At 34.9% G+C, this 57,671-nt stretch carries 49 protein-coding genes and 1 pseudogene (1 of these 50 cut by a window edge); 37 read left to right on the top strand and 13 right to left on the bottom strand.

Annotated elements, in window-relative coordinates; all coding sequences use genetic code 11:
• The first annotated feature begins 326 nt into the window (after positions 1-326).
• The 10 genes from miaB (at position 327) to AB1280_RS03075 (ending at position 15,469) form a co-directional block, all read left to right on the top strand.
• Positions 327-1,856 (top strand): tRNA (N6-isopentenyl adenosine(37)-C2)-methylthiotransferase MiaB, encoded by a 1,530-nt coding sequence (gene miaB / locus AB1280_RS03030; RefSeq protein ID WP_429754828.1) that lies wholly within the window; start codon positions 327-329, stop codon positions 1,854-1,856.
• A gap of 3 nt (positions 1,857-1,859) precedes the next feature.
• Positions 1,860-2,291 (top strand): RicAFT regulatory complex protein RicA family protein, encoded by a 432-nt coding sequence (locus AB1280_RS03035; protein ID WP_429754829.1) that lies wholly within the window; start codon positions 1,860-1,862, stop codon positions 2,289-2,291.
• Positions 2,292-2,507: 216 nt separating this feature from the next.
• On the top strand, positions 2,508-3,050 hold the full coding sequence (cotE, locus tag AB1280_RS03040) for an outer spore coat protein CotE (protein WP_272188051.1): 543 nt from the start codon (positions 2,508-2,510) through the stop codon (positions 3,048-3,050).
• A gap of 129 nt (positions 3,051-3,179) precedes the next feature.
• Positions 3,180-5,843, top strand: a complete 2,664-nt coding sequence (mutS, locus tag AB1280_RS03045; protein ID WP_429754830.1) for a DNA mismatch repair protein MutS — start codon at positions 3,180-3,182, stop codon at positions 5,841-5,843.
• A gap of 8 nt (positions 5,844-5,851) precedes the next feature.
• Positions 5,852-7,765: a DNA mismatch repair endonuclease MutL gene (gene mutL, locus AB1280_RS03050; RefSeq protein ID WP_429754831.1), complete on the top strand. Its 1,914-nt coding sequence runs from the start codon at positions 5,852-5,854 to the stop codon at positions 7,763-7,765.
• Between the two features lie 320 nt (positions 7,766-8,085).
• The gene (locus tag AB1280_RS03055) at positions 8,086-9,804 is read left to right on the top strand and encodes an alpha-keto acid decarboxylase family protein (RefSeq protein WP_429754832.1); all 1,719 of its coding nucleotides are present in this window, start codon (positions 8,086-8,088) and stop codon (positions 9,802-9,804) included.
• Between the two features lie 330 nt (positions 9,805-10,134).
• The gene (locus tag AB1280_RS03060) at positions 10,135-11,565 is read left to right on the top strand and encodes a PQQ-dependent sugar dehydrogenase (RefSeq protein ID WP_429754833.1); all 1,431 of its coding nucleotides are present in this window, start codon (positions 10,135-10,137) and stop codon (positions 11,563-11,565) included.
• A 660-nt stretch (positions 11,566-12,225) separates the two neighbouring features.
• A complete protein-coding gene (locus tag AB1280_RS03065) occupies positions 12,226-12,900 on the top strand; it encodes an O-methyltransferase (RefSeq protein WP_429754834.1) in 675 nt (224 codons plus the stop codon).
• A gap of 425 nt (positions 12,901-13,325) precedes the next feature.
• Positions 13,326-13,973, top strand: coding sequence for a TetR/AcrR family transcriptional regulator (locus tag AB1280_RS03070; RefSeq protein ID WP_429754835.1), 648 nt, complete (start codon positions 13,326-13,328; stop codon positions 13,971-13,973).
• A 215-nt stretch (positions 13,974-14,188) separates the two neighbouring features.
• Positions 14,189-15,469, top strand: a complete 1,281-nt coding sequence (locus tag AB1280_RS03075; protein ID WP_429754836.1) for an MFS transporter — start codon at positions 14,189-14,191, stop codon at positions 15,467-15,469.
• Positions 15,470-15,568: 99 nt separating this feature from the next.
• Here AB1280_RS03075 and AB1280_RS03080 read toward each other — a convergent pair whose 3' ends face one another.
• Positions 15,569-16,912, bottom strand: coding sequence for an APC family permease (locus AB1280_RS03080; RefSeq protein ID WP_429754837.1), 1,344 nt, complete (start codon positions 16,910-16,912; stop codon positions 15,569-15,571).
• A 517-nt stretch (positions 16,913-17,429) separates the two neighbouring features.
• On the opposite strand from AB1280_RS03080, the gene ald reads away from it, so the two are divergent.
• The 14 genes from ald to AB1280_RS03150 all read left to right on the top strand — a co-directional run bounded on the left by ald (position 17,430) and on the right by AB1280_RS03150 (position 33,131).
• Positions 17,430-18,539 carry an alanine dehydrogenase gene (ald, locus tag AB1280_RS03085; protein WP_272188042.1) on the top strand — a complete coding sequence of 370 codons (1,110 nt, stop codon included), beginning with the start codon at positions 17,430-17,432 and terminating at the stop codon, positions 18,537-18,539.
• Position 18,540: 1 nt separating this feature from the next.
• A complete protein-coding gene (tdcB, locus tag AB1280_RS03090) occupies positions 18,541-19,539 on the top strand; it encodes a bifunctional threonine ammonia-lyase/L-serine ammonia-lyase TdcB (protein ID WP_272188041.1) in 999 nt (332 codons plus the stop codon).
• Positions 19,540-19,646: 107 nt separating this feature from the next.
• The gene (locus AB1280_RS03095; RefSeq protein WP_429757255.1) at positions 19,647-21,062 is read left to right on the top strand and encodes an amino acid permease; all 1,416 of its coding nucleotides are present in this window, start codon (positions 19,647-19,649) and stop codon (positions 21,060-21,062) included.
• 571 nt (positions 21,063-21,633) lie between these two features.
• Positions 21,634-22,353: a YebC/PmpR family DNA-binding transcriptional regulator gene (locus tag AB1280_RS03100; protein WP_272188347.1), complete on the top strand. Its 720-nt coding sequence runs from the start codon at positions 21,634-21,636 to the stop codon at positions 22,351-22,353.
• A gap of 142 nt (positions 22,354-22,495) precedes the next feature.
• The gene (pepT, locus tag AB1280_RS03105; protein WP_272188040.1) at positions 22,496-23,728 is read left to right on the top strand and encodes a peptidase T; all 1,233 of its coding nucleotides are present in this window, start codon (positions 22,496-22,498) and stop codon (positions 23,726-23,728) included.
• A 403-nt stretch (positions 23,729-24,131) separates the two neighbouring features.
• On the top strand, positions 24,132-25,097 hold the full coding sequence (locus AB1280_RS03110) for an iron-hydroxamate ABC transporter substrate-binding protein (protein ID WP_429754838.1): 966 nt from the start codon (positions 24,132-24,134) through the stop codon (positions 25,095-25,097).
• Positions 25,098-25,119: 22 nt separating this feature from the next.
• Positions 25,120-26,127, top strand: a complete 1,008-nt coding sequence (locus AB1280_RS03115) for a FecCD family ABC transporter permease (RefSeq protein WP_429754839.1) — start codon at positions 25,120-25,122, stop codon at positions 26,125-26,127.
• Positions 26,120-27,139: a FecCD family ABC transporter permease gene (locus AB1280_RS03120; protein ID WP_429754840.1), complete on the top strand. Its 1,020-nt coding sequence runs from the start codon at positions 26,120-26,122 to the stop codon at positions 27,137-27,139. Before AB1280_RS03115 ends, AB1280_RS03120 begins: the two co-directional genes overlap by 8 nt.
• 15 nt (positions 27,140-27,154) lie before the next feature.
• Complete coding sequence (locus AB1280_RS03125; RefSeq protein ID WP_429754841.1) at positions 27,155-27,973, top strand: ABC transporter ATP-binding protein; 819 nt, start codon at positions 27,155-27,157, stop codon at positions 27,971-27,973.
• Between the two features lie 21 nt (positions 27,974-27,994).
• Positions 27,995-28,813, top strand: a complete 819-nt coding sequence (locus AB1280_RS03130) for an alpha/beta hydrolase (protein ID WP_429754842.1) — start codon at positions 27,995-27,997, stop codon at positions 28,811-28,813.
• 349 nt (positions 28,814-29,162) lie between these two features.
• Positions 29,163-29,468: a hypothetical protein gene (locus AB1280_RS03135; RefSeq protein WP_429754843.1), complete on the top strand. Its 306-nt coding sequence runs from the start codon at positions 29,163-29,165 to the stop codon at positions 29,466-29,468.
• A gap of 346 nt (positions 29,469-29,814) precedes the next feature.
• Complete coding sequence (locus AB1280_RS03140) at positions 29,815-30,378, top strand: DUF420 domain-containing protein (protein ID WP_429754844.1); 564 nt, start codon at positions 29,815-29,817, stop codon at positions 30,376-30,378.
• 114 nt (positions 30,379-30,492) lie between these two features.
• Entirely contained in the window at positions 30,493-31,656 is a 1,164-nt protein-coding gene (locus tag AB1280_RS03145) for an iron-containing alcohol dehydrogenase (RefSeq protein ID WP_429754845.1), read from the top strand.
• Between the two features lie 734 nt (positions 31,657-32,390).
• Positions 32,391-33,131, top strand: a complete 741-nt coding sequence (locus tag AB1280_RS03150) for a DUF6385 domain-containing protein (RefSeq protein ID WP_429754846.1) — start codon at positions 32,391-32,393, stop codon at positions 33,129-33,131.
• A gap of 193 nt (positions 33,132-33,324) precedes the next feature.
• Here the strand turns inward: AB1280_RS03150 and AB1280_RS03155 are convergent, their stop codons facing one another.
• The gene (locus AB1280_RS03155) at positions 33,325-33,561 is read right to left on the bottom strand and encodes a hypothetical protein (RefSeq protein ID WP_272188345.1); all 237 of its coding nucleotides are present in this window, start codon (positions 33,559-33,561) and stop codon (positions 33,325-33,327) included.
• Between the two features lie 199 nt (positions 33,562-33,760).
• Here AB1280_RS03155 and miaA point away from each other — a divergent pair, with 199 nt between their 5' ends.
• Both miaA and hfq read left to right on the top strand, forming a co-directional pair.
• A complete protein-coding gene (gene miaA / locus AB1280_RS03160; RefSeq protein ID WP_429754847.1) occupies positions 33,761-34,711 on the top strand; it encodes a tRNA (adenosine(37)-N6)-dimethylallyltransferase MiaA in 951 nt (316 codons plus the stop codon).
• 24 nt (positions 34,712-34,735) lie between these two features.
• Entirely contained in the window at positions 34,736-34,960 is a 225-nt protein-coding gene (gene hfq / locus AB1280_RS03165) for an RNA chaperone Hfq (protein WP_000813896.1), read from the top strand.
• A gap of 288 nt (positions 34,961-35,248) precedes the next feature.
• Here hfq and AB1280_RS03170 read toward each other — a convergent pair whose 3' ends face one another.
• Positions 35,249-36,313 (bottom strand): collagen-like repeat preface domain-containing protein, encoded by a 1,065-nt coding sequence (locus AB1280_RS03170; RefSeq protein WP_429754848.1) that lies wholly within the window; start codon positions 36,311-36,313, stop codon positions 35,249-35,251.
• Between the two features lie 115 nt (positions 36,314-36,428).
• Positions 36,429-37,391 carry a tyrosine-type recombinase/integrase gene (locus AB1280_RS03175; protein WP_429754849.1) on the bottom strand — a complete coding sequence of 321 codons (963 nt, stop codon included), beginning with the start codon at positions 37,389-37,391 and terminating at the stop codon, positions 36,429-36,431.
• 120 nt (positions 37,392-37,511) lie between these two features.
• Between AB1280_RS03175 and spoVK the strand changes: the two genes are divergently transcribed.
• Positions 37,512-38,468: a stage V sporulation protein K gene (gene spoVK, locus AB1280_RS03180; RefSeq protein WP_272188029.1), complete on the top strand. Its 957-nt coding sequence runs from the start codon at positions 37,512-37,514 to the stop codon at positions 38,466-38,468.
• Positions 38,469-38,507: 39 nt separating this feature from the next.
• Here spoVK and AB1280_RS03185 read toward each other — a convergent pair whose 3' ends face one another.
• From AB1280_RS03185 to AB1280_RS03195, 3 genes are all read right to left on the bottom strand, one after another.
• Positions 38,508-38,642 (bottom strand): hypothetical protein, encoded by a 135-nt coding sequence (locus tag AB1280_RS03185; protein WP_272188028.1) that lies wholly within the window; start codon positions 38,640-38,642, stop codon positions 38,508-38,510.
• Positions 38,643-38,648: 6 nt separating this feature from the next.
• Positions 38,649-38,792, bottom strand: coding sequence for a hypothetical protein (locus tag AB1280_RS03190; protein WP_429754850.1), 144 nt, complete (start codon positions 38,790-38,792; stop codon positions 38,649-38,651).
• A gap of 186 nt (positions 38,793-38,978) precedes the next feature.
• Complete coding sequence (locus AB1280_RS03195; protein WP_429754851.1) at positions 38,979-39,602, bottom strand: trimeric intracellular cation channel family protein; 624 nt, start codon at positions 39,600-39,602, stop codon at positions 38,979-38,981.
• An 88-nt stretch (positions 39,603-39,690) separates the two neighbouring features.
• Between AB1280_RS03195 and hflX the strand changes: the two genes are divergently transcribed.
• From hflX to AB1280_RS03220, 5 genes are all read left to right on the top strand, one after another.
• Positions 39,691-40,971, top strand: coding sequence for a GTPase HflX (gene hflX / locus AB1280_RS03200; protein ID WP_429754852.1), 1,281 nt, complete (start codon positions 39,691-39,693; stop codon positions 40,969-40,971).
• Complete coding sequence (locus tag AB1280_RS03205; protein ID WP_429754853.1) at positions 40,964-42,235, top strand: aminotransferase class I/II-fold pyridoxal phosphate-dependent enzyme; 1,272 nt, start codon at positions 40,964-40,966, stop codon at positions 42,233-42,235. Before hflX ends, AB1280_RS03205 begins: the two co-directional genes overlap by 8 nt.
• Positions 42,236-42,457: 222 nt before the next feature.
• Positions 42,458-42,799: a MerR family transcriptional regulator gene (locus tag AB1280_RS03210; protein WP_272188344.1), complete on the top strand. Its 342-nt coding sequence runs from the start codon at positions 42,458-42,460 to the stop codon at positions 42,797-42,799.
• A gap of 48 nt (positions 42,800-42,847) precedes the next feature.
• The gene (gene glnA, locus AB1280_RS03215; protein ID WP_272188022.1) at positions 42,848-44,182 is read left to right on the top strand and encodes a type I glutamate--ammonia ligase; all 1,335 of its coding nucleotides are present in this window, start codon (positions 42,848-42,850) and stop codon (positions 44,180-44,182) included.
• A gap of 984 nt (positions 44,183-45,166) precedes the next feature.
• Entirely contained in the window at positions 45,167-45,310 is a 144-nt protein-coding gene (locus AB1280_RS03220) for a hypothetical protein (RefSeq protein ID WP_429754854.1), read from the top strand.
• A gap of 602 nt (positions 45,311-45,912) precedes the next feature.
• Here the strand turns inward: AB1280_RS03220 and AB1280_RS03225 are convergent.
• Positions 45,913-46,068: a DUF4021 domain-containing protein gene (locus tag AB1280_RS03225; RefSeq protein ID WP_429754855.1), complete on the bottom strand. Its 156-nt coding sequence runs from the start codon at positions 46,066-46,068 to the stop codon at positions 45,913-45,915.
• An 864-nt stretch (positions 46,069-46,932) separates the two neighbouring features.
• Entirely contained in the window at positions 46,933-47,070 is a 138-nt protein-coding gene (locus AB1280_RS03230) for a hypothetical protein (RefSeq protein WP_429754856.1), read from the bottom strand.
• 629 nt (positions 47,071-47,699) lie between these two features.
• On the opposite strand from AB1280_RS03230, the gene AB1280_RS03235 reads away from it, so the two are divergent.
• Positions 47,700-48,149 carry a hypothetical protein gene (locus AB1280_RS03235; RefSeq protein ID WP_429754857.1) on the top strand — a complete coding sequence of 150 codons (450 nt, stop codon included), beginning with the start codon at positions 47,700-47,702 and terminating at the stop codon, positions 48,147-48,149.
• Positions 48,150-48,206: 57 nt separating this feature from the next.
• Here the strand turns inward: AB1280_RS03235 and AB1280_RS03240 are convergent, their stop codons facing one another.
• From AB1280_RS03240 to AB1280_RS03255, 4 genes and pseudogenes are all read right to left on the bottom strand, one after another.
• Positions 48,207-48,365, bottom strand: a complete 159-nt coding sequence (locus AB1280_RS03240; protein ID WP_429754858.1) for a hypothetical protein — start codon at positions 48,363-48,365, stop codon at positions 48,207-48,209.
• Positions 48,366-48,516: 151 nt separating this feature from the next.
• On the bottom strand, positions 48,517-49,071 hold the full coding sequence (locus AB1280_RS03245) for a hypothetical protein (RefSeq protein WP_429754859.1): 555 nt from the start codon (positions 49,069-49,071) through the stop codon (positions 48,517-48,519).
• 123 nt (positions 49,072-49,194) lie between these two features.
• A pseudogene (locus AB1280_RS03250) lies at positions 49,195-50,024 on the bottom strand (helix-turn-helix domain-containing protein).
• Positions 50,025-51,564: 1,540 nt separating this feature from the next.
• Positions 51,565-52,110 carry a hypothetical protein gene (locus AB1280_RS03255; protein WP_429754860.1) on the bottom strand — a complete coding sequence of 182 codons (546 nt, stop codon included), beginning with the start codon at positions 52,108-52,110 and terminating at the stop codon, positions 51,565-51,567.
• A gap of 1,146 nt (positions 52,111-53,256) precedes the next feature.
• Here AB1280_RS03255 and AB1280_RS03260 point away from each other — a divergent pair.
• The 4 genes from AB1280_RS03260 to AB1280_RS03275 all read left to right on the top strand — a co-directional run.
• A complete protein-coding gene (locus tag AB1280_RS03260; RefSeq protein WP_272188007.1) occupies positions 53,257-53,997 on the top strand; it encodes a YveK family protein in 741 nt (246 codons plus the stop codon).
• Complete coding sequence (locus AB1280_RS03265) at positions 53,946-54,605, top strand: CpsD/CapB family tyrosine-protein kinase (RefSeq protein WP_429754861.1); 660 nt, start codon at positions 53,946-53,948, stop codon at positions 54,603-54,605. The genes AB1280_RS03260 and AB1280_RS03265 overlap by 52 nt, the downstream gene beginning before the upstream one ends.
• 649 nt (positions 54,606-55,254) lie before the next feature.
• On the top strand, positions 55,255-57,081 hold the full coding sequence (locus AB1280_RS03270; RefSeq protein WP_429754862.1) for a polysaccharide biosynthesis protein: 1,827 nt from the start codon (positions 55,255-55,257) through the stop codon (positions 57,079-57,081).
• A 57-nt stretch (positions 57,082-57,138) separates the two neighbouring features.
• Positions 57,139-57,671 carry the 5' portion of a glycosyltransferase family 4 protein gene (locus tag AB1280_RS03275; protein ID WP_429757256.1) on the top strand. It continues 613 nt past the right edge of the window, so 533 of the gene's 1,146 nt are visible here — the first part of the coding sequence; it begins with the start codon at positions 57,139-57,141; its stop codon lies off the right edge, out of view.

A 57,671-nucleotide genomic window follows, 5' to 3' on the forward strand; every position in this document is an offset into this window, starting at 1 on the left:
ATGAAAGGCTATCGAAAATTCGGTAGCCTTTTCTGATACAAAATTATGATCAAATCATTTCATAATAATTAGCATTTTGTTTACTGAGAAAATTCAGAATGATAAAATAATAAATAAGAGTCATATTATATGAGTTCCTCTTATCCCCTTTAGTATCAAGTGAAATCGTTCATGAATCCGAGCTATCTCTATTGTTTAATTTGACTGAACGCTTTATACTATAATAATGTGTATAGGAATGAAGCGACATGCTTTTTTATAAAAACAACTTAAACAACAACTAACAGTTAAAACTTTGTATATGTAAGGGTGAAAGGAGATTAATCATGAACGAAGAGCAACGATTAGCAGGTCAACAAGCAACTTCAACTACTAAAAAGGCAGAAAAAGATTATAGTAAATATTTTGAAAGTGTATATCAGCCACCGTCTTTAAAAGATGCGAAAAAACGTGGAAAAGAAGAAGTTAAAATTGAACGTGATTTTGGCTTACCAGAAGAGTTCCGTAATTTTGGTGCTGGAAGAAAGTTTTATATCCGTACTTATGGATGTCAAATGAATGAGCATGATACAGAAGTAATGGCTGGTATTTTTACAACTCTCGGATACGAACCAACATTCTCTACAGAAGATGCAGATGTGGTTCTATTAAATACATGTGCCATTCGTGAAAATGCTGAAAATAAAGTATTCGGGGAACTTGGTCATTTAAAATCCTTAAAACAAAGAAATCCTGATCTTTTAATTGGTGTATGTGGTTGTATGTCACAAGAGGAATCTGTGGTAAACAAAATTATGAAAACATACCAGCAAGTAGATATGGTGTTTGGTACGCATAATATTCACCGCCTTCCATACATTTTAAAAGATGCTATGTTCTCGAAAGCGACTGTTGTTGAAGTATGGTCAAAAGAAGGGGATGTAATTGAAAACCTTCCGAAAGTACGTCGCGGAGATATTAAGGCGTGGGTAAACATTATGTACGGATGTGACAAATTCTGTACGTACTGCATCGTACCGTATACACGTGGTAAAGAGCGTAGCCGCCGTCCTGAAGATATTATTAAAGAAGTACGTCATTTAGCTGCAAATGGTTATAAAGAAATTACGCTACTTGGTCAAAACGTAAACGCATACGGAAAAGACTTTGAAGATATGAAATATGGTTTAGGAGATCTTATGGATGAACTTCGTAAGGTTGACGTAGCACGTATTCGTTTTACTACAAGCCATCCGCGCGACTTTGATGATCATTTAATTGAAGTACTTGCAAAAGGCGGCAATTTAGTTGAACACATTCACTTACCGGTGCAATCTGGAAGTACAGATATGTTGAAAATTATGGCACGTAAATACTCACGTGAGCATTATTTAGAACTTGTACGTAAAATTAAAGAAGCGATTCCAAAGGCAGTATTAACGACAGATATTATCGTTGGTTTCCCAAATGAAACAGAAGAACAATTTGAAGAAACGATGTCGTTATATCGTGAAGTAGGCTTTGATAGTGCATATACATTTATTTATTCACCACGTGAAGGTACACCAGCTGCAAAAATGCAAGATAATGTACCGATGGAAGTGAAAAAAGAGCGTTTGCAACGTTTAAATACATTAGTAAATGAATTTTCTGCGAACAAGAATAAAGCGTATGAAGGGCAAATCGTTGAAGTGCTTGTTGATGGAGAAAGTAAAAATAATCCTGATGTACTTGCAGGTTATACACGTGCTAATAAACTTGTAAACTTCGTAGCTCCAAAATCTGTAATCGGACAGCTTGTTAAAGTGAAAGTTACTGAAACGAAAACTTGGTCTCTAAACGGGGAATTGGTTGAGGAGCCGATTGAGGTGAAATAATAGATGAAAATCTTTACAAAAGATGAAATTGTAGAGCAAGCGAAAGAATTAGCAAAAATGATTTCTGAAACAGAGGAAGTGGATTTCTTTAAACGTGCAGAAGCGCAAATTCATAAAAATGAAAATGTAAAACGTACAATTGATGAAATTAAAGTTTTGCAAAAACAAGCAGTAAATTTACAGCATTATGGGAAATGGGAAGCGTTAAAAAAGGTAGAGTCGGATATTGATGCGTTGCAAGATAAACTAGATGAAATTCCGGTTGTCCAACAGTTTAAATCTTCTCAAACATATGTAAATGATTTATTGCAGCTTGTTGCAAGTACAATTTCAAACACAGTCACAGATGAAATTTTAATTACAACTGGCGGCGATGTATTAAAAGGAGAAACAGGTGCTGAAGTAGCAAATAAGAAAGGCACGTGTGGTTGCTAAAAAGATGTCGAACTCGACATCTTTTTTTGTTTCGTTTCGAATAGGTGATGGTCCAGTTTGTGTTTGTAGCAGTGTCAATGATTGTTTTTAACTTCTAAAAATCAGAAGTTTTTTATAACAAAATGAACGGTGCATAATAGCATTTTCAAAAAGAATAACACATTCCGCATTTATCCCGCATATAATGAATTGAACATTCATTGAGGAGGGTTTCGTATGTCCGAATTTAGAGAGATTATTACGAAAGCAGTTGTGGGAAAAGGGCGTAAGTATATGAAAACAACTCACACTGTTGCACCGAATCATACGCCGACAAGTATTCTAGGATGCTGGGTTATTAACCATGCATACGAAGCAAAACAGAATGGAAAGTATGTAGAAATCGAAGGGTATTATGACATTAACACATGGTATTCACATGATGAAAACACGAAAACTGAAGTTGTAACAGAGCGTGTACATTACTCAGATGATGTGAAAGTTGGTTATCGTGATAACAATTTTTCTGGGGAAGATATTGAAGTTATTGCACGTGTCGTTCAACATCCAAATTGTTTAGAAGCTGTAATTTCACCAAATGGAAATAAAATGGTTGTTACAGTAGAACGTGAATTTGTCACAGAGGTAGTTGGAGAAACAAAAATTTGTGTAAGTGTAAATCCAGATGGATGTCAAGAAGATGATCAGCAATTTGAAGTGGATGATGATGAGTTTGAAGAACTTGATCCGAACTTTATTGTAGAAGCTGAAGAAGAGTAAGTTGAAGCTAGGAAGATCCTCTTCCTAGCTTTTTTGTATATGTTTCAGATGATGGATCAAAATCATTCGTGTATAATTGTGTTATAATATATTTTTAAAGTGAAAAAGAGAGATGTATGGAGGAGCAAAATGGCACAGTACACGCCGATGATGCAGCAATATTTAAAGATCAAGGCAGATTATCAAGATGCCTTTTTATTTTTTAGATTAGGCGATTTTTATGAAATGTTTTTTGAAGATGCTGTAAAAGCAGCACATGAACTTGAAATTACATTGACGAGTCGTGATGGGGGCGGAAGCGAACGGATTCCGATGTGTGGTGTACCATATCACGCTGCAAAAAACTACATTGAACAATTGATTGAAAAAGGATATAAAGTAGCAATTTGTGAACAGGTTGAAGATCCTAAAACAGCAAAAGGTGTAGTGCGTCGTGAAGTTGTTCAATTAATTACACCAGGGACGATGATGGAAGGGCGTACGATAGATGAAAAGGAAAATAATTTCCTTGCAGCACTAACACAGTTTGAAGATGGTTCCATTGCATTAGCTTGTAATGACTTAACGACAGGTCAAAATACAGTAACATTATTAACGGGAACACTTGAAGATGTATTACTAGAAGTATATGCAACGGGTGCGAAAGAAATTGTCGTATCTTCTACGTTCTCTAAGGAAGAATTGGATAAGCTGTTAGCGACATTAAAAATGACAGTTTCATATGAGGAAGAATCAAAAATCCCAGAGAGCCTTACGCATCTCGTTCAAAATGTGACGCAAACAAAACTACTTGCAGCGGTTGGACGTTTATTTAGCTATGTCTTACGAACGCAAAAACGTTCCCTAGACCACCTGCAACCTGTTGAAATTTATTATACAAATCAATTTATGAAGATTGATGTTCATTCTAAACGTAATTTAGAACTAACAGAAACCATTCGAACAAAAGAAAAAACAGGTTCGTTATTGTGGCTGCTAGATAAAACGAAAACAGCGATGGGGGGACGGATGTTAAAGCAGTGGATGGAACGCCCACTCATCCAAAAAGAAAAAATTGAAGAACGTTTAGAAATGGTTGAAACGTTTGTGAACGATTATTTCTTCCGTGAAGATTTGAAAGAAAAACTAAAAGAAGTATACGACTTAGAGCGGTTAGCAGGTAAAGTTTCATATGGTAGTGTCAATGCGCGAGATTTACTGCAATTAAAGCGGTCCTTACTGCAAGTACCAGCCATTCTAGAAGCGGTTAGTCTTTTAGATAATGCTTATACTACAAAGCTAATTCAAGGCGCTGATCCGTGTGAAAGCTTAACAACGTTATTAGAGAGAAGTATTCAAGAAAACCCGCCGCTTTCAATAAAAGATGGTGACATTATTAAAGATGGTTACAGTGAGAAATTAGATCAGTATCGTTATGTAAGCAAAAACGGGAAAACGTGGATTGCAGAGCTTGAAAAACGTGAGCGTGATATAACCGGAATTAAATCATTAAAGATTGGTTATAATCGTATTTTTGGTTACTATATTGAAGTCACAAAAGCAAATCTATCTGCACTTCCAGAAGGACGTTATGAGCGGAAACAAACACTTGCGAATGCAGAACGCTTTATTACAGATGAGTTAAAAGAAAAAGAGACATTAATTTTAGAAGCAGAAGAAAAAATCGTTCAGTTAGAATATGACTTATTCACAGCTCTTCGCGAAGAAGTAAAAGTATTTATCCCGAAATTGCAGCAATTAGCAAAAATTATTAGTGAACTAGATGTTCTTCAAAGCTTTGCGACTGTAAGTGAAGAAGAACAATTTGTAAAACCAACATTAACGAGTAAACGAGAAATTTTTATTAAAGATGGTCGTCATCCTGTCGTTGAAAAAGTATTAAACGGCAAATTGTATGTTCCAAATGATTGTATTATGCCTGAAAATATGGATGTCTTTTTGATTACTGGTCCAAACATGTCCGGTAAAAGTACGTATATGCGTCAATTAGCACTGATTACCGTTATGTCACAAATCGGTTGTTTTGTACCAGCGGCAGAGGCTGTACTCCCTGTGTTTGACCAAATCTTTACGAGAATTGGCGCAGCAGATGATTTAATATCAGGTCAAAGTACGTTTATGGTTGAAATGTTAGAAGCGAAAAATGCAATTGCGAATGCATCGGAAAGAAGTTTAATTTTATTTGATGAAATTGGACGAGGTACATCTACGTATGACGGTATGGCGCTAGCGCAAGCAATTATCGAGCATATTCATGATCAAATTGGTGCGAAAACGTTATTTTCAACACATTATCATGAATTAACAGTTCTAGAAGAAAGTTTAGATAAGTTAAAAAATGTACATGTTTCCGCAATTGAAGAAAACGGAAAAGTTGTCTTCTTGCATAAAATTCAAGAAGGGGCAGCAGATAAGAGCTATGGTATTCATGTTGCTCAGCTTGCAGAGCTTCCAGATAGCTTAATCGCTCGTGCTAAAGAAGTATTAGCGCAACTTGAAGGTCAAGAGGAAGTAATTATTCCGAAACGAACGGAAGTTAAAGTTTTAGAAGAAATCGTACAAGAACCAGTAGTTGTAAAAGAAGAAGTATTGCCGCAAGAAGAAGTGGAAGAAGAATCTCAGCTATCCTTCTTTGCAGCAGAACAATCAGTGAAAACAGAAGACAAGTCTGTACTTAATTCAAAAGAAACAGCGGTATTAACGCTAATTAAAAAAATGGATTTGCTTGATATGACACCGTTAGAAGCGTTAAATGAATTATACCGTTTACAGAAAAAGTTGAAGAAAGGATGAGTAAGTAGATGGGGAAAATTCGCAAACTCGATGATCAGCTTTCTAACTTAATTGCGGCAGGGGAAGTAGTAGAACGTCCTGCTTCAGTTGTAAAAGAACTTGTCGAAAATTCCATCGATGCGAATAGTACATCTATTGAAATCCACTTAGAAGAAGCTGGATTATCGAAAATTCGCATTATCGATAATGGAGATGGCATTGCTGAAGAAGATTGTATCGTCGCTTTTGAGAGACATGCAACAAGTAAAATAAAAGATGAAAATGATTTGTTTCGTATTCGAACGCTCGGCTTTCGAGGCGAAGCATTACCGAGTATCGCATCTGTCAGTGAATTAGAGTTAATTACAAGTACAGGGGATGCACCGGGAACGCACCTTGTCATAAAAGGCGGGGAAATTTTAAAACAAGAAAAAACAGCGAGCCGTAAAGGGACAGATATTACGGTTCAAAACCTGTTTTTTAATACACCAGCGCGCTTAAAATATATGAAGACGATTCATACAGAGCTTGGAAATGTTACTGACATTGTATATCGCATTGCACTGTCGCATCCAGAAGTCTCTTTGCGTTTGTTTCATAATGAGAAGAAACTACTTCATACATCAGGAAATGGTGATGTAAGACAAGTTCTTGCGGCAATTTACGGCATTCAAGTTGCAAAAAAATTAATTCCAATTGAGGCAGAATCGTTAGACTTTACAATTCGTGGTTATGTGACGTTGCCAGAAGTAACGCGTGCATCCCGTAACTATATGTCAACAATTGTAAATGGTCGTTACGTTCGAAATTATGTCTTAATGAAAGCAGTGCAACAAGGCTATCATACGTTGTTACCTGTTGGACGTTATCCAATTGGTTTCTTATCTGTTGAAATGGATCCAATGCTAGTTGATGTGAACGTTCATCCTGCAAAACTAGAGGTTCGCTTTAGTAAAGAACAGGAGTTATTGCAGCTTATTGAAAAAGCATTACAAGATGCATTTAAAAAGATTCAACTCATTCCTGATGCCGGCTCTGCGACAAAGAAAAAAGAAAAAGATGAAAGTGTTCAAGAACAGTTTCAGTTTGAGCACGCAAAACCGAAAGAGCTGCCAACTATTGTTCTGCCAAGTGGAATGGATGAACAAGAGGAAAAGCAGCCGCCACAGCCACCGCTTTGGAATCCACCAAAACAGGAATGGCAGCCGCCACAATCTCTTGTAAAAGAAGAAAATAATTGGCAACCATCTAAGCCAATTGTAGAAGAACCGTTTTCACAAGAAAATGATTGGGAAGGCCATGAAGAAGGTTTTGAATTAGATGAACTTGAAGAAGTGCAAGAAATCGAAATGAACGGAAACGATTTACCGCCGTTGTATCCAATTGGTCAAATGCACGGAACATATATTTTCGCTCAAAATGATAAAGGATTATATATGATTGACCAGCATGCCGCTCAGGAGCGCATTAATTATGAATATTTCCGTGATAAAGTAGGACAAGTGGCACCAGAGGTACAAGAATTACTCGTTCCGTACCGAATTGATTTATCGCTTAATGAATTTCTGCGGATTGAAGAACAACTAGAGGAACTGAAAAAAGTAGGAATCTTTCTAGAGCAATTCGGACATCAATCATTCATTGTTCGCTCACATCCAACATGGTTCCCAAAAGGACAAGAGATGGAAATTATTGATGAAATGATGCAGCAAGTGTTGAAATTGAAAAAAGTCGATATTAAAAAATTGCGCGAAGAAGCAGCTATTATGATGAGCTGTAAGGCATCGATTAAAGCAAATCAATATTTAACCAACGATCAAATTTTTGCTTTACTTGAAGAACTGCGAACCACAACAAACCCATATACTTGTCCGCACGGCAGACCTATACTTGTGCATCATTCGACTTATGAATTGGAGAAGATGTTTAAGCGGGTGATGTGATTGTTTTGTGTTGAGGGGAATTTAGTTAGACTAGAGAAAAATCAAAAGGAAATAAAAAGTTTTTTGTTATTATTTTGATAAAATATTGAGTTAAGAAAAAGAAGCGATAGGAACCAATCGCTTCTTTTTTAATTAAGTTTTGGTTTCGGTTACTTTTGCATAACACATTTGTATTAGTTATAAATACTTCTCTAAAAAAGTACGTTTAACGCCTTACTTTAGCTCAGCACAATGGATAACCAGTTTAATTAAAGGGAATTATCAAAAAGGGTACTATAAAACAGAACAAGCCCAAGAAATGGATAAGGAGTGAGCAAACGATGGACAACATGATAAATGCGGACAGCTTTGATTTGCAAAGCGGAACTGCTCAAAAAATGGTTGGCCAGTATTTGTTCGATTGCCTGAAACTGGAGGGCATTACCGAAATTTTTGGCGTCGCAGGAGACTATAATTTTACTCTTCTTGATACTTTGGAGTGTTATAACGGTATCCGTTTTATAGAAGGACGGAACGAACTAAACTCGGGTTATGCCGCAGATGGCTATGCAAGACTCAAAGGGATATCTGCTCTTATTACGACCTTTGGGGTCGGGGAGCTCAGCGCCTGCAATGCGATAGCGGGAGCTAACAGCGAGCATGTGCCAATAATACACATTGTGGGCGCGCCTCCTGAGAAGGATCAAAAAGAGCATAAGCTGATGCACCACACCCTAATGAATGGGAATTTTGATGTCTTCCGCAAGGTGTATGAGCAGATTACAGATTATACCGCGGTGCTTACGCCGGAAAACGCCAAGATTGAAATTCCGGCTGCGATTCGCATTGCTAAGGAAAAGAAAAAACCGGTATACCTGGTGGTGGCCGATGATTTAGTGAACAAGCCGATTAAGATCCGGGAAGAGCTGGTAACACTACGTCCAACGTCCAACCTGAAAACCCTTCAGGCTGCGGTGAATCATGTCCGTCGGCTGCTGGAGCGTGCAAAGCGTCCAGTTATATTGGTGGATGTGAAAACCATACGTTTCGACCTTCAGACAGCAGTTCGGCAACTGGCTGATGCCATGAACGTGCCTGTTGTAACGATGATGTACGGGAAGGGAGGATTCGACGAGAGCCATCCAAATTATATCGGAATGTACCTCGGCTCTTTCGGAGATTCTGAAGTCCAAAGTACGGTGGAAAATGCAGATTGTATCATTGCGATCGGTATGGTATGGGCAGACACCAACACCGCGAATTTTACCGCAAAGCTGAACCCGCTGGTGACTGTCAATATTCAACCAGATATGGTTAAAATCGCCGAGGCGGAATATCCGAATGTTCTTGCAGCCGACATGCTACTTGCCGTGCAGAAAATAGGTTATACGGGCAAAGGTTTAGCAGGAAAATTGTCATTTCCTCACGATCAATTCACAACTAACGCCGACGCTACTCTAATGGCTTCCAACTATTATCCCCGTTTTCAGCGCATGCTGAAAGATGGTGATATTGTAATCGTCGAGACCGGGACATTTTATAATGGAATGGCGGAAGTGAGACTGCCGGGCAATGTAACGTATATTGGGCAGGGAGGATGGCAGTCCATCGGTTATGCAACCCCCTCGGCGTTCGGTGCTATTATGGCCGCACCGGAACGTCGAGTGTTACTTTTTACAGGTGACGGTGCCTTGCAGTTAACAGCACAGGAAATCAGTTCTATGCTCTATTACGGCTGTAAGCCTATTATCTTCATTTTGAACAACGATGGTTATACGATTGAGAAATATTTGAATGTCAAAACAGAGGGGCAAAAGTACAACCAAATCCCTCAATGGTCATACACCAGGCTGGCCGAAGTTTTTGGAGGAAACGCGTTTACCGTTACGGTCCGAACCTATGGAGAACTTGATCAAGCTATAATCCAAGCCGGAAAGGAAAGTGCCGAAAGACTCTGTATCATTGAAATGATTGCCGGCAATCCGATGGACGCACCTAAATATATGCGACGGATGAGAGGTTATATGGAGAAGCAAGAAATGCAGCGCAGCCAGAAATAGTCCCAAATAACAAGAATAATTCCTATTCTACGGCGTAAAAAAAGATCCATTTTGAAAAATCTTTTAATCAAAATGGATCTTTTTTTGAATGGATTTTTCATTTTATAAAAAAGTTTGATAATTTATGTGACGCTTGTTCAATTAAAGCACTTGATTATAGGAGACAAGTCTTTGTTACTTTAAATATTTCAATAAACACATAGAACTTACTAAAAACGGACCAACATTAAAAGGAAATCTCCCCGAGTCCCTGATCCTATTTTGATACTAATAGTACGGTTCTAATCATATTCTTATAATGGAAAACAATAAAAAGGGGTGTAAAGTTAGTTGATAAAAGTAAAGGTTAGTTTACGACCCATTGTAAGTAAGATAAATTTACCCACTGTTTTGAAAACAACTATACTTCCAGGTGACTCGATTGAAAGATTATTTATTGCAACCCAGGTAGGAGAGATCTTTTACATAGGAAACGGAGCTATTAGGAATTTTTTAGATATTCGCTCGCGGATTATAAAATTAGGTAGTTCTGAACAAGGTGTTTCAGGTAGTGGATATGATGAACGGGGATTACTAGGGCTAGCGTTTCATCCAAAATTTTATTTTAACGGTTTGTTTTATCTTCATTATTCAGTAGTTGGAACACAAGGTCCAGGGGCCCTTTCTGAACATTTTAAGCCTAACCCGTGTGATTCCAGTACTTTAAACCTAAAATGGGTAAATAGAGAAACTCAATATGATCATATTGATACGGTTGAAGAATGGATTTTACAATCGAACGGTCAGCCACAAAAACGACGGACAATACTTAACATAAGAAGACCGTTTTTTAATCATAATGGTGTGAATAGCTTAAACTTTTCACCTGAAACCGGAAAACTTATGTTAACAACTGGAGATGGTGGAGCAGGCTATGATCCATTTAATTTAAGCCAGGATGATATGGAAATAGCAGGTAAAATAATTGAAATTGATGTAGATAAGAATACATTTATCTATAATCCACCTGTAGTCACACGTTTTAATGAACTTCCCTCATCTATTCAGGAAACGCTTACGGTAATTGCCAAAGGGGTTCGTAATATAACCGGCATATCATTTCAAAAGTTTTATAATCAGTATATCAAATATGTGGGGATTGTCGGACAGGACTTGGTAGAGTCGATTTTTTCATTCGTTCATTATAAACCAATACCTGTTACTCAGCTTATTCAAGCTTCTTTAATGAGATCTGAACTTGACCAAGAAGGATTTATTAACTTTGGCTGGCGAGGGTGGGAAGGTGCTTTTCCTACTTCGTTTATAAGGGGCTGTTCTGCGAATCGGACTTTGGATGAAAAAACAATTGCTTATTACAATGAAGCAGTAAAAACTTTAGTAGGGCGTCTTCAGCCTTTAACTAGTTATTTTCATAAAGATCCCCGACCCGATAAATTTGGGGGAACTGCACTTACAGGAGTCCAGCCATATATGGGGAATGGAATCCCAAATTTAACGGGAAGCGTTGTGTTCACCGATTTTGCCCAGAAAGAAGAAGCTCGACCTCCGATTAGAGGAGGGTTAGCTTATACCAGAGTAAGGACAGACTGTAAACTAAATGATTTTAGTGTTATTGAAACCGATTATAATTTTGGGTCTCAATCAGCTTATTATGTTAGTTTGGGAACAAATCTGGATCAAACCAGACTATATTTAGGGGTTTATGGCTCTATGAAAGTGACTAGTTTTAACCAAGGTACTGTTTGTGAAATTGTTCCGTGATTGATAACTATAAAATTTGTTGGCTGTAGTATTTGTCATACATGTACTATATTTATGGCGATAAAGTTAAAGAAGAAGAAAATTTCAAAATAGGACTAATTGTAGCCTTGAAATAAGGGTTGTTCAACAATACCTCGTAAACGCTTCGACTTTATATCCTGATGAAACTAAAATATCTACTTGTTAAATAATTCTTTTAATTGTATCAGTACGATACAATCTCCATTGGAAAAACTTCTATTTTCAATTATTCATAGAGGAGAGTCTTCATTTCAATTGATCGAAAGGAAAATAGGTCATACTGCATAAAATATAAGACGATGAACTGTATAGGAAGTGGAAAAAGGGATGTTTTTGGCAGGGGGATTATGCCGGGGATAGGCTATTTGGTTAGTCCTCTAGCGACATTACCTATTTTTTAGCTGCTTGCTTATCTATTCGTAAAGGAATTTTTTCTTATATTCTTACGATCTTCCACTTATTTAATAACTATTGACTATTATATTAGAAAAGGGGAAATCCGTAGTTGAATTATACCCTTTTTTTCAATTTTGAATGAAGTAAACTGGATAAAGAACATGAGATAGCAGCTTTGAGAAAAAGCAAGATAATAGAATTGAAATCATAGAAGCGGAAATACATATAAAAAAGGAGTGGTTTATGGTGGGAGATTTGCAGAAATGGATTGAAGTTGATGCATATATTACAAAGCAGTTATTACCTTCAGATGAAATCCTTGAGAATGTATTGGAGGAAAATTCTAAAGCAGGATTACCTGCAATAGATGTTGCTCCGAATCAGGCAAAATTCCTTCACATACTAGCTCTAATAAAAGGAGCGAAAAGAATTTTAGAGATTGGGACATTAGGGGGATATAGTACAATTTGGCTTGCTCGGGCTTTACCAGCAGACGGGCGTTTAATTACTCTTGAATTGGAGGGACACCATGCTGAAATTGCCAAATCAAATGTAGCAAGTGCGGGGTTATCCGATTTAGTGGAAGTACGAATTGGACCTGCTCTCGAATCATTGGCGAAGTTAAATGATGAAGGAGTCGGCCCGTTTGACTTCATTTTTATAGATGCAGATAAACAAAACAACTCAAAATATTTAAAGTGGGCACTCAAATTATCGCGAAAAGGTACAGTAATTGTAGCGGACAATGTGGTTCGTAAGGGAGAGGTAGTGAACGCTGCTAGCACTGATACTAATGTTCAGGGAATTCGTCGTTTTTTTGATACTCTTGCATCTGAACCACAACTATCTTCAACGGCAATACAGACTGTCGGAAGTAAAGGATATGATGGATTTGCGATCGGAGTAGTAATGAAATAAGAATTGTGGTTCACAGAATGGTGAAGATGGGCATAATAAATTGCTCTTCTTTCAGGCTGTTTTCTTGAGCATGTAGCTAAAGAAGTTACTTTGCTTCATCGTAGGAGATTGAACGAAGGTTTTATATAATGATTTATAAAGTACGGCAGTATTAGCCCTACAAGTTGAATTTGTGAACTTGCAGGGCTAATAGTTTTGAGAATGAAAAGGAAATAGAACGTTAGTGTAGAAAAGGAATCATTAGAGTGTGAGCTTTAGTGAAGCAGGAAGGACAAAATAAATGTCATCGTGAATTTTTCTTATATGGAGTAAAAGTTTAATTTAGTTATTCAATAAATACGGATTTATAATAAAGAGCAACTTTTTGAAGTGTTTACATATAATTATATTAGACCGACAGTCGGTCTAGTAAAAGGAGTTTATTCATGAGAATTGTAAAGGAACATGAAGAACGGAGAAATGAAATTTTAGATACTGCAGAAAAACTGTTTACTTCTAAAGGATATATGAAAACGACCGTAAACGATATTCTGCAGGAAATCGGTATCGCGAAAGGAACGTTCTATCATTATTTCAAATCAAAAGAGGAAGTAATGGATGCGATTATTATGCGAATTGTACATGCAGATGTAGCGGCAGCAAAAAAGATTGCTTCAGATCCTAATATCCCTGTACTTGATAAATTATTTCATATTTTAATGGCGCAAGCACCAAAAACTGGGGGAAACAAAGAAAAAATGATTGAGCAATTTCACCAACCAAGTAATGCGGAAATGCACCAGAGAAGCTTAGTTCAGTCCATTTTACATCTAACACCTGTTTTGACGGAGGTGATTAAGCAAGGAATCAATGAAAAGGTTTTTATGACAGATTATCCACAAGAAACGATAGAATTTTTGCTTGCTTCTGCACAAGTAATATTCGATGAAGGATTGTTTCAGTGGCAGCCTTATGAAGCGATGCAAAGAGCAAAAGCGTTTATCAACATGACGGAGACTACTCTTGGAGCTAAAAAAGGAAGTTTGGATTCCATTTTAGCCATTTTGATGAGACAGTCTGGAAATGACGAATAAGATTAACGACATAAAAAAACTTTTTTCGGGAGGAGACGAGAGCATCTGGCCGCACATAGAAACGGTCAGGGCCATTTCCTTTCACATGCGAGGTTTAAGAGATCATGTTGTATTCACATAGCAGCGACTTATGTGCCGGGAACTTAAGGGTAGTATTTTATACAAAAATATAGACCGGCAGTCGGTCTAATATCTTTATGGAAGGTGTGCATATTATGCAAAATAATAGCAATATAAAGCCTTTTCCTAAAGCATTTCACTTAATGGTAGTCGGACAGATTATATCAATATTAGGTTCTTCTCTCCTTCGTTTTACCTTATCTCTCTATGTGTTGGACATAACGGGCCGGGTAGATATATATGCAACTTTGTATGCTGTATCAAATGTGCCACTTTTGTTATCACCTGTTGGCGGGGCTATAGCTGACAGATTCAACCGCCGCAACTTAATGGTAATTTTTGATTTTGCAAGTAGTGCCATTGTATTTTTTTTTATTTTGTTTTTAGCAGCGGGTAATACTTCTGTGATCTTTATCGGTGTTGTCATGGTTTTGCTAGCGATGATTAGCGCCATGTATTCACCAGTTGTCATGGCATGTGTTCCTTTGTTAGTTGCGGAAAATAAATTGGAGCAGGCAAACGGTATTGTAAACGGTGTTCAAGCGCTATCAAGCGTAGCAGCTCCTGTTTTAGGCGGAGTATTATATGGTATTGTAGGATTAAAAGTATTGGTTGTGATGAGTTGTATCGCTTTTTTCTTAGCAGCAGTATTAGCAATTTTTATTAACATCCCCTTTGTAGAAAGAGAACGAGATGGACATATCATATCGACTATCATAAACGACTTAAAAGTTGGGTTTATTTACGTAATTAAGCAACCTTTTATTTTGAAATGCATAATCCTTGCAGCTTTACTCAATTTAATTCTCACACCGTTATTTGTTATTGGTGCTCCCATCATCTTACGGGTAGTCATGCAAAGTAGTGACGCAATGTATGGTATTGGAATGGGACTCATAGAATTTGCTACAATTTTAGGGGCATTGTCCATCGGCTTCTTTTCAAAAAAGATGCAAATGAAAAAATTGTATCATTGGTTTCTCGTAATTGCTTTATTGATTGTACCGATGGCTTTATCAATTACGCCCCTTATGCTTGGGCTAGGATCCTATCCGTCATTCATACTCTTTATCTTATGTGCAGTTCTTATTGCAATAGCGATGACTATAATCTCTATTTTTGTCATTACCGCTGTACAAAAGAAAACACCAAATGAAAATTTAGGGAAAGTTATGGCGATTATTATGGCGGTTGCACAATGCATGGCACCTATGGGGCAGGTCATATACGGTCTCATCTTTGAAGCTTTTAGTATAAAGGTATATCTTCCTACACTGTTTGTAAGTATTGCGATGATTGTAATGACAGTTGCAGTAAAAAAAGCATTAAGAAATGAAGGGGGAAAAGGAAACAAAGATATACAAAGTGGTATTTGAATTGCATTTTTAGTTTACGGATATCATTAGAGGTTATAAAAAATAAACGTGTATAAAATCCATTAAGGATTTTATACACGTCTAACTGTTTCTAAATGATTATTTATTAGGTTCTATATGCTTGTTTCGCATTGCATAGTAAATTGGAAGTCCTAAAGCTGTTAAGCCGATACCGCATAGTGCAAGCAGTGTTTGTGTGAAAAGAGTATTAATAACGATAAATGATCCACCTACAATGGAAATTAACGGTATAATAGGATAAAGTGGTACTTTGTAAGGACGCACAAGATCTGGTTCTCTTTTACGTAAAATGAATACTGCTACGAAAGTCATTGTATAGAATATCCAGATAACAAACACTAACATATCTGTTAATGTGTTGAATCCACCGATAACCATCATGATAACCGAAACGCATAACATAAAGATTCCAGAATTATAAGGAACGTGGCCATTTTTAGATAATGTTGCAAACCATTTACTAAACGGTAGTTTATTTTCTAATGCCATTGCATAAGGGATACGCATTCCTGTCATAATGTATCCATTGATTGTTCCAAATACGGAAATTAAAATACCGATTGTAACTAATTTTCCTCCCATTGCTCCAAATAAAATTGTCGCTACTTGAGATGCAGGTGTATCAGTTCCTGCAAGTGCTGATGCAGACATAACCATAAGGAATGCAATATTAATAAGTAAGTACACAACCATTACAGTAGATAATCCGATTACAATTGCTTTAGGTAAGTCTTTTTTAGGATTTTTCATTTCCCCAGCGATATTTCCTACATGAATCCATCCATCATAAGCAAACATTGTTGCAAGTAAACCAGATCCAAGTGCAGATATAAATGATTTACCTGGTCCTGCTTCTACTGGAAACAGTTGTAGAGTTACGTCGCCTTTATGCAATAATCCAAAAATAATAAGTAATGCTAAAGGAACTAATTTACAAATAGTCGATACCATTTGAATTCCACCAGCTGCTTTCGCCCCTAAGGAGTTCATAAAAGTTACGAATGCTGCGGTAATAACAGCAACTCCAATAATCATCAATTTATGTTCATTCGCATTTAATCCAAATAAACTAACTGCTTGTGTGCCGAAAATAATTGCAAGTGCTGCAATATTGGCAGGGAAGTAGATAACAGTTTGTGCCCACCCTAGTAGGAAAGCAGTTAAGTTTCCATAAGTACGTTTTAAATATGCCATCATTCCACCTGTTTCAGGAATAGCTGCTGAAAGTTCAGCTGCAGTTAAACCTGAGCAAACAGTTAAGATTCCTCCAATTACCCATGCAAGTAATCCTAAACTTGCTGATCCAGTTACGCCGTATAGTGCAGTAGGCTTAAAAAATACACCTGCACCAATAACAGTACCAATAACTGTTGTTAATGCTGCAAAGAAGCCAATTTCTTTTTTAAGTTGTGCTTGTGACATAATAATCACTCCTGTTAGTAAAAATACATATAACATCTGATGAATTCATTTTTGCTTCAGCTTTCATAGTATATCCCTTCATTTTATTAAATAGTGCGTTAATATTGAAAAAATTAAATTTCATTTGTGATATAATGCACAAATTCATAGAAATATAAGGGTATTTCTATGTTGTTTAATGTGAAAAAGTTCACAAATGTAAATAAAAAAATAAAATTGCATTTCATGTGAATTCATAAGAGATGTTATTCGAGACAAAGTCTATCATACTTAAAAAGTGGTTTCAATCCTTCTCTTTAAGAAAAAATTTATTTTAAAATAAAAAAAAACATTTTGTGAACTATTTCACAAAATGTTGACTCATCATTTTTCTAAGTGTATCTTGTAGGTGTGAACAGCGATCCAGACAAACGAGGAAATATAAGAATGTTTGATTATATTCCATGAATTTATTTGGATCGTATAAAAATAATGTAATAGTGTATATTACATTTTAAAAGTAAAAGGATGTGGCAACATGAAAATTGGCGTAGTGAAAGAAATTAAAAAAGGTGAAGCACGTGTTGGGATGACACCAGAAAATGCTCGAAAATTAATTGAGGCTGGACATGAAGTCTTAGTAGAAAAAGATGCTGGTCTAGGATCAGGTTATACAAATGAAGAGTATACAAATGCAGGTGCTACTTTAGTTACTCAAGAGCAAGCTTGGGATGTTGATATGCTAGTAAAGGTAAAAGAACCTTTAGTAGAAGAATATAAATATTTTAAGAAGGATTTAATTGTTTGGGGATTTTTACATTTAGCAGCTTCAAAAGAGTGTGTTGAAGCGATGAGAAAAGCGGGAACAACAGCTATTGCTGGAGAAACAATAAGTGAAAATGGAGTTTTAACATTATTAAAACCGATGAGTGCAATTGCTGGGCGTCGTGCAGTGTTTATGGGAGCTTATTATTTAGAAAAACAACATGAAGGAGAAGGTATTTTATTATCAGGAATAGAAGGTATTCCAGCTGGTAATGTTGTAATTTTAGGCGGAGGTAACGCTGCAATTAATGCTTGTGATATGGCAGTTGGAATCGGTTGCCACGTAACGATTTTAGAGTTAAATCAAAAACAAATTGCTTATTTAAAAGAAAAATATGCAAATGATCAAGTTGAAGTTATCGAATCTACTACTGAAAACTTAGAAAAAGCTATTAAAACGGCAGATTTATTTATTTCAACAATTTTAATTCCGGGTGCTAGACCACCAAAAATTGTGAAAGAGTACATGATTCAGTCTATGAAGCCGGGCAGTGTTGTTGTTGATATTTCAATCGATCAGGGTGGAACGATTGAAACAATTGATCACTATACAACACATAATGATCCTGTATTTATTAAGCACGATGTCATTCATTATGCTGTACCAAATATGCCAGGGGCAACTCCACGTACTTCTACTATGGCATTAGCGAATGGAAATATCGATTATTTATTAGCAATTGCTAACGATGGTTTAGAAGCGACTATTCAAAACAAACCTTCATTAGTACATGGTATCAATATTTATAAAGGAACAATCACTTATGAAAATCTAGGTACAACGTTAGGGTTAGATTATAAACAATTGAAAGAAGTGTTATAATATGATTACTAAAACTTTGCCACTAAATATTGATGATATTAAAAATGCCAAACAAATTCTTGATAGAAACGCTCGTAAAACACCGCTTGTTAAATCCTTTTATTTAACAAGTAAAACAGGCGGGGAAATCTATTTAAAATTAGAAAATATGCAATTAACAGGATCATTTAAATTTCGCGGGGCCTTCAATAAAATTTCTACTTTAACAGATGAAGAAAAAGCTCGTGGAGTTATTGCTTGCTCGGCTGGTAACCATGCCCAAGGTGTTGCGTTATCTTCACATTTACTTGGAATTAAAAGTAAAATTGTAATGCCAACTTCTGCTCCAAAAGCGAAAGTTGAAGCAACGAGAGGATACGGCTCAGAAGTCATTTTATATGGTGATACGTTTGATGATGCAAAAGCAAAATGTGAAGAAATTATAAAAGAAACTGGAGAAACATATTTACATCCATATGATGATGTACAAGTTATGGCAGGTCAGGGAACAATTGGCCTCGACATTCTTGATGATATGTGGGATGTTGATACTGTAATTGTACCTATTGGCGGCGGCGGAATTATTTCTGGAATCGCGGTAGCACTTAAAACTTTTAATCCTTCAATTAATATAATTGGTGTTCAAGCTGATAATGTTCATGGAATGAAAGCTTCGTATGTTAAAGGTGAAATTGTAGAGCATTATGAAGCACCAACTATTGCTGATGGTTGCGCTGTAAAAATTCCAGGAACCTTAACTTTTGAAATCGTAGAAGAATTAGTAGATGATATTGTAACTGTATCAGAAGATGAGTTAGAAGTAGCTATGAAAGATTTATTACAACGCGGAAAAGCTGTTGTAGAAGGCGCAGGGGCATTAGCGACAGCTGCTCTTCTTGCAGGTAAAGTTGATTCCTATATTAAAGGGAAAAAAGTAGTAGCGATTATTTCTGGCGGAAATGTTGATTTAACTCGTATTTCTAGCGTATGTGAGCATTTCTTTGCGAATGAAGTAAAGTAATGAACTGAAAATTGCTAAATAAAAAATGAGACTAGATAGGTTTATAGAACACAAGAAGAGCTAAGAGAGATCCTCTTAGCTTTTCTTAATAAAAGGAGGTAAGGATTATAGTTAATTTATTTAAAAAGAAATCTGTTACCCAGTTGTTAAAAGAAAGTCAAAGTAAGACTTTAACGAAAACATTGGGCGCGTTTGATCTAACAATGTTAGGTATTGGTGCGATAATTGGGACTGGCGTTCTTGTGCTCACTGGATTAGTTGCGGCAAGAGATGCTGGTCCAGCGGTTATTTTTTCATTTATGATTGCAGCAATTGTTTGTGGATTTGCAGCGTTATGTTATGCCGAAGTTGCTTCTACACTTCCAGTATCAGGTAGTGTATACACATATTCATATGCAACAATTGGGGAGTTTGTAGCGCATTTAATGGGATGGACGTTACTGTCTGTATACGTCGTAACAACAGCAGCAGTAGCTGGTGGATGGACGGGGTATTTTCACAACTTAATAAGTGGATTTGGATTAGAGATACCGAAAAAGTTGTTAACAATCCCATCACAGGGCGGTATTGTAAATTTGCCAGCAGTCATGATTACACTTGTATTAACATGGTTATTATCACGTGGGACGAAAGAAAGTAAACGTATAAACAATGCAATGGTGTTAATTAAAATTAGTATAGTTGTATTATTTATTGCAGTTGGTGTGTTTTATGTAAAACCATCAAACTGGGTTCCATTTGCACCGTATGGCTTAAGCGGCGTTTTTGCAGGAGGAGCGGCTGTATTTTTTGCTTTCTTAGGATTTGATGCGCTGGCAACTTCAGCAGAAGAAGTGAAAAATCCGCAGCGCGACCTGCCGATTGGTATTATTGCATCACTCGCTATTTGTACAATCATTTATATTGCAGTTTGCCTTGTTATGACAGGAATGGTTTCGTACAAAGAATTAAATGTACCGGAAGCAATGGCTTATGTTTTAGAAGTTGTTGGACAAGATAAAGTGGCTGGTGTTATTGCAATTGGAGCGGTAATTGGTATTATGGCTGTAATTTTTGCATATATCTATGCGACAACACGTGTATTTTTCGCGATGAGCCGTGATGGTTTACTTCCCAAGTCATTTGCGAAAATTAATAAAAAAACTGAAGCACCAGTATTTACAACATGGTTAACAGGAATCGGAAGTGCTTTAATTGCTGGATTTATCGATTTAAAAGAGTTATCAAACTTAGCGAATATTGGGGCACTATTAACATTTGCGATGGTTAGTGTATCTGTAATTATTCTTCGTAAAACGCACCCGAAACTACAGCGTGGATTTATGGTTCCGCTTGTGCCAGTTTTGCCGATTATTTCAATTGTATGTTGCATATTTCTAATGATTAATCTACCATTCACAACGTGGTTGTATTTTGGGATTTGGTTAGTAATCGGAGCATTTGTATATTTCGCGTATTCAAAAAAACATAGCCATATAAATGAAGAGAACATTTCAGAAAATAGATTTGAAGAAATGAGTTGAAGAGAAGAATTGTTGGTATAATTTATATGATTTCATACAGAATTGATAGTTTGAATATATTACTATTTTTAAAAGGCTGTTTAAGGTTTGCTGTATGAAAATATGTCATAATAATTTAAAAATTGAACTATCGTTTGAAACTTTTTTAAAAGTTTAATGGAGTTGGTAGTATTCATCAATATATAAATCCATTTTAATCTTTCAGCATATGAGTTGCTGCTAGGGAGAAAAAAGTGTCTTACACTCGTTTTCTCCCTTTGTTTTAACCATTGCTTGTGGCAGGAAAAGGTTCTGTGACAGATACTATATATGACCAGAGGCTCCTGGCCATTAAAAAAGAAGCATGTTTATATGTGGTTTTTCAACTTGTGTATATAAATAAGAATGGCCTATCTTTCTTTGATTATTAAACTTGTAATAAGGTATAATACAATATAGTGAATAAATGTGACATCTTCAATTTGTCTTTTTTGTTAACAATATGAAATATAATGAAAAATTGTTGAAGAAACAGCATGATTTATATTACTATTTTTATGTAGATTCAAAGTTGAAAGAGAGTGGAACAAGAATGGGACGTAAGTGGAATAATATTAAAGACAAAAAAGCGTCAAAAGATGCAAATACGAGTCGTATCTATGCAAAGTTTGGACGAGAAATTTATGTAGCAGCAAAACAGGGTGAACCAGATCCAGAATCTAACCAGACTTTAAGAGTTGTACTTGAACGTGCAAAAACGTATAATGTACCGAAAACAATCATTGACCGTGCGATTGAAAAAGCAAAAGGTGGGTCAGAAGAAAGCTATGACGAACTTCGTTATGAAGGATTTGGACCAAATGGATCAATGGTAATCGTAGATACATTAACAAATAACGTGAACCGTACTGCAGCAGATGTACGTGCAGCATTTAGCAAAAATGCTGGTAACATGGGAGTAAACGGATCAGTAGCGTATATGTTTGATGCAACGGCTGTTATTGGCCTTGAAGGTAAAACAGCAGATGAAGCACTTGAAATCTTAATGGAAGCAGATGTAGACGTGCGTGATATCTTGGAAGAAGAGGAAGCGGTTATCGTTTATGCGGAACCGGATCAATTCCATGCAGTGCAAGAGGCATTTAAAAATGCTGGTGTAATTGAATTTACAGTTGCAGAATTAACAATGCTTGCACAAAGCGAAGTAACACTTCCAGAAGATGCACAAGTGAAATTTGAAAAAATGATTGATGCATTAGAAGATTTAGAAGATGTTCAACAAGTGTACCACAATGTTGATTTAGGTGAGTAATAGGAAAGCAGCTCTTTGTTTTAGAACAAAGGGCTGCTTTTTGATTGTTCATTGAAATTTAAAAGATAAAGTCAAAAGAAATAAAAAAACGTGTAACAAAGGTTTATAATAAATAAAGATAGATAAAAAGGAGTGAAGTAGCATGAAATCAGAAATTATCGAACGTTTTACAAGATATGTGAAGGTGGATACACAATCTGATGCAGAAAGTCATACTGTTCCAACAACGCCTGGCCAAATCGAATTTGCAAAGCAATTAGTAGAAGAGTTGAAAGAGATTGGATTATCAGAAGTAACGATGGATGAGAATGGCTACGTGATGGCGACGCTTCCTGCAAATACAGACAAGCATGTTCCTGTAATTGGTTTTTTAGCTCATTTAGATACAGCTACAGATTTTACAGGGAAGAATGTTAAACCGCAAATTCATGAAAATTTTGATGGGAAGGCAATTACGTTAAATAAAGAGCTAGGTGTTATATTAACTCCAGAATTATTTCCAGAGCTCCCATCTTATCAAGGTCACACATTAATCACAACAGATGGAACAACACTCCTTGGTGCAGATGATAAAGCAGGCATTACAGAAATTATGACGGCAATGAATTATTTATTACATAACCCACAAATAAAACATGGGAAAATTAGAGTAGCATTCACGCCTGATGAAGAAATCGGCCGCGGTCCAGCTCACTTTGATGTAGAAGCTTTTGGAGCTTCATTTGCATATACAATGGACGGTGGTCCGCTAGGTGGATTAGAATATGAAAGCTTTAACGCTGCTGGTGCTAAGGTTACCTTTAAAGGAAATAGTACGCATCCTGGAACAGCTAAAAATAAAATGGTAAATGCCAGTAAGCTCGCAATGGAATTTCATGGACAACTCCCAGCAGAAGAAGCACCAGAATATACAGAGGGGTACGAAGGATTTTACCACCTTATTTCTATAAATGGTGATGTTGAGCGAAGTCAATCTACTTACATTATTCGTGATTTTGATCGCGAACATTTTAATACTAGAAAAGAGAACATAGCAACCATTACAAAACAGATGCAAGAGAAGTATGGTACAGAAAATATTATTCTTGAGATGAATGATCAATATTACAATATGCTGGAAAAGATTGAACCGGTGAAGGGGATTGTTGACATTGCATATGAAGCAATGAAAAATCTTGATATCGAGCCGAATATTCAACCAATTCGCGGGGGAACTGACGGTTCGCAGTTATCGTACATGGGTTTACCGACACCAAATATTTTTACGGGAGGAGAAAACTACCACGGTAAATTTGAATATGTATCTGTAGATAATATGGAAAAAGCCGTTCAAGTTATTATTGAAATCGCACGATTGTTTGAAGAAAAAGCATAATAAAAGATAAAACCTCGAATAGCGATGTGCTATTCGAGGTTTTATCTTTTGTAGAACTCATTATTAAGTGAGACTTCCTTTTTTCTTACCTCATTTGTTAACCTCATTGTTTCCAGATTGTTGTAGATGTGACAAATTTACGACGACAAAGAGAAGAACTATTATTTTCTATTTTTTGTTAAATTTTTTAAATTATTATTGAAATAATTTAAATCTAATCATATAATCAATAATGATAATCATTATCGGTGGTTGATAGAGAAAAGATACTATGATTAATAGGGGAAGTGAAAAAAGTGAGTTTTAATATTAGCTAATTGCTCCGTAATACATAAATAAGAACCATATTTCGTTAGGTAGACAAGGTGATGAATTAATAGTTTTGAAAGGAGTATTTTTAAATATGAATAAAAAGTTATTTACATTAGGAATGGTTACAGTATTAAGTTTAGGTCTTGCTGCATGCAATAGTACAGAAAAAAGCTCAAGTGAGAAGAAAACAGAGAGTGCAGAAACTACAGCGAAGAAAGAAAAACAAAAAATTCCGTACCTTGGTAAGGAATATACAGTGCCTACAAAAATAACAAAAATTGCAACAGCTAGTTTAGAATCAATGGAAGATGCAGCTGTACTTGGAGTGAAACCAGTAGCCGCAATTACAGTAGGTGGGAAAATACCTGACTATTTAGCCAAAGATTTAAAAGGTGCAGAATCTATCGGTGAAAAAATGCAACCAAATTTTGAAACGCTACTGAAATTAAAGCCAGATGTTATTACATCAAGTTCTAAATTCCCAGCAGAGACAGCTGAAAAATTTACAAAAGTAGCACCAACATTCCCAGTTTCTCATATTTCAACACATTGGGAAGATAACCTAAAATTAATGGGTGAGCTAACTGGTAAAAAAGATAAAGCGGAAAAAATTATAAAAGATTATAAAGCGGATGCTGCGAAAACGAAAGAAAAAGTAGCAGATAAATTAAAAGAGAAAAAAGTTGTTGTAATAAGACTGAGAGAAGGCAGCATTAATCTGTATCCAGAAGATGTTTATTTCAATCCAGTAATTTATAAGGATTTAGGATTAACGGCTCCTGAAGCGATTAAAGCAGTTAAAAAGCAAGAAAAAATTTCTTTAGAAAAGTTTGCAGAAATGAATCCAGATTATATCTTTGTTCAATTTGAAGGAAGCGAAAATAAAGATAATCCGAAAGCATTAGAAGATTTACAAAAAAATCCAATTTGGCAAAGTATTAACGCTGTAAAAGAGAAAAAAGTATTTGTAAACGCTGTTGATCCGATGGCGCAAGGCGGTACAGCTTGGAGTAAAATAGCTTTCTTAAAAGCTGCAGAAAAAAACTTATCTAAATAAATAGTAAGGTGCGTTGAATGATATGCGGAAAATGAATGCAGTACCAATGATGATTTTATGTTTGGCACCTGTGTTAATTTTACTAACGATTATGTTATCCATATTGTATGGAGCGAAAAATATTACTTTTGAAACAGCTTGGAATGCGTTATTTCATTTTGATTCAGGAAATGTAAATCATAATATTATTATTATATCTCGTTTACCGAGAGCCATTGGTGCGTTATTAGTAGGAGCATTTTTGGCCATATCAGGAGCACTTATGCAGGGGATGACAAGAAACTATCTTGCATCCCCTTCTATTATGGGTGTGACAGAGGGGTCAGTGTTTGTTATTACGATTTGCATGGTATTTATTCCAGGGATGTCTTCAGTGAATATGATACTATATTCTATGCTTGGTTCGGCATTAGGAGCGGGAATTGTTTTTGGATTTGGTTCATTGTTTCGAAATGGATTATCGCCGGTTCGTTTGGCTATTATAGGAACTGTTATAGGGACATTTTTAAATAGTACGGCAATAGCAATTGCATCTTACTTCCAACTTTCTCAAAATGTTAGTTTTTGGTACAATGCGAAATTGGACCAAATCGATCCGAAGATATTAAAATTATCTATTCCATTTGGTGTTACTGGTATTGTTTTGGCACTTGTGATTTCAAAATCTATTACAATTCTCTCATTAGGAGAAGAGGTTTCGATTAATTTGGGCCAACGTACAAAACTTGTGAAAGCTGCTGCAATCCTATCTGTTGTGTGTTTAACAGGTACTGCTGTAGCCGTAGTTGGAAAGGTGGGTTTTGTAGGATTAATCATTCCTCATATTACTCGTTTTTTAATTGGAGTAGACTATAGGTGGATTATACCGTGTGCTGGTGTAATAGGCGGAGTCTTTCTCGCTTTATGTGATGTATTGAGTAGATTTATAAATTATCCATTTGAAACACCGATAGGGGTCGTTACTTCATTGATTGGAGTTCCTTTCTTCCTTTATTTAATTCGAACAAGAGGAGGAGAGAAGCATGCATAGAGATTCATGGCGGTGTTATATAGTCACTAGTGTAATCCTGTTTTTAGTTATAGTTGCCATTTATATTAGTTTAACGAATGGTACATTTGATATGACAGTTGTGGATATAATTCGGACGATATTTCGAATAAATCCTGTGCCTGAACATGATTTAGTTATATTTGATTTTAGGCTTCCCAGAATAGTAATTGCAGCATTAGTAGGGTTTGGTCTTGGCGTTGCGGGGGCTGCTATTCAGGGAGTTACGCGAAACGGATTGGCAGATCCAGGTATTTTAGGAATTAATGCGGGTGCAGGGGCAGCTATTGTTGTCTTTATGTTTTTCTTTCAAGGACAAATCAAGAGTACAGACTGGTTTTCTATTATGCTTCTGCCGTTATTTGGTTTGGCCGGGGGGCTTGGTTCTGCAATCTTAATTTATATGTTTTCTTGGAAAGGCGGAAGATTAGATTCACAGCGCCTATTATTAACAGGAATAGCAATTGGTTACGGTCTTAGTTCTTTCTCTGTATATTTATCTTTGAAAATGAAAGCTACTGATTTTGAAATGGCAGCAGTTTGGGTCTCAGGGAGCATATATAATGCAAATTGGAAATATATTATTGCGATGTTACCATGGTTAATTATTTTAGTGCCTATTATACAAAGGAAAGCATATTTACTTGATATGTTTCAACTAGAAGAGACGAGTATAAAAAGTCTCGGAATTTCAGTCGAAAAAGAGAAATCCATTTTATTATTAAGCGGTATTGGGATAGTGAGTGCTTGCGTTTCTGTTTCTGGAAGTATTGGATTTGTTGGGCTGATGGCACCGCATATTGCAAAACGTCTCGTTGGAATTCATCATAATCAAGTTATTCCAATATGTGGTGTGATTGGTATGTTACTTGTTATTGTTTCTGACTTTATTGCAAAGACTGTTTTCGCACCAATAGAGTTACCGGTTGGAATTGTCGTTTCTATCATTGGTGTACCGTATTTTCTATATTTGTTATTTAAAGCGAAAGCGTAAAAGGAGTGAAGATGAGTGAGTGTTTTAAGCACAGAAAATTTAGAAACGAGCTATGAAAAGCTTACGGTATTTCGTGATTTAAATGTAGAAATACAAGAAGGAAAAGTGACGACGATTATTGGGCCAAATGGATGCGGGAAATCTACGCTACTAAAAACAATGGGGCGAATTTTAAAGCAGAAAAGTGGAAAGGTGTACTTGCAAGGACAAAATTTACATACAATTTCAACAAAACAAATTGCGAAGCAACTTGCGTTATTACCACAAAATCCAATTGCTCCACCAGAATTAAAAGTAGAAGAGCTTATTTCTTACGGACGATATCCGCATCGTAATAATGTGAATAAATTATCATCTAAAGATAAAGAAATGATTGAATGGGCAATGGGAATTACAAATACCACTCCTTTTCGCAACCGTCAAATTGGAAATTTATCAGGAGGACAAAGACAAAAAGTATGGTTAGCAATGGCTTTAGCACAAGAAACAGAAGTTTTACTATTAGATGAACCAACAACTTATCTTGATATGGCTCATCAGCTAGAAGTACTGCAAATTGTTGAACGATTGAACCAAGAACATAAATGTACAGTTGTTATGGTTTTACATGATATTAATCATGCAGCACGTTTTTCACATGAAATCATTACGATGAAAGCAGGGGAAATCATTAAGATTGGGAGCCCATTAGAAATCATTACAAATGAAGTATTGAAACGTGTGTTTCATATTGATGCAAGGGTAATGATAGATCCTTATAATGGTGCTCCTGTGTGCTTTGGGTATGATAGTGCATTACAAGAAGGACGTGCAAAAGTTTATGTAACAAATTAAACATGTAAGAGGAGGGTGACAATGCAGTCTGTACCAGAGACACCGAATGTCGTAATTTCTAACACAGAGAAATGGACCATGTACTCAAAAAGAGAAAATCGTCAGTATCAAATTTATATAGCAAAGCCGAAACAGCCTGAACCACCTTCAGGTTATCCGATTATATATGTATTAGATGGGAATGCTTTTTTTCAAACGTTTGAAGAAGCTGTGCGCATCCAAGCAGTTAGATCTGAAAAAACAGGAATTGTACCAGCTATCATTGTTGGAATTGGCTATCAAATAGAAGAAAGTTTTTCTTCAACATATCGGTTTTATGATTTCACTCCTCCAGCAGCATCTCTTATTTTGCCGCCAAAACCCGATGGTAAACCGTGGCCCGTAACAGGGGGAGCGAATTGCTTTTTAGAGTTTATTCAAGAGGAGCTAAAACCAGAGCTTTTTAAGTATTTTCCAATTGATGTAAAGAGACAAACGTTATTTGGCCATTCGTTAGGCGGATTATTTGCTTTACATGTCTTATTTACAAATATACATACCTTTCAAACATATTTTATAAGCAGTCCTTCTATTTGGTGGAATAATCAATCCATTCTTGAAAAAGAATGTAACTTTATAAATGAATTAAATAAAACAGATTCTGAAATTGGTGTTTTTCTTACAGTGGGATCATTAGAAAAAGATCATATGATCCAGGAGATAAATGCATTATCTGATCGGTTGTACAATATACAGCATAGCAAACTACGGTTCTCGTTTCATGAAGCAGAGGGAGAAAATCATGGATCGGTAGTACCGACTGTGTTAAGTCGAGCGCTTCGTTTTATATTTCAATCATAAATGATAGGGATAGTGTTTATTATTCAAGTTTGGTTTTAATCTAGGAGGAAAATATGGTCATAGTGCATAAAATACGCTGACCATATTTTTATGAGATGAGTTGTGTTGTTTTGTTTGAATTGTTTTGGATAGGGATGGAAACAACTCTAGATAACGTGATTGGGACTAAAATATTCTTGTGTTTTTTGGATACAGTGGATTTAAATGACAGTAATAGGTCCATATGAAAATTGGTTAATCAAAGAATTCCATTATATGTATTGCCTATTGCCACAGTGTATATAAAATATTTTTCTTGACTTTTTATACGAATATTAGGAAAATAGTAAAAAAGAAAGGAGGGGTAACGTTGGAGGAATATGTGCTAGATATATATAATTTTTTGTATACCACTGATTGGGAAGATATCATGTCAATTGTAAGCATTTTATTATGTATTCAATTCTTATTTTTATATGGAAAAATGAATAGTGCTGATTTTTCTTTAACGTCCCCATCCGACGGACAAGGAGAAATATCACTAAGCAAGCCAAACTTAAAGCATGTATATTTCCCTATAATTATGATGCTCTTTATTCGTTATATTACAGCTGTAGTAAAGAAAAAAGAGGGAGACGACCACTATCATCTGATTTGTCATCTGAATTTTAAATGAATGATACAAGGAGGAGATTTGTATGTGGATTCGTTTCGTATTAATTGGTTTCTTTTCATTAACGGCAATGTCTTTGATTGGTTTTCAATTAACTGAGATTTTTCAAGCATATAGCGACATGCTTTTTAATAAAAACTAAAACAGAAGCTGTGGTTTGAAATTTGTAGTGTGAAACGATACAATCCTTCTTAAGAAGTCAAAGACTTAAGAAGGATTGTTTCTTTTTGCTATTTGTGAGTGAAAAGATTAGCAACGCTGGAAGCTTCACCTTACATGATTATTTCGAATATTTGTCACATTTATACTGTGAATAATATGTTAAAATAGTGAAGCTACTATATATTTTATGAAGAATGAGGGAGTGAACAATTTGACTGATCGTTCTGTGAAACAGAAGAGCTATGCTCCTGTTGTAATAACGCTTTCTGTGATCGTCAATGCGATTATTTTATTTTTGTTTTTTGGACCGGTTGGATACAAAGGAGAAGTACATTTTGATGTAACAATTTTGCCACTTGTTAATGCGATTTGTAATAGTTTTACATTCGTGTTTTTACTAGCAGCGTTGTTCTCAATCATTAAAAAGAATGTGAAGCTACATAGAGGATTTATTCTTGCCGCATTTACAACAACATTAATATTTTGTGTTTCGTATTTGACCTACCATTATTTAGCGCCAGCAACGCATTTTGGCGGAGAGGGAATCATTAAATATGTATATTTCTTTATTTTAATTACACATATTTTCCTTGCAGCTATTATTGTGCCGCTTGCATTATTTTCTTTAGTGTACGGATTTACAAACCAATTGACTCGCCATCGTAAAATTGTACGTTGGACAATGCCAATCTGGTTATATGTAAGCCTTTCTGGCGTTATCGTATACTTAATGATTTCACCTTATTATTAAAAGAGTCTCAGTTTTTAGCTGAGACTCTTTTTTGTATAAGCAGATTTTTTTGTAAAAAGCTAAATATATGATATACAAAAGTATAGTTACTTTTATCTAGAAAGGATGAAGTGTATGCAAAACTTTGTGTTTCGTAATCCAACAAAGCTTATTTTTGGAAAAGGTCAATTAGAACAATTGAAATTAGAAATACCTCAATACGGGAAAAAGGTGTTACTCGTATATGGTGGTGGAAGTATTAAACAAAATGAGATTTATGATAACGTGATATCTATGTTAAAAGAAATAGATGCAGAAATTTTTGAGTTAAGTGGTGTGGAACCCAATCCTCGTTTATCAACAGTAAATAAAGGGATTCAAATTTGTAAAGAAAATGATGTCGAGTTTATTTTAGCTGTGGGCGGTGGAAGTGTAATAGACTGCACAAAAGCTATTGCGGCTGGCAGCAAGTATGATGGAAATGCGTGGGATCTTGTTACGAAAAAGGTTTTTGCAAAAGAAGCATTACCTTTTGGAACAGTGCTAACTTTAGCGGCAACAGGCTCTGAAATGAATGCGGGTTCAGTTATTACAAATTGGGAAACAAATGAAAAGTATGGCTGGGGGAGTCCAGTCACATTTCCGCAATTTTCTATTTTAGATCCGAACCATACGATATCTGTACCACGAAACCAAACAATTTACGGTATTGTTGACATTATGTCGCATGTACTCGAGCAATATTTTCATCAAGGTACAAATACAGCATTGCAGGATCGCTACTGTGAATCTATTTTACAAACGGTCATTGAGGCAGCTCCGAAGCTGCTACACGATTTAGAAAGTTATGAGCATCGTGAAACGATTTTATATTGCGGTACAATGGCGTTAAATGGTATTTTGGCAATGGGCATACGTGGAGACTGGGCAACGCATAACATTGAACATGCTGTTTCAGCGGTGTACGATATTCCGCATGGCGGTGGTTTAGCGATTTTATTCCCGAACTGGATGAAACATGTTTTACATGAAAATGTTGATCGTTTTAAACAATTTGCGATTCGAGTATTTCATGTTCAAACTGAAGATAAAACTGATGTTGACATAGCGTTAGAAGGAATTGAAGCATTGCGTCAATTTTGGACATCTATTGGGGCGCCGTCTCGTTTAGCGGATTATAAAATTGGTGAAGAACAAATTGATGTTATGGCAGAAAAAACCATGGCATATGGTGAGTTCGGACAGTTTAAAAAATTAGATAAACAAGATGTTGTAAAGATTTATCAAGCATCGTTATAAACAAACAAAAACACTTCTTCTTTAGAGAGGTGTTTTTTTATTTGTTTATATTCCTGTCACATAATATTTGCAGAAGTGGTGAGAGAACTAGTTCCTACAGTAGCAGTAAGTGTAATATATGGGCATAAAGAGTTTAAGATTTGGTGATATCTCTCTTCTCTTCGTTTCTGTTTGGAAACATTAATATTACTTAGATATGTTTGCGTTAGGTAACATAGGATTTTTGATAAAGTGGAACTTCCATCAGTGGGGTCTTACTTTCTGTTAATGCGGAATAAACTTTTGGATATTGTTGAATGAATCTAAAAGTTTATAAAAATTTTACATATACATGTTATTTGTAGGCTGCGGTGCATATTTATATATATATGTATTACTCCCGCTTATCAAGAGATTTTAGCTGGAATTAAAAAATTGTCTTCACTGTTATAAACGTATGTGATGTAAAAAATTTGAATATTTAAAAGGGTAAATCGGGAGGAATTTCATTGTTACAGTACATTGATGATTAGCGGTTCTTTGGCTATGAAATAATTGGAAAAAATTATGGGGATTTGGGTACTCAGCAAGTAGAAGAGTGATTAATTTATGATTATTCTGTCTTGTGCTCCTTATCATTGAGAGAACGTATCGAAAATCGTTGCATGTATTACTGGTGCCGTTTGCTAAAAGTATTTCTGTATATCCATATTAAATAGCGGTTTTTCGGAAAATGGATAAAGAAGGTGATATAGGTGGCAGGTAAAAAGGAATCATCGAATAAGAGTAATGGAGAGAAAGGGAAAAAGAAGATTTTTTCACCGTTTACAGCTCAAAAGAAAAATAAACCTATTTTACCTCCTCCATTACAATCTGGAACGATGACAAAACAGATAGCATTACGAGAAGAAAGTGCAGAGAGCCAAAGAAATGGGATGCGAGATGAAGGAGTAGAAGAACAAATCTTATTTTTATATGGAATAACAGAGAATGACGAAGTAAGACCGTTAAGAGTGGACGATGAAGGATTTATATTAACAAAGGAATATCGTGTAAAAAGTGAAGAAGAAGGGAAATTAAAAGAGGATAAATATGGAAGAAGAAGTAAGATGTATGAAAAATATAAGCACTTGGGCTCCATGAATTGCTTTTCACCTTTAGCTGTTGATGGGCAAATAATGAGAAAAATGTTTTTCAATCGAGAAGTTATTTTACACATTCATCAAGAAGATGGGGACTTTGTAATATTTGATGTTTCAGAGTTAAATGGTTATTCTTTTGCGGTTATTAATAATACAAATGATGCTATTGAAACGTATGTACAAATTAGCCCGGACTCTGTTCATTACTTCACAGATACGATTCCATTTAAGATTGAGCCTCTTCAAATGGAAACAATTTCTCCAGTTCGTTTTCTTAAATATGCAAAAGTTGTTGTAAAGGGGAAAGGAACTGGAGAGGTCACTGTTTACTTGCAAGGGCAAACGCTAGGGTAATATTTAGATATAACTAATAGTTCATTATTATGAAATGAAAAAATGATGATGAGACGAGAATTAGTGAAGAGAAGTATATTATAATATAAATTATGTATATGAAGTGGCAAAAGGGAACGTGATGAACCTAAAAGCCACTTTGAAACATTCATGGACAAGCCCATTAAACAATAAGATATAGTGAGGAGATTATTTAGAATGGATATATCGTTTGTCCTGTTAAGATGTTATATGCAGCGCAAAACTGTGATTGTGTATATTCGTTAGTTTTTATATTTGTTTCTTCATTTGTAAGTAACGTATGGAATGAACGCAGAATACAATTTAGCGCAAAGTATAACTCTTCCTGAGAGCAGTTCTTTTCTTTTGTTGCGGTTGCTAAAATTAACTCTTCTGACAACGAGCGAAAATCAAAAGTAGCTTGTCCAATTCTCATCATATCATCTCCATTTTGGTTTTTATCATGTATATGAAGTGAGTGAACAAAACATGCAAAATAGATTGTATTTTTAACAAAAATATATAATTTCAATTACTGTAATAAGATTACTTGCATTTTAACTATTAAAATTGGTAAGATTGGATATAATAATCAGATGTATAACTATACATAAAGAGAGTTGGAGTATATGGGAGAAGAAAAGCAGGATAAAGTTGTTGTTATTATTGGACCAACTGCAGTTGGAAAAACGAAGCTTAGCATTGAATTGGCAAAAGCGTTAAATGGAGAGATTATAAGCGGCGATTCCATGCAAATCTATCGTAGTATGAATATAGGTACGGCGAAAGTTACAGAAGAAGAGATGGACGGAATTCCGCATTATATGATTGATATAAAACATCCAGAAGATGCATTTTCCGTTGCTGAGTTTCAAGAGCTTGTACGCGGTCATATAGCAGATATTGCAAAGCGTGGTAAATTACCTATAATTGTTGGTGGAACAGGTTTATATATACAGTCTGTGTTATATGATTACCAGTTTTCTGATGAACCAGGAGATCATGCGTACCGTAAACAGTTAGAACAATTAGCAGAGGAACATGGTGTAGAGTTTATACATGGAAAGCTAGAAGAAGTTGATCCGATAAGTGCAAAGCGCATTCATCCAAATAATGTGAGGCGTGTCATTCGTGCTTTAGAAATTTTTCATACAACAGGGCAGAAGATGAGTGATCAATTAGAGCAACAAGAAAATGAATTGTTATATCACGTTGCTTTAATTGGTTTAACAATGGATCGAGATTTATTATATAGTCGCATTAATTTACGTGTAGACATTATGATGGAGCAAGGTTTATTAGCGGAAGTTAAGCACCTGTACGAAGAAGGAATTCGAGATTGTCAATCCATTCAAGCGATTGGTTATAAAGAGCTATATGAATACTTTGATGGAAAAATCTCATTAGAAGAAGCGATAACCGCTTTGAAAATGAATTCCCGCCGCTACGCAAAACGACAATTAACTTGGTTCCGTAATAAAATGAATGTTGAGTGGTTTGACGTTACAAGTGGTGAAAAAAATCAAGAAATTTTACAGTATACAGAAGGAAAGCTAAAACTTAAGGCGAATAATAAGTAATAGAGAAAAAGAGGAGGATTCGACATGAAGCAATCAATCAATATTCAAGATCAATTTTTAAACCAACTCCGTAAAGAGAATACGTTTGTCACGCTGTACTTATTAAATGGCTTCCAACTTCGTGGTTTAATTAAAGGATTCGATAATTTTACTGTATTGTTGGAAACAGAAGGTAAGCAACAGCTTATTTATAAACATGCGATTTCTACATTTGTTCCACAAAAGAACGTTTCAATCGAATTAGAATAGTAAAAGAATTGTACATAGTAAAAAGAGCGAATGATTCGCTCTTTTTTTATTTCTAAAAAATACATCGAAATCTAGTTAGGAGATAGAGAATTTAGATGTTTTGTTATGTTTCTAAGGAATGAAAGTGCGAAAATAGCAAGGATGATTTATAAAATGATGTTGAAAGTCAAAAAATATATCCCTTTCAATAACTAGAAATGTATTTTATTTACTGAAAACTTATGTTGGAAAAGATGTTAGGGTGAACATTTTGAGTCAACTTTACGGCTTGTGAAGGTGTGGATATTATTACACAGGTAAATGTAGGGAGATTAGCTCTTCCTTATTCTCTTGAAGTTGCTTTTCTTGATGTTCCAGTTCATTTTGTGGGCAGTGCGCATCTAAAAGTTCCAGTTCATTTTGTGGGCAGTGCGCATCTAAAAGTTCCAGTTCATTTTGTGGGCAGTGTTCATCTAAAAGTTCCAGTTCATTTTGTGGGCAGTGCGCATCTAAAAGTTCCAGTTCATTTTGTGGGCAGTGCTCATCTAAAAGTTCCAGTTCATTTTGTGGGCAGTGCTCATCTAAAAGTTCCAGTTCATTTTGTGGGCAGTGCTCATCTAAAAGTTTCAGTTCATTTTGCGGGCAATGCGCATCTAAAAGTTCCAGTTCATTTTGTGGGCAATGCGCATCTAAAAGTTCCAGTTCATTTTGTGGGCAGTGCGCATCTAAAAGTTCCAGTTCATTTTGTGAGCAGTGTTCATCTAAAAGTTCCAGTTCATTTTGTGGGCAATGCTCATCTAAAAGTTCTAGTTCATTTTGCGGGCGATGCTCATCTAGAAACTCAAATTCCTCTTGTGTATGGTATTCGTCTTTATACTCTTGCTCATCTTGAAGCTGATCATTCATTCCGATTGGCATAGTTTGTAGTAAATTTATTTGTAACTTTTTTGTTTGCTCAAGGATATTTTTTAATACATAACGGTTCATCTTAAATGATTTTGTGATAGACAGCGAAAAGTTGAGTAAATTTTGCAATTCAACATATACTGAATTCGTTAAAAATGGTTGGCTATTCAAAATAGTAATTAAACTACTAGTAATGCTAATGCCGCTTTTCTGCTGTGTTGGTGCTATGTTTAAATGTTTTAGATTTCCTTTTATTGCGTCTAATATGTTTATAAGTTTCTTTATGTTATGTTGTGATGGGTTTGAAAATATTGATGGAATCATACGGGTTAAGTCGCTAAGTGTTTTTTGAAAACGGTTGACGTATGGTTCAGAAGCGTGAGTGTAATAAACGGCTGGAATTCGGTGGGGGTGTATTGGGAAATAAGGAACTGAAAAATTTTTCTCATTATCAATAAAATAAGGCATGGAAAATCTCCTTCCTAATTGTCGGTGTGAAAAACTCTATCTTAGTAGATGCAAGTAATGTATAAAAAGGAATAAGGAGACGGGTTATTGCTATAAAAAATAATAAAAACGCCTATTACGAGGCGTTTTCTTTTTGCTTTGCATAGTTATAATATCTCTTTAATGAAATTTTTGATTTAAAACCAATTCGTTTTATAATTTCTTGTTCCGGAACATGTTTTTGGATGAGGCGTAATATAAATGTATTGCGTAAATGCTGACCAGAGATACCTTTACGTAACCCTGCACGCGCTACTTCAAGTCGAATCATTTTTTGGACTGAAATTTCTGTTAATCCCTTTGGAGCGTCATTTTCATACACCCAACGGAATGTATTTCGGTTAAAATCAAAGGCTACAAATAGTGGATCTGTGCTATGGTATTTTGGGCGTACTGGCTCGGGGATGTTTTTATAGTAATGATATAGCTTTTTTTTATCTTCTTCTGTCAATGTAATAACTCGTTCTATTCCAGATACAGCGGGAATAGATAATGTATTGTTTTCAAAATGAACGTGATGCATATGCAAGGAGATGAGTTCTTGTAATGATAAACCGTAATCGAGCAGCAGCATTATAATACATACGTTTCGATCCATAAGTAATGGACGTACAGGGCGTTGTTTATCTGACAGCCCCTCTAAAGAAGTTAATATATATTTCAAACTCTGTTCTTCTTGTGACGAAATGAAATCTTCATCTCGCAATGTACGATCTGGTTGTATAACAAGTTCCATATCTTTTAGTGGACTAGGTAAGTTTAAAAAATGATACAGTCGATTTAATACAATAAACACACGGTGCATTGTTTTTTCAGAGTAATGACGTTTTATTTTTAAGTCTGAAAAATAATCTTCATAGTCTTTTGGACAAAGAGTCTCCCATATATTATTAGAAGAAATTTTTTTGTTCTTTTGTAACCAATAAACAAAATCTTCGATGTCGTAGACATATCGTTTAATGGTCGAAGGTTTTCGTCCCTTGATTAATAAATAAGCGGAGAAAGCCTGTACTGTATCAGTAAGTTCTTTTGTTGACATAGTCCCACCTCCCTAGTTTTCTTACATTATAACAAAAATTTTCAGAAAATGTTTATTTCTTGGGAAAGCGCAAATGTTGACAATATTCGTCAGTGAGATGATAAAAGATGAGGTGATTGAATGGAACAGTCGATGCGAAAGAAGAATAATAACCAAATTAACATTGTGCTAAATCACCGAAAGAAAATTTCTGTTTCTTCTCCAGAACAAAAGCAAAATCTTTCAGATGAAACTGTTACAAAACATGAAATGTTACAGCGAATTGAAGAAGAAATGAGCAAGCTTGTGGGAATGCAGGAAATCAAAAAAATTATAAAAGAAATTTATGCATGGATTTATGTAAATAAAAAACGGCAAGAAATGGGGTTGAAATCAGAAAAACAAGTCCTTCATATGTTATTTAAAGGCAATCCGGGGACGGGAAAAACAACTGTTGCTAGAATGATTGGGAAATTATTATTTGAAATGAATGTGTTATCGAAAGGACATTTAGTAGAAGCGGAACGGGCAGATTTAGTTGGTGAATATATAGGGCATACGGCACAAAAAACGCGTGATCTCATTCGAAAAGCAATGGGGGGGATTTTGTTTATTGATGAGGCGTATTCGCTTGCGCGTGGGGGAGAAAAAGATTTTGGAAAAGAAGCAATTGATACGCTCGTAAAACATATGGAAGATAAACAGCATGCTTTTGTACTCATTTTAGCAGGGTACTCACGTGAGATGAACCATTTCCTTTCACTCAACCCGGGGTTACAATCTCGCTTTCCTTTCATTATTGAGTTTTCAGATTACACAGTCAATCAACTATTAGAAATAGGAAAGCGAATGTACGAAGAAAGAGAGTACCAATTATCAAAAGAGGCGGAGTGGAATCTTCGTGATCATTTAAATGCCGTAAAATATTCATCGCATATTACTTCTTTTAGCAATGGGCGTTACGTTCGTAATATTGTGGAAAAGTCCATTCGTACACAAGCAATGAGGCTACTTCAGGAAGAAGCGTACGATAAATATGATTTAATAACCATCTCTAGTAGTGATTTAACCCTTGAAGAAGAAGTACACGGTTCATAAATTATTTATTATAAAACACGAAGCGTTACGCTTCGTGTTTTATTTCGTATTTTTTGTTTTTGCACGCTGTTCTAATTGGCTTTTTGGACTTTGATCTGCCACATCTGAAGCGAGTCCTTGAGGATTAACGCTACTACTTTGTCCGCGATTACGTTTGTTGTTTCCTTTTGCCATATTATCTCACTCCTGTTCTTCTTTTTCTTTTTGTTGATATGCTTTGTGATAACGTTCCATTTTTTTGCTTTTTTCGTATGAAGAATTTAGATCATGTCCAAATTGATCTACGGAACTTTTTTGTGCGCCTTTATTTACATGCTTTGTCATTTGTTTCACCTCTCTTTAAGAAATAGTATTTGCGGATATGTACAAAAAACATGCAATAAAATAATACTTTCATGAGTGGTATTTTTCGTTTCTAATGATGACAAGGAGGATTAAGTGGAAGGTTTTTTTGATTGGGATAGGGGAAAATAGAAAAACCCTCTACAAAAAAAGTAAAGGGTTCATTTGTTATCTCTCAGTGAAATGTTCGATCTTTTCTACACTACGATGTGGTAGGTGCCATTTGTAATAGAGAGAAATCATACGGAAACATACGATAAGAACGAATAATACATACAATGCCCAGTCGCTCACAATAATTTTAGCCCCAATTAAAAATCCAGCTAAAATTGTCCAAAGTGCGTAAACTTCTGCCCGTAGTACAAGTGGCTTTCGACGGGCTAATAAATCACGGATAATACCGCCGCCGATTCCTGTTAAGACGGATGCTACAATTGTTGCGCTAATTGGTAAATTTAGTTTTTGTGCATATAGTGCACCTTGAATTGCAAATGCGGATAAACCAATTGCATCGGTAATATTTTCCCAACGCTTCCAATGCTTAATAAGTTTGTTCGGAAATAAAAAGATAATAGTTATTGATAATAGTGCAATTTGAAATAACATATCTTGTTTCCAAAACGCAACAATTGGATAGCCGATTAATAAATTTCGCAGTGCGCCTCCCCCAAACGCGGTTGCCATCCCTAAAATATAAACCCCGAAAATATCGTATTCCTCTTCCATCGCGATGATTGCTCCGCTTAATGCGAATGCAATTGTACCAATGATGCTAAATAAATCCCATGCCATGAAATTCTCCCTCACTAACTAGATGAAATGTTCTTACTCTGCTATTATATTAGAAGGTTTAATTTTCGAAAAGGATGAGTGAGGATATTTGTTAGAAAAAAAAGAAAAAGTGATACTAGTTGGCTGTCAATTACCTGAAGATGATGAAGAACGTTTTGAACATTCGATGGAAGAATTAGCATCATTAGCAAAAACAGCACAAGCAGAAGTGTTAGTTATGGCGGTCCAAAAACGTACTAAGTTTCATTCAGCGACGTATATTGGAAAAGGGAAGTTAGAAGAACTTTCTCTACTTGCAGAAGAATTAGAGCCAGATGTTATCATTTTTAATAATGAATTAACACCAAGTCAAATTCGAAATTTATCGGCACAGTTAGATGCAAGAGTTATTGATCGTACACAGCTTATACTAGATATTTTTGCTCAGCGCGCGAAGTCCAGAGAGGGTAAATTGCAAGTGGAACTCGCTCAGCTTCAATATGCATTGCCTCGTCTTGTAGGACAGGGGCAAGCGTTATCTCGTCTTGGTGGTGGGATTGGAACAAGAGGTCCGGGAGAAACGAAATTAGAAACGGATCGCCGTCATATTCGCTCTCGTATCGATGAAATAAAAAGACAACTTTCTGGTGTGGTAGAGCACCGTAAGAGATATCGTGAGCGGCGTAAAGAAAATCAAGTTTTTCAGGTTTCTTTAGTTGGTTACACAAATGCGGGAAAATCTACGCTATTTAACAGATTAACAGCTGCTGATACGTTTGAAGAAGATTTATTGTTTGCAACACTTGACCCGACAACGCGTAAAATGCAATTGCCGTGTGGTTATACGGTGTTATTAACAGATACAGTTGGATTCATTCAAGATTTACCGACGTCTTTAGTTGCAGCGTTTCGTTCTACGTTAGAAGAAGTAAATGAAGCAGATGTTATTTTGCATGTGATTGATTCGGCTGATCCGAATTATATAGGGCATGAAGAGACTGTGGGAAAATTATTGCAAGATCTTGAACTTGATCACATTCCGATTATTACTGTGTACAATAAAAAAGATAAGTTACATCCCAACTTTATTCCGTTTCCGAAGAATGATTTTATTATGACGAGTGCGTTTAATTCGGTAGATTTAGAAAAATTAAAAGAAGTTGTAGAAATAGAAATGATGAGACGGATGGATTCGTATGAATTAATAATTCCGGCGCACGAAGGCAGATTGTTGACACTTTTAAAAACGGAAACAGTATTAACAGCTATGACGTTTCAAGAAGAGGAGCAAGCATTCGAATGTACAGGGTATATATTTGCTCATTCTCCGCTAAACGGCCCAATATATAAATATTCAACGAGAAAAGGAGAAGAGAAAGAAGATGTTTAATCGATTGAAGAATGGGGAAAAGATTGCCCCAATTGTAAAAGAAGTAGAAATGCAAATTGCAGATATACATAAACATATTGAGGAAGTAATTGAAAGTAATCAATTTCGTGTGCTGGAAAGTTTTCGTAATCATAAAATTAGTGACGCGCATTTTATTCCAACAACAGGATATGGCTATGATGATATCGGCCGTGATACGTTAGAAAAAGTGTATGCTGATGTATTTGGAGCGGAAGCAGGCCTTGTACGTCCGCAAATTATTTCTGGAACTCACGCAATCTCTACAGCGTTATTTGGGATTTTACGCCCTGGTGATGAATTGTTATATATAACTGGGAAGCCATATGACACGTTAGAAGAAATTGTTGGTGTTCGCGGAAAAGGTGTTGGCTCATTTAAAGAGTATAATATTGGTTATCAGGCAGTTACTTTAACGGAAGAGGGGCGTGTTGATTTTGCTGCAGTACAAGCGGCAATCCATGAAAATACAAAAATGATTGGAATTCAACGTTCAAAGGGCTATGCAACTCGCCCATCATTTACAATTGCTGAAATTAAAGAAATGATTGCATTTGTAAAAGAAATTAAACCGGATGTTGTTGTGTTTGTAGATAACTGCTACGGAGAATTTATCGAAGAGCTAGAACCTTGTCATGTTGGTGCAGATTTAATGGCTGGTTCACTAATTAAAAACCCGGGTGGCGGTATCGTGAAAACGGGAGGTTACATCGTTGGGAAAGAGCAATATGTAGAAGCGTGCGCATATCGTTTAACGTCTCCAGGTATCGGAGCGGAAGCTGGTGCATCTTTATATAGTTTACAAGAGATGTATCAAGGTTTTTTCTTAGCGCCTCATGTTGCTGGTCAAGCATTAAAAGGTGCGATTTTTACAGCAGCTTTTTTAGAGAAGCTTGGTATGAATACATCACCAACTTGGGATGCGCCGCGAACAGATTTAATACAATCGGTTCAATTTGATGATAAAGAACGTATGATTGCATTTTGCCAAGCGATTCAATATGCATCACCTATTAATTCGCATTTTACACCGTATCCGAATTATATGCCGGGGTATGAAGATGATGTAATTATGGCTGCGGGTACGTTTATTCAAGGTGCGAGTATTGAATTATCAGCAGATGGTCCAATTCGTCCGCCTTATGTTGCTTATGTGCAAGGTGGTTTAACGTATTCACATGTGAAGATTGCGATTTGTTCTGCTATTGATATGCTAATTGAAAAAAATCTATTAGTAATTTCATAAACGAAAGCTGCCAATTTTGGCAGCTTTTTTTGTATATAAGTAAGGAATTGAGACATTTTAATAGAAGTGAAAAAAATAATAAAAAATCATGTTAGAAAAGCTAACATATGTTGACATGAAACATAACATGATATAAAATGAGAATCAAGTTAAGGCGAAGGAGGAACTGAAGTGACACAACAGGATCGACGTTCTGCTCCGCTGTTTCCGATAAGTATAGTTATGGATTTAACACAGTTATCTGCGCGTCAAATTCGTTACTATGAAGAACATAAATTGATTTCCCCAACCCGTACAAAAGGAAATCGTAGATTATTTTCATTTAACGACGTAGATAAATTGTTAGAGATTAAAGACTTGTTAGATCAAGGTTTAAACATGGCTGGTATTAAGCAAGTACTATTAATGAAGGAAAATCAATCAGAAGTGATACAAGTAAGAGAAGAAGTAAAGGAAATTTCGAAAACTGAGCTTCGTAAAATTCTTCGAGATGAGCTGCAACATACAGGTAGATTTAATCGAACATCTTTACGACAAGGTGATATTTCAAGATTTTTTCATTAATGATTGATAATTTTGAGAATGTTTAGAGGGACTAAGGAGGAATTGAAAATGGCAAAGTACACAAAAGAAGATATTTTCCGTTTAGCGAAAGAAGAGAATGTAAAGTATATCCGTTTACAATTTACGGATCTTTTAGGAAGTATTAAAAACGTAGAAATTCCAGTTAGTCAGTTAACAAAAGCTCTAGATAACAAAATGATGTTTGACGGATCTTCTATTGAAGGATTTGTGCGCATCGAAGAATCTGACATGTACTTATATCCAGACCTAGATACATGGGTAGTCTTCCCATGGACTGCTGAAAAAGGAAAAGTAGCGAGATTAATTTGTGATATTTACAATGCAGACGGTACGCCGTTTGATGGTGATCCACGTAACAACTTAAAACGTATGTTAAAAGAAATGGAAGAACTAGGCTTCACTGATTTCAATCTTGGGCCAGAGCCGGAGTTTTTCTTATTTAAAGTAGATGAAAAAGGAAATCCAACATTAGAATTAAATGATAATGGCGGATATTTCGACCTTGCTCCAATGGATTTAGGCGAAAACTGCCGTCGTGATATCGTTCTTGAACTTGAAGAAATGGGTTTTGAAATTGAAGCATCTCACCATGAAGTTGCACCAGGACAACATGAAATTGACTTCAAATATGCAAGTGCAATTAAAGCATGTGATGACATCCAAACGTTTAAACTGGTTGTAAAAACAATCGCGCGTAAACACGGTTTACACGCGACATTTATGCCAAAACCGCTATTTGGTGTAAACGGTTCTGGTATGCACTGTAACTTATCACTATTCAAAAATGGTGAGAACGTATTCTATGATCAAAATGGTGATTTACAATTAAGTGATGATGCTCGTTATTTCATCGCAGGTATTTTAAAACATGCACCAAGCTTTACAGCTGTAACAAACCCAACTGTAAACTCTTATAAACGTTTAGTACCTGGATATGAAGCGCCTTGTTACGTAGCATGGTCTGCGCAAAACCGTAGCCCATTAATCCGTATCCCTGCATCTCGCGGTGTAAGTACACGTGTAGAAGTACGTAGCGTTGATCCAGCTGCAAACCCATATTTAGCAATGGCTGTATTATTAGCAGCAGGTCTTGATGGAATTAAAAATAAACTTGCGGTACCACCTGCGGTAGATCGCAATATTTATGTAATGACTCCAGAAGAACGTGAAAAAGCAGGCATTATTGATTTACCAGCTACATTAGCACAAGCACTAAATGAATTAAAATCGAACGAAATCGTTTGCGGTGCATTAGGAGAACACTTACTTGAGCACTTTATCGAAGCGAAAGAAATTGAGTGGGATATGTTCCGTACGCAAGTTCACCAATGGGAACGCGATCAATATATGACTCTTTACTAAGAGTTGGAAGCCTTGATACTACTAGTATCGGGGCTTTTTTCTTTTTATGGGTAAAATAACTATAATTTTAGTAATTCAAATTGATGCCCACAAAATGCCCGCAAATATCTAGAAAATCATTCTAAGATATTCCGCATATGTTCCTCAAATCCAGTAGGTGCTTTTAGGTTTCTTAGTTTACCTAATTGTGCCTTTGCCCCTCCTAAACTTAAAGTCAGTTCACTCTTCTTCTCTTTGAATGACTTTGTATCTGAATTTGAAATCTTATTTATTAGGTCTAACGTACCTGCAACGTCCATAGAATAGGATACGATGTCTGCTGTGTATTTTACTACATCTGTACTGTTCGTCTTATCCGTTTTAAAGTTAGGTGCATACTTAGAGTTTATTCTTAAATTTTCACCGTTATCTCCCCTAAGTAACGGATTATCTTCTTTTGAAGTAGAACTAGAAGAACTAAAAGTACCTTTTGCTACGGATAAGTTATCTTCTTTTTTCGTTTCCTATTCTACTTTGTTTGTTTCTTTTTTCTTAGGCTCATCTTTCTTACTTGTTTACCACCTAATAACATAATTGGTAATGCGAATGTTACCGGTTTCTTTGCTTTCATTATGTATACTCCTTCTTTTTAGTCAAATACATCCCTTATCACCATATATATTCCTAATAATACCAAATGATGTGGTGTTATTATAATATACAGAAAGGACTGAATACAATATCAACATTACGAAATGAAGCAAAAAGCCTACTTCATGAAAATGGAACGATCCTTTTTCACACACTCCATAAAAATGTCATCCTTTATGTATATTTTTACTAAAGGAATAACGCTTTTTGTATTTGAGGTTATTAAGATCTCTTAAGTTGAAGGTCATGGGGAACCGCCCACATTTTATAAATAAATTGAACCATAATTTTACACATTCTCAATATTTAATTGTTAAAATTTCACACAAAATAACAATTAAGGGGATGATCTTAGTGGAGTTGACAGTAATCGATAAACAAGAGATAACAGCATACTTAGTACAAGCATCTCAGCTAGATGGAAATTTCTTATTTTATATTCGAGAAATTGATAGCAGCATAGATATTAATTTTATTGATGAAAATAAAATTTTTTAACACCTGTTCCTGTTGAACTATTTCTTAGTAAACTTCTGAGCGAGGAAGATAAAGTGAATTTCAGGAAAGTATATAGAAATATGTCGGGATTGGTATTATTAGAACCATTGACATCAGAGGAATCAATTTATGTAAGAGAAATGACAAAAGAAGAGGCGATTGCATTTAGATACTTAGAAGATCCTTTTTCACGAGAATTAATGAATAAAATAGAAAGCCCTCTCAAGTGAACTGCACCCCAATTGTTAGACGGTGTCTAACAATTGGGGTGCAGTTCATTTATAAGTGCCCTTTTTTAAGGAATGTGCATGAAAAAATAAGGTGTGAAAAGAAATGCATTTAGTGAAAGCATAATATAATTTATGTTTTTCTTATTTAAATGTGCGTGAAAACTAAAAAAAGTCGTCCAAATTAAAAAAAGGAGCAGCTAGCAAAAGCTAACTGCTCTCTAAAAAGGGTTAAGAGAAAGAAAACTGGACTAGGCTGCTAAAACAGCTTATCTGTAGTATGTGGGGATGGTGAAATATTATACGAAAAAAGTTAACCTCTCACCATTAGAGAATGGACTTAAGGGGTAGCCTTTATGTGATATCTGATATGTATTAGATATTTTGTGAATTACTTTTTTTACGGCGATCTTTGTCCTCAATATCAGTTTCAGGCATTCCGTATAATCCGTTCATAGCCTGTTCATCTAAATCAAGACCAAGCACATTATTATTTGTTACATTATGTTTTTCTTTTTTAGAGTTATTCATATATATCACCTCCTATTTTTAGGATGTCTAAAAGTGATATAAACATTCAACGTTTATTTTATGATAAAAAATTCATTTTGTAGAAAAGGGGAATAAAGGAACATTAGATGATGTATTAATCAGTTTAAAGCGAATGAAAAGAGACGAAGAATTAAAAAAGAGTAGCTAGCATTTGCTAACTACTTGCCCATGAGGGACTTAGAACGTTTACATCTCATCAAAATGAAAGGAGTTTTACTACCAATTTGTAGTATGTGCAGATGGTGAAATATTATACGAAAAAAGGCAGTCAGCAAAAGCTAACTGCTCACCCTTGGAGAGGGAAAGGTAGGCCAGTTACAAGTACATGGAGTAGCCTAACTGTAGCATATGCATATTTTGAAAAGTTATACATAATGTGAGTCAAAGAATTAGTCAATGCTATTGTAATTGTTTATCGACAGTATTCGACACTGAAATAACTGTCAGAAACATAGTAAGTTGGCGTTATTTTTCTTTCTCAATGCAATTTTTGGTCTTGTGGATGGCAAACCGTCTTAAAACGGAAAAAAACACATTTAACGAGGTTGTCGTTTTTGAGTGAAAAGTGAGGTTGAAAGAATAACATTAGAACAAATAGCATTAGATTTGGATTATAGTCCATATTATATAAAACGTAAGCACGCTGAAATTAGAAAGATAATAAACTTTGTTAATGCATTATAAGTTTACCTTTTGGTAGGTAACCTTTAAGTAATGTACTTTCTAGGAGACGAAACTATTGAAAAAATGAATTATAGTAATAACATAAAGATTTGACGAAAGGGTAACTGGTGTACGGTTGCTCTTTTATTATGTAAAAAAAAGGACGCTCATGGCGTCCATTTATGGTGTATTCTTTTTATCTTTAAATCCCAAATGTTGTTCTAATGCTTCTACAAGCATTTCAGAGAAATTGACGTTTTTCTTTGCTGCATGTTCTTCTAACCAAGAAGGAAGTGTAACATTTTTTCTTTTATACACGGTACTATCTTTCTTTCTATAATTATCATAACGCGCATTGGGATGTGTATCAGGAAAAGGATGCTAATTCCTATGCTTTTTTATATATTTTTTTAATAAAATCCAAACTTTAAAGGGTTATATCAAAGCATCTAATACGGGTGCTTTTTTCACATTTTGCAAAGGACGAGCATATACTGCTTGTACACCGTTTAACTTTTGTTAAAAGGAATCTCGTAATCCCTTCTTGCCCAAGGAAGAGCGCTTGCGGAAACAGGTGCTCTTCTTTTTATTATGTGAAAATTACATAGTTATAGAGAAAAGATGGTATAAATGACATGGTTAAGCTTCTTTGTTGGTTATGGTGTAGGTACACTTATTTGTTTAATCATTATGATTCAGTTTCTTAAAGCGAAAGAAGTAGATAAACAGGATACAAGTTTTTAGATTATTGCCTTATTGAATAAATTAAAGCATTCAATAAGGGTGCTTTTTCACATTTTGAGAAGGACGAGCATATACTACTTGTACCTCTTAACTTTCGTTAAAAGGAATCACGTAATCCAAATTTTCACCCTTGTCCAAAGAAGAGTGCCTGGGGAAACAGGTGCTCTTCTTTTTATTATGCACAAATTACATAGGTGGTGTAGATGATATATATTGAGTTTACAATTCCTGAAGGGTTACTTTGGTTAATTGGATTACCTTGTGGGATAACTGCTGATGTAGCTAATACTCGTAAAGAACCTAATGTAAATGCATCTATCATGCGTCAAGCCACAAAAGGACAAGGGCATACGTATTATGAGTGGTCTTATGATGGTGCTCATTTCTGGTATCGAGTAAACACAGAAAATTGGATGCGTGATGATACAGCGAGTATCAATAAAGATAACAAATCAAAAGGTGTCGTGTGGGTAAATGATACTGACATCAATTTGGGAAAAGGTGCAAGTACTAGTGACATTGTTATCAATAAAATTACAAAGCGTTCCGAATATGACATACATTACCGTTATGAGAACTGGATTTATGTAACAAGTGAAGACGTTGAAGGTTGGATGTATTTTGATGAGTCATATGTACATTGGATTAAATAAAATAAAAGCCGGCTCTTAATTGAGTCGGTTTTTTTTACTATGTATTAAACTTTAGCATTACATAAGTAACTCTGTTAATTCTTCTGTAGATAATGTGCTTTCTAATTCTTTACTTAAGCCAAGTATAGAAGTAATTCTAGTACTTTTCGTTTCTTTTACGTCTTTATCGGCTTTTACTTTCACTGATTTATCATCTGACTTTTGTTCTACTTTCACGTTTGCTTTCTTTTTTTCGCTGTCTGCTTTGTCTGCTCCATCCCCCCTAATAACATGATTGGAAGTGCTAAACTTATTAGTTTCATTGCTTTCATATTTCTATTACCCCTTATTAGTTGAATGATTGTATGTATAATTACAAGTTACTCTATTATTTTGTATGTTTTTCCATTTTCTTATCAAGTGCTTTGGCGTAGGCATCTTTGGTTTCCTGATTTAACTTATAAATTGCTTCTCTCCACTGTTCTCCATCTACACCTGACATATGTGGAGAACTTTTTAATACAGCCTCTTGAATCTTCAGTCCATCGTCTTTATCAGCGTCTTTTATTAACTTTGTTCCTTTTCTTGCATCTGTTATCCCTTCTTGTACGAGTTTATGAATGTCTTTGTATTTATCAGGTACTATTATGTTCTCCATACGGTCTAGGGCTTCATCCATATCGTTTGCTGTTTTAAATACATCTTTATATTTCTTAGTATCTTTTGATGCTTCTCCTAGTTTTAACAATATTTCATCCTTCTTGAATTGAAACTCTACCAATTGCTCACAAATATAATACGGATACTGTTTTTCAGATATTACTGTTTTCGACATTGCTTTACTAGTTTCCTCAGTCTTAGGGATAGAATCTTTATCACCTACCCCACAACCTACTAATAATAGAATAGGTATTGCTAATGATACGAGTTTCGTTGCTTTCATTATGCATTCTCCTTTTAGAAAGTATTGTAATCAATTTACATATTGTACCATAATGTAAATTAAATAAATAATATGAATTTCCCCCTTACTTTTTGAATTCTAAATGTTTAGCATTTTGGTTTTTTATGCTTTCATAAATTCTTTATCAAAATAGAACTTGTCCATTAAATTATTTACAATACCGTTGAAATATGCGAACATACCATTCTGTATCTTTACCCTAGCTTTCATTTTCATAACAAACTCTTTAATAGCTTGTAAGCTGATTGCAAGCTCCTGGTCTTTGCTGAATGCTGTAGCACCTGTTGTATAATTAACAACTCTATTACACTATCTTACAACCTTCTACAGTTCTTGTATTGTTTTTGATTCATGATAAAAGAATTAGTTAAAGAAACAAAACGTTCTGGTACCCAATGAGGCACAAAATCAGCTTATTTAATATTCTCTTCAGGAGTATTGCTATCCTCATTACTATTATGTATGTTTATATCTTTTATATTTTGTTTTAAGGAAGCTGGTTTTGTTTTAATGGTCGGACACTTTGCAGGACTTTTTCCTATTGCCTTGTTGGACACTTCTTCTACAATAGGTTGAATTACAATATCGTTTGCTGTTTGCAGCATATCAGATCTACGTTTCATTTCGGTTTGCTTGATAATGCCTAGGTCAACGAGTTTCTTCATTAAACGTTGTACAGTTTTATAAGATACGTCTAACTTGTCTGCAATCGAATTCTTGCATAGGAAACTAACACCTACATACTTGCAGCTGTGGCGTTTTAAAATTTCAAGTAATGTAATGAGTCTAGATTGTACATCGGAACGTTTAACAGACATACGGATAATGTCTCTATATGCACGAATAGTATTGTTTAGTTCTTCGATTTCTTTGAATGTAGAAAGATTGTGGAAGGATTCTTCACTTGCTATAATATCGATGCGTTTCTTCATTATATTGGCCTCTTTGTATAAATCAAAAATCAACACAGAATGTAAGCAAACCGTTGCTAGGAGCCTCTACGTACTGTAAAATAGTGCGTAAGAGTACAGCAGGTGTTTGCCTATCGTGAGTAGGCGGACGGTATATAAAGTGTTGGCGCACGATATATACACGCCGTGCTCTTTTATTTTTATTTGAAAAAAAGCCCGGTAATTGCTCGAAAGATGCCCGGTTTCTCTTAGTGTATTTCGACTCGTTTTGAGGTATCTAATTTTCGGAGCGGTGATAAATCAATACTTTATATGTATATTGATTTATATTTATGGCTTAGAGTTTGTTCTGTACGCAAGTTCACCAATGGGAACGCGATCGATATATGACGCTTTATTAAGAGTAAGAGGCCTTGATACTACTGGTATCGGGGGCTTTTTTTGTGGATAAAACACTTTTTAATTGTAATGCACTATGAAGGGAATATAATATTTTGTAGATTAAGTCAAAAAAAGAAGCCCCGGGGTATACGGGACTTCTTAGGGTAATCTGTCAAGTAATGGCGTACTTGACTAAGTAAATTTAACATAAATTTTTGAGGAATAATATTGGTAAATGTACCCAAATATAAGTAAATAAGGGGAGCTTAGGTTTTACACAATTTGAATTTTATTAAAATTGTTGGTTGCAGAAGGAAATCAGGATGTTGTTTATCTCATGATTGGCAAAATAATAATCTTGGAAGTATTACTAACGGCTGAAAGTTGCAGATGTTCGTAAGGATCCATCTACTAATGCAAAAGTTATACTTCAAATGCATAGGGGTTCTGGTCATGTTTACCGAGATTGTCACTATGACGGATCTCACCTTTGGTACAAAATCGAGAAAAACAACTAGTTACGTGCCGATGTTTGTAAAATCAACAAAGATGGTAAATCTACGGGTGTAGTTTGGGTAAATGGTATTGACATTAACCTTAGAAAAAGGAGAAAGTATAGGTGAAGTTGTTATCAATATAATTACAAAATGCTCTGCTTATGACATTCATTATCGTTATGCTAATTGAATTTATATCACTGGTCAATACGTTGAAGGTTGGATGTGTTTCGATGAATCAAATGTAAGTTAGTTTAGATAACTAACAAAAAGCACTGATACTCGATTTAATAGAGTATTAGGGCTTTTTGTTGCTGTTTGAAAAGATAACGGCTTTCTAATCAAACATTTGTTATGACATTACAAATACAAAAGTAGATAAAAACATTACTATATAATAATAACATAATATTAAAGGTTGTGTATTATGTTATTTTGCATATCGGTAATCTGATATTGTTTTTTCAATATAGATTAATGGGTATTAATCTATTTATAGTAAATTTTAGGCGGAAAGGTGAGAAGAAGTGAAAAACTAGTTATTCTAGGAATTTGCACGGCGTTGATGGGTATTAAAGTTTTTGTGGAAGTGTATTTGTCGGTTTAGATACTTAGAAGATAATTTTCCGCGAAACTTAATGAACAAAGGAAAAAGCCCTCTCATGTGAGAAGAGCTTTTGCTTTTATTTACGCATTTTATTTAATGATTTATCCATTTGTGTTTCATTTGCTAAAGTTGCTGCACTTGTTGGTTTTTCAACACCACGATAGTTATATTTTGAGTTTTGCAAGAAGTCGAATGCAAAATCCTGCATTACTTTTTCTTGTGCATTTTTCTCAACCACTTGAGATTTGAAAATATTTGTAAGCATGTACTCATGATTAGATATGTCTTTAATATAATTTTTATCTTTATATTCTTTAATAATATCATTAAAGAATTTTTCAACTTGATCGTCTGTCGGTTTATAATCATGTGCATATTTACTAATTTCATCGGATTTTTCAGTTGCGTTTTTATCACTTGAAGCAACTTCTTTAATTTTATCGTTCCAGCTAACTGTTTTAGCCGTTTTTTTTGCAGTAGTGTCTTTTGTAGTTGTTTGTTTTGATTCGGTAGATGTTTTCTCTTTTGGATTATCATTAGATCTACCTATAATTGCTGTGATAACAATGATTACAAATATTCCAATCAGAACAAGACACCCAAATTTAAAAAACTTTTTCACTATGTTATCCTCCCTTGAAGTAAATGCGTCATTTAGTATAACATATAAATAGATATATTGTGATGAAGGATTTGTGTATAAAGAAAAAACGCACAAATGTAGTTTTTTATAGTGTAAATGTGCATTTATAAAGAATATAATTGAATAAAAAAATAGCCACAAAAAATTAGGGGGAATTTTTGAGTCAAAACATTATTCATATTTCATTTTAGTGAATCTAAATTACGTATTTTTTCCTTATTAATTGAAAACATAAACCATCTAAATTGTGGAGTAAATGACATAATACCTTTGGTAGATAAGTCCCCTTTAACGTATCTACTATTCTACTTCTATTTTCTATCTTCAATCTTTTTAAGTCCTTAATGTATATTCGGAGCTCTTTTATGGATAAAACACTTTTAAAATGTAATGTACTTTGAGGGGGTATAATTTTTGTAAATTAAGTTAAAAAAGAAGTTCCTGGGTATACAGGAATTCTTAGGGTGATCCGTCAAGTGTTGGCGCACTTGACTAAGTAAATGTAAAATAAACTTTTGAAAAGTAATATTGGTAAATACGTCCAAATATAAGTATATAAAGGGGATTTATAAATGGTTACTTTTGGAATAGATAAAATAATTTGTTTAGAAAAATTATAATTTAATAATGAGAAAGTTAACGAGATTATGGCGCAGGATTTGAAAGAACGTTTCTTAATTTACGTGTACCGCTTATTTGGTGTGGTTGACGGCTACTCTAATGACGTAAAGGGATTAGGTCTTGAATGGGGGAAGGGAGTGCAGATTCCTTTTTTCTGCATAGCAGTAATCTATATGTCGGAAAATCAAAATGAATTTATGATAGAGGGTTATTTGGAGATTTCGTAGAAGAATTACTTTAGTATGAAAAGAGATTTTATTAATTTCAGAACAATAACATTGAATAGTAATGGAAAAGAAAAAGAATCTGTATAAGAGGAAGAAGTCTATATAGAATATTTATGTTGACTTGTTCTGTATAAAGAACTAAAATTTATTTTAAATAGAACACTTTTGTTATATTAAAGTGGTGGTTTTATGCATAATAAATTGTGCATAAAAATGATTTATGAATGAGTTTGGTTTAAAAGGTCAAATTCATTTATAAAAAATGTAGGGGGAAACCATGGAAAAGGAAATAAATCTTAAAAATTTATTTGCTGTGATAAGAAGACGGAAATGGGTAATTATTGTAGTTACACTAATGATTATGTTAGTGGGAGCAATTAATAGTATCTTCTTAAAAACTCCAGTATACACATCTTCTGCTAGAATACTTATTCAAGCAAATAATGAATCTATGAGTACACTTAAAGTATTAGTAAATGAACCTGTTGTGATGGAGAAAGTTGCTGCAGAATTGAATATTAATAGGCCAGCAAGTGCGTTAAGTGGACAAATAAGCACTGAAAATGTACAAGGTTCGCAAGTTATGAAGATTAATGTGGCTGATCCGGATCCAGTAATGGCTGCTAAAATTGCAAATGTTACAGCAGCTGTTTATAAGAAAGAGGCTGCAAGAATATTAGGTTTTAATAATATTAGCATTTTAACAGAGGCAGCAAAAAATAAATACTCTGTACCAATAAATATAAATCATAGCAAAACGATAATGACTGCCTTCGTTGTTGGTTTGGTATTAAGTATTGGTCTTGTTTTCTTATTAGATTCCTTGGACGATACGATTAAGTCAGAACGAGCTATTGAAAAATTATTAGATATTCCTACTTTAGGAAGCATTTCTAAAATGAATGAGAGAAGTATGATAGATAAATACAGTGAAAAGAAATTTATATCACTAGGGGGGGTAGGCAAGTGGTTTTCAAAAACAGAAGAAAAAGAGACGAAAGAAAGGATGAAAGCCTAGTTACTCATACTATGCCAAATTCCAAGATCGCTGAAGAATATCGTACAATTCGTACTAATCTTCAGTTTTCATCTATCAATGGTAAAGATAAAACCATAGTTATTACCTCTCCAAGATTTGGGGAAGGAAAATCAACTATTACAGCGAATTTGGCTGTTTCCATAGCTCAACAAGGTGAAAAAGTATTAGTGATTGATGCTGATTTACGAAAGCCAACAATGCATGAAATATTCCAGCTTGAAAATACAATTGGGTTAACAAGTGTTTTGAGTGGGGAAAAAGTAATGGAGGGGGCTGTAAAGAAAACGGGAATTGGAAGACTATATGTATTAACAAGTGGTCCAGTTCCACTTAATCCTGCTGATTTGCTTGGTTCGGTGGTAATGGAGAATTTAATTCAAAAAGTTATCGATCAGTATGACATCATATTAATTGACTCTCCTCCGATTTTAGAGGTAGCAGATACAAGTATTTTAGCTGATCAATGTGACGGGACACTATTAGTAGTAAACTATAGCCGTACTATGAATGAGGATGCGATTGAAGCTAAAAGATTACTAAGTTTTACAAAAGGGAAATTAGTAGGAGCTATATTAAACAATAAGTAATAAGTTTTTTATATATAGATATATGGATTAAAAAGACAAAAAATCATTCTTTTTTAGGTAGAGGAGAGTATCTGGCCATGCATTGAAGCGGTTGGGACTTTTTTCTACTACAACCTAGTGGAAATTAGAGAGAAAAGCAAGTGCAGGTCACTTTTTTGCATAGTAGAAACTTGTATATTGAAATTTCAAAATGAATTTATATAAGTTGAATGAAATACCTTTTACAAGTCATTCATCGGCAAATTCTATAAAATACAGTACCTTATAAAGGAAATTCGAATGATAATTAGTTGCTCAATTGAGAAGTGTAAAAATGAATTTCAACTAATATATAGGAGTATTCTGTAAATATAAAGATTATTTATTTAACGAGATAATAAGATTTCAAGCTAACTTGTTCTTTATAAAGTACGAAAAGATTCTTAATGAAAGATTAAATATGGTGATGTCTCCTTACCGATATCAATGGAGGTACTCGGCTATACTGTGGGTTGAGATAAACCTTAGATGCTAGTCGTCAAGAGTGTGGTGTGAGGGTGGGTTAAATGCCCAAATTTTATTAAAGGTTTTAACTATGGGTTTTTTGAAAAGATCTCATAGTTAAAAGCTTTAATTTTTTTAAAGTAATGATTAAAAAGGTGGGAAATTTATGACGTACCGGCAAAGGTTATCGTTATTGCTTTTAATGGATTCACTTATAGTGTTGAGTGCGATTTATTTTAGTTATTTTATTGTAAATGGTAGTATTCGAGTTATTACATTAACATCTGTAATTAGTTCTATAACATTACTCTTTAGTCATCATTTTTTTGCTTTTATTTATAAGTTGTATAAAAAGGCATGGGAATATGCAAGTATAGGGGAATTATTAATTATTTTTAAAGCTATTACATTCTCTGTCGTTACTACAGCTTTGGTACAAAAAGTAGTGATACACGAAGTCTATTTTCGGTTACTTGTTATCACTTGGATGATACATATCTTGTTAATTGGGGGGTCCCGTTTTATTTGGCGGATGTTCCGGGATGCGTATTTTAAAAATGATGATACGAAAAAGAAAACCTTAATTATTGGGGCTGGTTCTGCTGGGACAATGGTTGTAAGACAATTGCTACAGAACAATGATACAGAATTATTACCTGTTGCATTTATTGATGATAATGTGAAGAAGCATAATCTTGATATCCTAGGAATTCCAGTTATTGGGGGAGTAAATCAAATTGAGCGTGTTGTTCAAGAATTAAATATTGAGAGTATTATAATTGCGATCCCTTCGCTTAGAAAAAAGGGATTGAACGCCATTTTTAAAGAGTGCTCAAAAACAAAAGCAAAGACGCAAATCCTTCCTATGCTAGAAGATTTAGTAACAGGGAAAGTTTCAGTTAATGAATTCCGAGATGTTCAAGTAGAAGACTTGCTAGGACGTAGACCGGTTGAACTGGATATGAATAGCATTTCTAAATACATCACTGACAAAGTCATTTTAGTGACAGGTGCTGGTGGTTCAATTGGTTCAGAGATTTGTAGACAAGTGGCGAAATTTAATCCAAAACAGTTGATTTTATTAGGCCATGGTGAAAATAGCATTTACTCCATTGAAATGGAGCTGAGAGAGCTATATGGAAATACGGAGATAACATTTATTCCGGAAATTGCGGATATACAAGATAGTAAGAAAATAATGTCAGTGATGAATAAATACCGTCCACATGTTGTCTATCATGCTGCTGCACATAAACATGTCCCATTAATGGAATATAATCCAGAAGAAGCTGTGAAAAATAACTTGATGGGAACAATGAATGTTGCAAAAGCAGCAAGTTGGCACGATGTTGAGACGTTTGTTATGATTTCTTCTGATAAAGCAGTAAATCCAACAAATGTTATGGGAGCAACGAAAAGATTGGCTGAAATGATTGTTCAATATACCAATAAAATAAGTCAAACAAACTTTGTTGCCGTTCGTTTTGGAAATGTATTGGGAAGTAGAGGTAGTGTAATTCCATTATTCAAGAAGCAAATTCAAAAAGGCGGACCAGTTACAGTTACGCATCCTGATATGGTTCGTTACTTTATGACTATTCCAGAAGCATCAAGACTAGTTATGCAGGCGGGAGCATTAGCTAAGGGCGGAGAAATTTTCGTATTAGATATGGGAGAACCAGTAAAAATTGTTGATTTGGCAAAAAATTTAATTAAGTTATCAGGAAATTCTGTTGAAGAAATTGGAATAGAATTTACCGGAATGAGACCGGGAGAAAAACTTTTTGAAGAGCTATTAAAAGATGATGAAATGATTGAACAACAAATTTATCCGAGAATTTATGTAGGAAAAGAAACTAATATTTATATAGAAGAAATCGAAAAGGTTATCTCTACACACTCTAATTTGGATAAAGAAGAATTACGAAACATATTATTAGATCTGGCTAATAGACATAATGCTTCGAAAGTATTAATGCCAACATTGAATTAGTGATTTGTAGAAGCTGTACTTGAGTCAAAAATATAGTTAAATGGGTGTGTGATTGAATTGCCTAAGAAAGTGTTGTTTTGTGCAACAGTAGATTACCATTTTAAAGCCTTTCATTTACCATATATGAAAGGCTTTGCAGAGCAGGGATGGGAGGTACATGTTGCTGCAAGTGGTAATATGGACCTTCCATATGTACATAAAAAATATGATATCCCTATTCAGAGATCACCTTTTAAACTGCAAAATTTCGAGGCATATAAGGAGCTTTCAGCAATTATCAATAAAAATAAGTACAGCATTATTCATTGTCATACACCTATGGGAGGAGTTCTTGCCCGTTTAGCTGCAAGAAAAGCAAGAAAACAAGGAACAAAGGTGATTTACACAGCTCATGGATTTCACTTTTGTAAGGGAGCTCCTCTTATAAATTGGCTGGCATATTATCCAATTGAAAGAGGGTTAGCTTCTTATACAGATTGTCTCATAACAATCAATACGGAAGATTACAATCTTGCAGTGAAACATCGATTTAAAGCAAATTGCATTGAACATGTTCATGGAATAGGTGTAGATACAGAACAATTTAAATT

It is taken from the genome of Bacillus sp. S10(2024) (assembly GCF_050473865.1).
In the GTDB taxonomy this organism is placed as follows: domain Bacteria; phylum Bacillota; class Bacilli; order Bacillales; family Bacillaceae_G; genus Bacillus_A.

What these genes read in the sequence shown, in the direction of transcription:
- miaB (WP_429754828.1), top strand. Translation starts at nt 327, where the DNA reads ATGAACGAAGAGCAACGATTAGCAGGTCAACAAGCAACTTCAACTACT.
- AB1280_RS03035 (WP_429754829.1), top strand. Translation starts at nt 1,860, where the DNA reads ATGAAAATCTTTACAAAAGATGAAATTGTAGAGCAAGCGAAAGAATTA.
- cotE (WP_272188051.1), top strand. Translation starts at nt 2,508, where the DNA reads ATGTCCGAATTTAGAGAGATTATTACGAAAGCAGTTGTGGGAAAAGGG.
- mutS (WP_429754830.1), top strand. Translation starts at nt 3,180, where the DNA reads ATGGCACAGTACACGCCGATGATGCAGCAATATTTAAAGATCAAGGCA.
- mutL (WP_429754831.1), top strand. Translation starts at nt 5,852, where the DNA reads ATGGGGAAAATTCGCAAACTCGATGATCAGCTTTCTAACTTAATTGCG.
- AB1280_RS03055 (WP_429754832.1), top strand. Translation starts at nt 8,086, where the DNA reads ATGGACAACATGATAAATGCGGACAGCTTTGATTTGCAAAGCGGAACT.
- AB1280_RS03065 (WP_429754834.1), top strand. Translation starts at nt 12,226, where the DNA reads ATGGTGGGAGATTTGCAGAAATGGATTGAAGTTGATGCATATATTACA.
- AB1280_RS03070 (WP_429754835.1), top strand. Translation starts at nt 13,326, where the DNA reads ATGAGAATTGTAAAGGAACATGAAGAACGGAGAAATGAAATTTTAGAT.
- AB1280_RS03075 (WP_429754836.1), top strand. Translation starts at nt 14,189, where the DNA reads ATGCAAAATAATAGCAATATAAAGCCTTTTCCTAAAGCATTTCACTTA.
- AB1280_RS03080 (WP_429754837.1), bottom strand. Translation starts at nt 16,912, where the DNA reads ATGTCACAAGCACAACTTAAAAAAGAAATTGGCTTCTTTGCAGCATTA.
- ald (WP_272188042.1), top strand. Translation starts at nt 17,430, where the DNA reads ATGAAAATTGGCGTAGTGAAAGAAATTAAAAAAGGTGAAGCACGTGTT.
- tdcB (WP_272188041.1), top strand. Translation starts at nt 18,541, where the DNA reads ATGATTACTAAAACTTTGCCACTAAATATTGATGATATTAAAAATGCC.
- AB1280_RS03100 (WP_272188347.1), top strand. Translation starts at nt 21,634, where the DNA reads ATGGGACGTAAGTGGAATAATATTAAAGACAAAAAAGCGTCAAAAGAT.
- pepT (WP_272188040.1), top strand. Translation starts at nt 22,496, where the DNA reads ATGAAATCAGAAATTATCGAACGTTTTACAAGATATGTGAAGGTGGAT.
- AB1280_RS03110 (WP_429754838.1), top strand. Translation starts at nt 24,132, where the DNA reads ATGAATAAAAAGTTATTTACATTAGGAATGGTTACAGTATTAAGTTTA.
- AB1280_RS03115 (WP_429754839.1), top strand. Translation starts at nt 25,120, where the DNA reads ATGCGGAAAATGAATGCAGTACCAATGATGATTTTATGTTTGGCACCT.
- AB1280_RS03120 (WP_429754840.1), top strand. Translation starts at nt 26,120, where the DNA reads ATGCATAGAGATTCATGGCGGTGTTATATAGTCACTAGTGTAATCCTG.
- AB1280_RS03130 (WP_429754842.1), top strand. Translation starts at nt 27,995, where the DNA reads ATGCAGTCTGTACCAGAGACACCGAATGTCGTAATTTCTAACACAGAG.
- AB1280_RS03140 (WP_429754844.1), top strand. Translation starts at nt 29,815, where the DNA reads ATGAAGAATGAGGGAGTGAACAATTTGACTGATCGTTCTGTGAAACAG.
- AB1280_RS03145 (WP_429754845.1), top strand. Translation starts at nt 30,493, where the DNA reads ATGCAAAACTTTGTGTTTCGTAATCCAACAAAGCTTATTTTTGGAAAA.
- miaA (WP_429754847.1), top strand. Translation starts at nt 33,761, where the DNA reads ATGGGAGAAGAAAAGCAGGATAAAGTTGTTGTTATTATTGGACCAACT.
- hfq (WP_000813896.1), top strand. Translation starts at nt 34,736, where the DNA reads ATGAAGCAATCAATCAATATTCAAGATCAATTTTTAAACCAACTCCGT.
- AB1280_RS03170 (WP_429754848.1), bottom strand. Translation starts at nt 36,313, where the DNA reads ATGCCTTATTTTATTGATAATGAGAAAAATTTTTCAGTTCCTTATTTC.
- AB1280_RS03175 (WP_429754849.1), bottom strand. Translation starts at nt 37,391, where the DNA reads ATGTCAACAAAAGAACTTACTGATACAGTACAGGCTTTCTCCGCTTAT.
- spoVK (WP_272188029.1), top strand. Translation starts at nt 37,512, where the DNA reads ATGGAACAGTCGATGCGAAAGAAGAATAATAACCAAATTAACATTGTG.
- AB1280_RS03185 (WP_272188028.1), bottom strand. Translation starts at nt 38,642, where the DNA reads ATGGCAAAAGGAAACAACAAACGTAATCGCGGACAAAGTAGTAGCGTT.
- AB1280_RS03190 (WP_429754850.1), bottom strand. Translation starts at nt 38,792, where the DNA reads ATGACAAAGCATGTAAATAAAGGCGCACAAAAAAGTTCCGTAGATCAA.
- AB1280_RS03195 (WP_429754851.1), bottom strand. Translation starts at nt 39,602, where the DNA reads ATGGCATGGGATTTATTTAGCATCATTGGTACAATTGCATTCGCATTA.
- AB1280_RS03205 (WP_429754853.1), top strand. Translation starts at nt 40,964, where the DNA reads ATGTTTAATCGATTGAAGAATGGGGAAAAGATTGCCCCAATTGTAAAA.
- AB1280_RS03210 (WP_272188344.1), top strand. Translation starts at nt 42,458, where the DNA reads ATGGATTTAACACAGTTATCTGCGCGTCAAATTCGTTACTATGAAGAA.
- glnA (WP_272188022.1), top strand. Translation starts at nt 42,848, where the DNA reads ATGGCAAAGTACACAAAAGAAGATATTTTCCGTTTAGCGAAAGAAGAG.
- AB1280_RS03225 (WP_429754855.1), bottom strand. Translation starts at nt 46,068, where the DNA reads ATGAATAACTCTAAAAAAGAAAAACATAATGTAACAAATAATAATGTG.
- AB1280_RS03235 (WP_429754857.1), top strand. Translation starts at nt 47,700, where the DNA reads ATGATATATATTGAGTTTACAATTCCTGAAGGGTTACTTTGGTTAATT.
- AB1280_RS03245 (WP_429754859.1), bottom strand. Translation starts at nt 49,071, where the DNA reads ATGAAAGCAACGAAACTCGTATCATTAGCAATACCTATTCTATTATTA.
- AB1280_RS03260 (WP_272188007.1), top strand. Translation starts at nt 53,257, where the DNA reads ATGGAAAAGGAAATAAATCTTAAAAATTTATTTGCTGTGATAAGAAGA.
- AB1280_RS03270 (WP_429754862.1), top strand. Translation starts at nt 55,255, where the DNA reads ATGACGTACCGGCAAAGGTTATCGTTATTGCTTTTAATGGATTCACTT.